Annotated in this window: 52 protein-coding genes (2 of these 52 cut by a window edge); 22 read left to right on the plus strand and 30 right to left on the minus strand. The window is 64.2% G+C overall.

Translation table 11 applies throughout. The features are described 5' to 3' along the window. Positions 1–1,364: the 5' portion of a DNA repair protein RecN gene (gene recN, locus ACFZAI_RS08630; RefSeq protein ID WP_391566535.1), read on the minus strand. Its footprint begins 301 nt before the window's first position; the window shows 1,364 of its 1,665 coding nt (coding positions 1–1,364); the start codon lies at positions 1,362–1,364; its stop codon lies beyond the left edge, outside the window. 13 nt (positions 1,365–1,377) lie between these two features. Next, on the minus strand, positions 1,378–2,277 hold the full coding sequence (locus ACFZAI_RS08635; protein WP_050727974.1) for an NAD kinase: 900 nt from the start codon (positions 2,275–2,277) through the stop codon (positions 1,378–1,380). A gap of 141 nt (positions 2,278–2,418) precedes the next feature. Here ACFZAI_RS08635 and hrcA point away from each other — a divergent pair, with 141 nt between their 5' ends. The 7 genes from hrcA (at position 2,419) to dnaJ (ending at position 9,174) form a co-directional block, all read left to right on the plus strand. Beyond that, positions 2,419–3,423: a heat-inducible transcriptional repressor HrcA gene (gene hrcA / locus ACFZAI_RS08640; protein ID WP_006223542.1), complete on the plus strand. Its 1,005-nt coding sequence runs from the start codon at positions 2,419–2,421 to the stop codon at positions 3,421–3,423. Positions 3,424–3,468: 45 nt separating this feature from the next. Next, positions 3,469–4,593: a ferrochelatase gene (gene hemH / locus ACFZAI_RS08645; RefSeq protein WP_391566536.1), complete on the plus strand. Its 1,125-nt coding sequence runs from the start codon at positions 3,469–3,471 to the stop codon at positions 4,591–4,593. After that, the gene (locus ACFZAI_RS08650) at positions 4,583–4,819 is read left to right on the plus strand and encodes a hypothetical protein (protein ID WP_391566537.1); all 237 of its coding nucleotides are present in this window, start codon (positions 4,583–4,585) and stop codon (positions 4,817–4,819) included. The genes hemH and ACFZAI_RS08650 overlap by 11 nt, the downstream gene beginning before the upstream one ends. Positions 4,820–4,944: 125 nt before the next feature. Beyond that, positions 4,945–5,502, plus strand: a complete 558-nt coding sequence (gene grpE / locus ACFZAI_RS08655) for a nucleotide exchange factor GrpE (RefSeq protein WP_391566538.1) — start codon at positions 4,945–4,947, stop codon at positions 5,500–5,502. 17 nt (positions 5,503–5,519) lie between these two features. Beyond that, positions 5,520–5,924, plus strand: coding sequence for a thioredoxin family protein (locus tag ACFZAI_RS08660; protein ID WP_391566539.1), 405 nt, complete (start codon positions 5,520–5,522; stop codon positions 5,922–5,924). Between the two features lie 81 nt (positions 5,925–6,005). Next, positions 6,006–7,931, plus strand: coding sequence for a molecular chaperone DnaK (gene dnaK / locus ACFZAI_RS08665; RefSeq protein WP_391566540.1), 1,926 nt, complete (start codon positions 6,006–6,008; stop codon positions 7,929–7,931). Between the two features lie 109 nt (positions 7,932–8,040). After that, positions 8,041–9,174, plus strand: coding sequence for a molecular chaperone DnaJ (dnaJ, locus tag ACFZAI_RS08670; RefSeq protein ID WP_391566541.1), 1,134 nt, complete (start codon positions 8,041–8,043; stop codon positions 9,172–9,174). Positions 9,175–9,509: 335 nt separating this feature from the next. On the opposite strand, the gene ACFZAI_RS08675 is transcribed toward dnaJ, so the two are convergent. After that, positions 9,510–9,899, minus strand: a complete 390-nt coding sequence (locus ACFZAI_RS08675) for a DUF4148 domain-containing protein (protein WP_391566542.1) — start codon at positions 9,897–9,899, stop codon at positions 9,510–9,512. A 295-nt stretch (positions 9,900–10,194) separates the two neighbouring features. Further along, on the minus strand, positions 10,195–12,951 hold the full coding sequence (locus tag ACFZAI_RS08680) for a M16 family metallopeptidase (protein ID WP_391566543.1): 2,757 nt from the start codon (positions 12,949–12,951) through the stop codon (positions 10,195–10,197). Between the two features lie 99 nt (positions 12,952–13,050). Between ACFZAI_RS08680 and ACFZAI_RS08685 the strand changes: the two genes are divergently transcribed. The 3 genes from ACFZAI_RS08685 (at position 13,051) to ACFZAI_RS08695 (ending at position 14,937) form a co-directional block, all read left to right on the plus strand. Beyond that, positions 13,051–13,650 carry a GNAT family N-acetyltransferase gene (locus ACFZAI_RS08685; protein ID WP_391566544.1) on the plus strand — a complete coding sequence of 200 codons (600 nt, stop codon included), beginning with the start codon at positions 13,051–13,053 and terminating at the stop codon, positions 13,648–13,650. Positions 13,651–13,899: 249 nt separating this feature from the next. Next, the gene (locus ACFZAI_RS08690) at positions 13,900–14,277 is read left to right on the plus strand and encodes a hypothetical protein (RefSeq protein ID WP_054424416.1); all 378 of its coding nucleotides are present in this window, start codon (positions 13,900–13,902) and stop codon (positions 14,275–14,277) included. Between the two features lie 102 nt (positions 14,278–14,379). Then, positions 14,380–14,937 carry a GNAT family N-acetyltransferase gene (locus ACFZAI_RS08695; RefSeq protein ID WP_391566545.1) on the plus strand — a complete coding sequence of 186 codons (558 nt, stop codon included), beginning with the start codon at positions 14,380–14,382 and terminating at the stop codon, positions 14,935–14,937. A gap of 18 nt (positions 14,938–14,955) precedes the next feature. Here ACFZAI_RS08695 and ACFZAI_RS08700 read toward each other — a convergent pair whose 3' ends face one another. Further along, complete coding sequence (locus tag ACFZAI_RS08700) at positions 14,956–16,128, minus strand: VWA domain-containing protein (RefSeq protein WP_391566546.1); 1,173 nt, start codon at positions 16,126–16,128, stop codon at positions 14,956–14,958. A gap of 25 nt (positions 16,129–16,153) precedes the next feature. Continuing rightward, positions 16,154–17,035: a MoxR family ATPase gene (locus ACFZAI_RS08705; protein WP_054424413.1), complete on the minus strand. Its 882-nt coding sequence runs from the start codon at positions 17,033–17,035 to the stop codon at positions 16,154–16,156. 187 nt (positions 17,036–17,222) lie between these two features. Between ACFZAI_RS08705 and ACFZAI_RS08710 the strand changes: the two genes are divergently transcribed. Together ACFZAI_RS08710 and ACFZAI_RS08715 are read left to right on the plus strand one after the other, a co-directional pair. Then, the gene (locus ACFZAI_RS08710) at positions 17,223–17,576 is read left to right on the plus strand and encodes a cytochrome c (RefSeq protein ID WP_006217806.1); all 354 of its coding nucleotides are present in this window, start codon (positions 17,223–17,225) and stop codon (positions 17,574–17,576) included. A 10-nt stretch (positions 17,577–17,586) separates the two neighbouring features. After that, positions 17,587–17,949 carry a c-type cytochrome gene (locus tag ACFZAI_RS08715; RefSeq protein WP_391566547.1) on the plus strand — a complete coding sequence of 121 codons (363 nt, stop codon included), beginning with the start codon at positions 17,587–17,589 and terminating at the stop codon, positions 17,947–17,949. 13 nt (positions 17,950–17,962) lie between these two features. Here ACFZAI_RS08715 and ACFZAI_RS08720 read toward each other — a convergent pair whose 3' ends face one another. Then, complete coding sequence (locus tag ACFZAI_RS08720; RefSeq protein ID WP_054424409.1) at positions 17,963–18,388, minus strand: DUF1841 family protein; 426 nt, start codon at positions 18,386–18,388, stop codon at positions 17,963–17,965. 205 nt (positions 18,389–18,593) lie between these two features. Here ACFZAI_RS08720 and icd point away from each other — a divergent pair, with 205 nt between their 5' ends. From icd to ACFZAI_RS08735, 3 genes are all read left to right on the plus strand, one after another. Next, positions 18,594–19,850, plus strand: coding sequence for an NADP-dependent isocitrate dehydrogenase (gene icd / locus ACFZAI_RS08725; protein ID WP_175170855.1), 1,257 nt, complete (start codon positions 18,594–18,596; stop codon positions 19,848–19,850). A 133-nt stretch (positions 19,851–19,983) separates the two neighbouring features. Further along, positions 19,984–21,249 carry an O-antigen ligase family protein gene (locus tag ACFZAI_RS08730; protein WP_391566548.1) on the plus strand — a complete coding sequence of 422 codons (1,266 nt, stop codon included), beginning with the start codon at positions 19,984–19,986 and terminating at the stop codon, positions 21,247–21,249. Between the two features lie 219 nt (positions 21,250–21,468). Beyond that, positions 21,469–23,010, plus strand: a complete 1,542-nt coding sequence (locus tag ACFZAI_RS08735; RefSeq protein WP_391566549.1) for a methyl-accepting chemotaxis protein — start codon at positions 21,469–21,471, stop codon at positions 23,008–23,010. Here the strand turns inward: ACFZAI_RS08735 and dapA are convergent. The 9 genes from dapA to kdpF all read right to left on the minus strand — a co-directional run bounded on the left by dapA (position 22,988) and on the right by kdpF (position 33,556). After that, positions 22,988–23,887, minus strand: a complete 900-nt coding sequence (dapA, locus tag ACFZAI_RS08740; RefSeq protein WP_391566550.1) for a 4-hydroxy-tetrahydrodipicolinate synthase — start codon at positions 23,885–23,887, stop codon at positions 22,988–22,990. The genes ACFZAI_RS08735 and dapA overlap by 23 nt on opposite strands. Positions 23,888–23,890: 3 nt before the next feature. After that, positions 23,891–24,211, minus strand: a complete 321-nt coding sequence (locus ACFZAI_RS08745) for a hypothetical protein (RefSeq protein ID WP_391566551.1) — start codon at positions 24,209–24,211, stop codon at positions 23,891–23,893. 143 nt (positions 24,212–24,354) lie between these two features. Continuing rightward, positions 24,355–25,122, minus strand: coding sequence for a TorF family putative porin (locus tag ACFZAI_RS08750; protein ID WP_391566552.1), 768 nt, complete (start codon positions 25,120–25,122; stop codon positions 24,355–24,357). Positions 25,123–25,284: 162 nt separating this feature from the next. Then, positions 25,285–25,977 (minus strand): two-component system response regulator KdpE, encoded by a 693-nt coding sequence (gene kdpE, locus ACFZAI_RS08755; protein ID WP_391566553.1) that lies wholly within the window; start codon positions 25,975–25,977, stop codon positions 25,285–25,287. A gap of 11 nt (positions 25,978–25,988) precedes the next feature. After that, on the minus strand, positions 25,989–28,775 hold the full coding sequence (locus tag ACFZAI_RS08760) for a DUF4118 domain-containing protein (protein ID WP_391566554.1): 2,787 nt from the start codon (positions 28,773–28,775) through the stop codon (positions 25,989–25,991). A 51-nt stretch (positions 28,776–28,826) separates the two neighbouring features. Then, on the minus strand, positions 28,827–29,447 hold the full coding sequence (gene kdpC, locus ACFZAI_RS08765) for a potassium-transporting ATPase subunit KdpC (RefSeq protein ID WP_391566555.1): 621 nt from the start codon (positions 29,445–29,447) through the stop codon (positions 28,827–28,829). Positions 29,448–29,488: 41 nt separating this feature from the next. After that, positions 29,489–31,648: a potassium-transporting ATPase subunit KdpB gene (gene kdpB, locus ACFZAI_RS08770; protein ID WP_391566556.1), complete on the minus strand. Its 2,160-nt coding sequence runs from the start codon at positions 31,646–31,648 to the stop codon at positions 29,489–29,491. 22 nt (positions 31,649–31,670) lie between these two features. After that, positions 31,671–33,467, minus strand: coding sequence for a potassium-transporting ATPase subunit KdpA (kdpA, locus tag ACFZAI_RS08775; RefSeq protein ID WP_391566557.1), 1,797 nt, complete (start codon positions 33,465–33,467; stop codon positions 31,671–31,673). Beyond that, positions 33,467–33,556 carry a K(+)-transporting ATPase subunit F gene (kdpF, locus tag ACFZAI_RS08780; protein ID WP_391566558.1) on the minus strand — a complete coding sequence of 30 codons (90 nt, stop codon included), beginning with the start codon at positions 33,554–33,556 and terminating at the stop codon, positions 33,467–33,469. Before kdpF ends, kdpA begins: the two co-directional genes overlap by 1 nt. Before the next feature lie 760 nt (positions 33,557–34,316). On the opposite strand from kdpF, the gene ACFZAI_RS08785 reads away from it, so the two are divergent. Both ACFZAI_RS08785 and ACFZAI_RS08790 read left to right on the plus strand, forming a co-directional pair. Then, the gene (locus ACFZAI_RS08785) at positions 34,317–34,655 is read left to right on the plus strand and encodes a DUF4212 domain-containing protein (RefSeq protein ID WP_391566559.1); all 339 of its coding nucleotides are present in this window, start codon (positions 34,317–34,319) and stop codon (positions 34,653–34,655) included. Then, entirely contained in the window at positions 34,655–36,745 is a 2,091-nt protein-coding gene (locus ACFZAI_RS08790) for a sodium:solute symporter family protein (protein WP_391566560.1), read from the plus strand. Before ACFZAI_RS08785 ends, ACFZAI_RS08790 begins: the two co-directional genes overlap by 1 nt. On the opposite strand, the gene ACFZAI_RS08795 is transcribed toward ACFZAI_RS08790, so the two are convergent. The 5 genes from ACFZAI_RS08795 to trxB all read right to left on the minus strand — a co-directional run bounded on the left by ACFZAI_RS08795 (position 36,742) and on the right by trxB (position 40,482). Next, a complete protein-coding gene (locus tag ACFZAI_RS08795; RefSeq protein WP_391566561.1) occupies positions 36,742–37,872 on the minus strand; it encodes a hypothetical protein in 1,131 nt (376 codons plus the stop codon). The two genes, ACFZAI_RS08790 and ACFZAI_RS08795, sit on opposite strands and share 4 nt — an antisense overlap. Then, entirely contained in the window at positions 37,859–38,404 is a 546-nt protein-coding gene (locus ACFZAI_RS08800) for a hypothetical protein (protein ID WP_391566562.1), read from the minus strand. The genes ACFZAI_RS08795 and ACFZAI_RS08800 overlap by 14 nt, the downstream gene beginning before the upstream one ends. Before the next feature lie 137 nt (positions 38,405–38,541). Then, the gene (locus ACFZAI_RS08805) at positions 38,542–38,871 is read right to left on the minus strand and encodes a DMT family transporter (protein WP_391566563.1); all 330 of its coding nucleotides are present in this window, start codon (positions 38,869–38,871) and stop codon (positions 38,542–38,544) included. Beyond that, positions 38,868–39,536 carry a Smr/MutS family protein gene (locus tag ACFZAI_RS08810; RefSeq protein ID WP_391566564.1) on the minus strand — a complete coding sequence of 223 codons (669 nt, stop codon included), beginning with the start codon at positions 39,534–39,536 and terminating at the stop codon, positions 38,868–38,870. The genes ACFZAI_RS08805 and ACFZAI_RS08810 overlap by 4 nt, the downstream gene beginning before the upstream one ends. Then, positions 39,523–40,482 (minus strand): thioredoxin-disulfide reductase, encoded by a 960-nt coding sequence (gene trxB, locus ACFZAI_RS08815; RefSeq protein WP_391566565.1) that lies wholly within the window; start codon positions 40,480–40,482, stop codon positions 39,523–39,525. The genes ACFZAI_RS08810 and trxB overlap by 14 nt, the downstream gene beginning before the upstream one ends. Positions 40,483–40,524: 42 nt before the next feature. Between trxB and ACFZAI_RS08820 the strand changes: the two genes are divergently transcribed. Beyond that, positions 40,525–42,909, plus strand: a complete 2,385-nt coding sequence (locus tag ACFZAI_RS08820; RefSeq protein WP_391566566.1) for a DNA translocase FtsK — start codon at positions 40,525–40,527, stop codon at positions 42,907–42,909. Further along, positions 42,909–43,532 carry an outer membrane lipoprotein chaperone LolA gene (gene lolA / locus ACFZAI_RS08825; protein WP_391567095.1) on the plus strand — a complete coding sequence of 208 codons (624 nt, stop codon included), beginning with the start codon at positions 42,909–42,911 and terminating at the stop codon, positions 43,530–43,532. The genes ACFZAI_RS08820 and lolA overlap by 1 nt, the downstream gene beginning before the upstream one ends. A gap of 47 nt (positions 43,533–43,579) precedes the next feature. On the opposite strand, the gene ACFZAI_RS08830 is transcribed toward lolA, so the two are convergent. From ACFZAI_RS08830 to ACFZAI_RS08870, 9 genes are all read right to left on the minus strand, one after another. Then, positions 43,580–43,993 carry a RidA family protein gene (locus ACFZAI_RS08830; RefSeq protein ID WP_342066089.1) on the minus strand — a complete coding sequence of 138 codons (414 nt, stop codon included), beginning with the start codon at positions 43,991–43,993 and terminating at the stop codon, positions 43,580–43,582. A gap of 11 nt (positions 43,994–44,004) precedes the next feature. Then, positions 44,005–45,495 carry an amidohydrolase family protein gene (locus tag ACFZAI_RS08835; RefSeq protein ID WP_391566567.1) on the minus strand — a complete coding sequence of 497 codons (1,491 nt, stop codon included), beginning with the start codon at positions 45,493–45,495 and terminating at the stop codon, positions 44,005–44,007. Positions 45,496–45,509: 14 nt separating this feature from the next. Next, positions 45,510–46,382: a MurR/RpiR family transcriptional regulator gene (locus ACFZAI_RS08840; protein ID WP_054424373.1), complete on the minus strand. Its 873-nt coding sequence runs from the start codon at positions 46,380–46,382 to the stop codon at positions 45,510–45,512. Positions 46,383–46,421: 39 nt separating this feature from the next. Then, entirely contained in the window at positions 46,422–47,423 is a 1,002-nt protein-coding gene (locus ACFZAI_RS08845; RefSeq protein ID WP_391566568.1) for an ABC transporter ATP-binding protein, read from the minus strand. Then, entirely contained in the window at positions 47,420–48,427 is a 1,008-nt protein-coding gene (locus ACFZAI_RS08850; protein ID WP_391566569.1) for an ABC transporter ATP-binding protein, read from the minus strand. The genes ACFZAI_RS08845 and ACFZAI_RS08850 overlap by 4 nt, the downstream gene beginning before the upstream one ends. A 2-nt stretch (positions 48,428–48,429) precedes the next feature. Beyond that, positions 48,430–49,305, minus strand: a complete 876-nt coding sequence (locus tag ACFZAI_RS08855) for an ABC transporter permease (RefSeq protein WP_391566570.1) — start codon at positions 49,303–49,305, stop codon at positions 48,430–48,432. A 1-nt stretch (position 49,306) separates the two neighbouring features. After that, a complete protein-coding gene (locus ACFZAI_RS08860) occupies positions 49,307–50,248 on the minus strand; it encodes an ABC transporter permease (RefSeq protein WP_391566571.1) in 942 nt (313 codons plus the stop codon). 132 nt (positions 50,249–50,380) lie between these two features. Further along, positions 50,381–51,940, minus strand: a complete 1,560-nt coding sequence (locus tag ACFZAI_RS08865; RefSeq protein ID WP_391566572.1) for an ABC transporter substrate-binding protein — start codon at positions 51,938–51,940, stop codon at positions 50,381–50,383. A gap of 113 nt (positions 51,941–52,053) precedes the next feature. Continuing rightward, entirely contained in the window at positions 52,054–53,382 is a 1,329-nt protein-coding gene (locus ACFZAI_RS08870; RefSeq protein ID WP_391566573.1) for an amino acid deaminase, read from the minus strand. A gap of 245 nt (positions 53,383–53,627) precedes the next feature. On the opposite strand from ACFZAI_RS08870, the gene ACFZAI_RS08875 reads away from it, so the two are divergent. The 3 genes from ACFZAI_RS08875 to serS all read left to right on the plus strand — a co-directional run. Beyond that, positions 53,628–54,419 (plus strand): deaminated glutathione amidase, encoded by a 792-nt coding sequence (locus ACFZAI_RS08875; RefSeq protein WP_391566574.1) that lies wholly within the window; start codon positions 53,628–53,630, stop codon positions 54,417–54,419. Between the two features lie 90 nt (positions 54,420–54,509). Next, complete coding sequence (locus tag ACFZAI_RS08880; RefSeq protein WP_391566575.1) at positions 54,510–55,850, plus strand: replication-associated recombination protein A; 1,341 nt, start codon at positions 54,510–54,512, stop codon at positions 55,848–55,850. A gap of 45 nt (positions 55,851–55,895) precedes the next feature. Continuing rightward, on the plus strand, positions 55,896–56,514 hold the 5' portion of the coding sequence (gene serS, locus ACFZAI_RS08885) for a serine--tRNA ligase (protein ID WP_391566576.1). Its footprint extends 728 nt past the window's final position; 619 of the gene's 1,347 nt are visible here — the first part of the coding sequence; its start codon is at positions 55,896–55,898; its stop codon lies off the right edge, out of view.

Consider the following 56,514-nt stretch of genomic DNA (forward strand, 5'->3'; position numbering starts at 1 on the left):
ACTTCGTCGAAGATCAGCGTCGGCACGCGTGCCGCGCGGCTGGCGATGACGGACAGCGCCAGCGAAATACGCGACAGTTCGCCGCCCGAGGCCACTTTGGCCAGGGGGCGGGGCGTGGTGCCAGCATGGCCCGCCACCAGGAATTCCACTTGCTCATTGCCGTGCGCGGACGGCGCGCCTGCCGCCAGCGTGGGCTCAAACTTGCCGCCTTGCATGGCCAGCGTTTGCATGGCCAGCGTGACTTGTTTGCCAAGGTCTTTTGCGACCTTGCGGCGCGCCGTGGTGAGTTTCGCTGCGGCCGCGTCGTACTGGGCTTGGGCGGTGACGGCTTGGGCGCGCAGCGCGTCGATGTCGCCGGCGGCCTGCAACGCGGCCAGCTCGGCGTGCAGCGCATCACGCAATTCGCACAAGGCATCGGGTTCGGTGCGGAATTTGCGGGCGGTTTCAAACACCAAGCCCAGCCGCGCTTCCACGTCGGCCAGCCGTTTCGGGTCGAGATCGACGCGGCTGACGTAGTTGTTCAGGTCAGACACCGCTTCGCTGATGGCGATGCGGGCCGATTCCAACTCGTCATACACGCCTTTCAGGCCGGGGTCGTGCCGCAGCATCTGCTGGATGCGGCTGTTGGCGGATGTGACGCGGTGATGCGCGGAATCGCCTTCGCCGTCCAGCGCTTCAAGAATTTGCGAGGCGCCGTCCAGTAGCGATTGCGAATGCGACAGCCGCGTGTGTTCGGATTGCAGCGATTCCCATTCGTCCGGGCCTAACGCCAGTTGGTCGAGCTCGTCGACCTGCCATTGCAGGCGGTCGCGTTCAGTGGCCAGGCTGGCCGCATCTTTTTCGGCCGCTTCTAATTGCCGCGCCAGCGCGCGCCACTGCTTCCAGGCCTGGCCGACGGCTTGGCGCAGATCGCCATGGCCGCCATGGGCGTCGAGCAAGTCGCGTTGGGCATCGGGGCGCATCAGGCTTTGGTGGGCGTGCTGGCCATGGATGTCGACCAGGCTGTCGCCCAGTTCGCGCAGTTGCGCGACGGTGGCCGGCGTGCCATTGATGTAGGCGCGGCTGCGGCCTTGTGCATCGATCACGCGGCGCAGCGACAATTCGTCATCGGCGTCGATCTCGCGTTCGGCCAGCCAGGCGTGCAGGGATTTAGGCGTGTCGAAAACGGCGGTGATGTCGGCACGCGGCGCGCCTTCGCGCAGCATGCTGGCGTCGCCGCGTTCGCCCAGCGTCAGCGCCAGCGCGTCCACCAGAATGGATTTGCCCGCGCCGGTTTCGCCAGAGAAGACGGTAAAGCCGGGGCCGAAATGGATTTCCGTTTGTTCGACGATGACGAAGTCGCGGATATGCAGGGTGCGCAGCATGTCGGGGCGCTTACTACTCTACGTTGTCGGTGGCCTGGGGCATCAGGTTCCAGTGCAGCTTGCGGCGCAGGGTGGAAAAGAAGCTGTAGCCCTCAGGGTGCACGAAGCGGATGGTGTACGGCGCGCGCTGCACGACGATGCGGTCACCCGGTTGCAGGTCAGACCAGGTCTGCATGTCGAAATGCACGCTGGCGCCGACTTCCACGCGGCCCATTGCCGTCAGTGTCATGTTCAGCACGCCGGTGTCGGGAATCACGATAGGGCGGTTCGACAGCGTCTGCGGGGCCACGGGGACCAGCACCATGGCGTTCATGCCGGGATGCAGGATGGGGCCGTTGGCAGACAGCGCATACGCGGTGGAGCCAGTGGGCGTGGCGATGATCAGGCCGTCGGCGCGCTGCGTGTACATGAAGGCGCCGTCCAGCTCGACGCGCACTTCGATCATGCCGCCGCGGCCGGCGCGGTTCAGCACGACGTCGTTGAGCGCCGACGCGGAATACATTTTTTGATCGCCGCGCCACACGCTGCCTTCCAGCAGCATGCGTTCTTCGATCTGGAAGCTGCCTTCCAGCACACGCGCCAGCGCGCCGTGCGCATCTTGCAGCGGAATGTCGGTGATGAAGCCCAATCGGCCGTGGTTGATGCCGACCAGCGGCACGCCGTAAGGGGCCAGATGCCGGCCAGCTCCCAGCACGGTGCCGTCGCCGCCCATTACGACGGCCAGCGAGGCATTCTGGCCAATCTCTTCAAGGGTAGCGATGGGGTATTCGGTCAGGCCGGTGTTGCGCGCGGTGTCCGCATCGATGAGCACGTGCCTGCCCGCTTGCGTCAGCGCGTGCGCAAGTGCTCTCAGCGGTGTGTCCAGGCCGGTGTCCTGGTATCTGCCGATCAGGGCGACGGTAGGAAAGTGCATGGCTGCGTGCGTATCAAAAAGGCGAAATCCGAAAGCCGAAACGCGCCCGGAATGGGCCGTTTAGCCGATTATATGGGGCCGCATATCTGCTTGCGGGACAAAAATCGCCTTAATTGGAAAAGATTCCCTAAAATACCTGCTATGGATGACCGCGCACGCGCACTACTGAAAGCGTTGATAGAACGCTACATCGCCGATGGGCAGCCCGTCGGCTCGCGGACGCTATCGAAAGTCTTCGATTTGTCCCCAGCCACCATCCGCAACGTGATGGCGGATCTTGAAGAGCTGGGGCTGATCCACAGTCCGCACACCTCCGCCGGCCGGGTTCCCACGCCGCGGGGCTATCGCATGTTCGTCGATTCCCTGCTTGCCGTGCAGTCGTATCAGCTGCAACCCCACAACATGGGCGAAATGCTGTCGGCCGCCGAACCCACGCGCGCCGTCAACGCGGCCGCCGCCTTGCTGTCGAACCTGACGCAATTCGCGGGCGTGGTGCTGACGCCCAAGCGCGCCCAGGTGTTCCGCCAGATTGAATTCATCCGCCTGTCCGACAAGCGGGTGCTGCTGATCATCGTCACGCCCGACGGCGACGTCCAGAACCGCATTCTCTTTGTGCAGCGCGATTACGTCGAAGCCGAATTGCTGGAAGCCGGCAATTTCTTCAACATGCATTTCGCCGGCAAGTCCTTCAATGCGGTGCGGCAGACGTTATCGACCGAACTCGCCCAGTTGCGCGAAGACATTTCGCGCCTGATGCAGGCGGCGGTGGAAGCCAGCGCGGAAGCGGCGGAAGATGGCGACGCCATGATCATTTCCGGCGAACGCAAGCTGCTGGACGTGACGGACATTGCGTCCGACATGGACCGCCTGCGCAAAATGTTTTCGCTGTTCGAAAAGAAGACCGACCTGCTGCAACTGCTGGACGTGTCCAGCCGCGCGCAGGGCGTGCAGATCTACATCGGCGGCGACTCGCAACTGGTGCCGATGGAAGAAGTGTCGGTCATCACCGCGCCTTACGGCGTGGACGGCAAGGTGGTGGGCACGCTGGGCGTGATCGGCCCCACCCGCATGGCTTACGAGCGCGTCATTCCCATCGTGGACATCACGGCGCGCTTGTTGTCCAACGCCCTCAGCCACAACCAGTAGTTCCATTCAAAGCTACATCCTCCTTGCGGAGGAAGGGGAGTTTTTGTGTTTCTTCGCCTGTTCAAGTATTTGTGGCCTGAACGCTATCTGCCGGAAACCGAGCAGGACGACCCCTTCAACGAAGATCCGCCGCCACGCGGCCTGGACACGATCGGCGTGCTGCTGGTGAACCTGGGCACGCCGGACACGCCCAGCAAGCAGGACATCAGGAAGTACCTGGGCGAATTCCTGTCCGACCCGCGCGTGATCGAAATTCCCCGTTATTTGTGGAAGCCCATCCTGCATGGTCTGGTGCTGACGCTGCGCCCGAAAAAGCTCGCGCCGCGTTACGCTGGCGTGTGGCTCAAAGAGGGTTCGCCGCTGATGGTTTACAGCCAGCGCCAGGCGGACGGCGTGCGCGCGGCCTTGCAGCAGTCTGGCATCAATGCCGTGGTGGAATTGGGGATGCGCTATGGCAATCCGTCCATTCCTGACGCCATCACGCGTCTGCGCGCCGCCGGTTGCGAACGCATCCTGACCGTGCCGCTGTATCCGCAGTACGCCGCAAGCACCACCGCCACCGTGGTGGATGCCGTGACGCGCCATGCGGGGCGGCTGCGCAATCAGCCCGAACTGCGCTTCACCAAGCGTTTCCATGAAGACCCGGTCTGGCTGGACCCTCTGGCGGCCAGCATCGAGTCCTTTTGGCGCGAACGTGGCAAACCGCAGAAGTTGGTCATGAGCTTTCACGGCCTGCCGCGTTATTCGATCGAATTGGGCGACCCGTATTACCGCGATTGCATGGAGTCGGCGCGCTTGTTGTCGCAGCGCCTGTCGCTGCCGCGCGACCAGATCGAAGTCACCTTCCAAAGCCGCTTCGGCACCGCGCGCTGGTTGGAGCCCTACACCGAACCCACCCTCAAGGCGCTGGCTGCCTCGGGCGTTACCGAGGTGGATGTGGTGTGCCCGGGATTTGTGGCAGACTGTCTGGAAACGCTGGAAGAGATCAGCCTTGAATGCCGCGACGCCTTTATTGAGGCAGGCGGCAAGCAGTTCCGCTACATCCCTGCTCTGAATGACGATCCCGACTGGATCGCCGGTTTGGCCAGGTTGGTGGAACGGAACTTGCAGGGGTGGCCTCTGACTGTCCAGCCCATCACGGACTTGAAGGAGAAGGCGCATGCACCATGATCCCAAGAGCGGCAAAGCGGTAAAAAAGGGGACGGTTGCCACCCCGGTAGATGAGGATCAGGTCGAGCACGATCTGGATGAAGCGCTGGCTGAAACCTTTCCCGCCAGCGACCCCATCGCAATCCGGCCCGAGCCGGAAGATGACGAAACGCGCGTGGACCGTGCTCTGAAAGAGAGCTTCCCGGCCAGCGACCCGGTCGCGCCCGCGGCGCCCCACAAAAAGTAAACGCCTTCGGCCACGCCGCCGCCCGGGCGGATGCCGTCGGGGAATATTTCGCTTTCCCGGGCTTGAAATAGGGGTATTGGCCCCCATTCATGTCTGCGAAAGCCATTCTTTTTGGAGGATTCCCCATGACGGCACCCCACGAGCCTGTAGATCAGACGCCCGAAGTCGGCCAGAACGCCGACGCGGCCCCCGCCGCCCAGGACGCCGCGCAGGCCGAGCTGAACGAGTTGCGCGCCCAACTGGACGCCGCCCAGGCTACCGTCAATGAGCAGCACGACCAGCTTCTGCGTGTGCACGCCGAAGCTGAGAACGTGCGCCGCCGCGCCCAGGAAGAAGTGTCCAAGGCGCGCAAGTTCGGCATCGAGTCGTTCGCCGAAAGCCTGGTTCCGGTCAAAGACAGCCTGGAAGCCGCACTGGCCCAGCCTGACCAAACCGTTGCCACGCTGCGCGAAGGCGTCGAAGTGACCTTGAAGCAGCTGAGCGCCGCCTTTGAGCGCAATCTGCTGAAAGACATCGCCCCGGCGCAAGGTGACAAGTTCGACCCGCACCTGCATCAAGCGATTTCGTCCATTCCCCACGAGCAGCCCGCCAATACCGTGGTGCAGTTGCTGCAAAAAGGCTACGTCATCGCCGACCGGACGCTGCGTCCGGCGCTGGTGGTGGTGTCTGCCGGTCAGGGCTGAACCGCCTCGCGCGCACCATGACCGATCCCCGTTTCGATCCGGCTCAGGTTTTCCAGGTGTTCGGCATGCGTCATGTCGACACCGCGGGATTCGATGCCGCCGTGGTCCAGGCGCCGGGGTCGGACCTGCGTTGCGTGTTTTTGTGGGGACAGGATTGCTATAACTGCAATCTTTTCAAGCAGGCGGCGCTGCTGCATCAAGCCACCTTGCTTGAGCTGGGCCTGACCTGGTTCGAGGCTGACGTCTACGCCGACGAACCCCTGGGCCGCCGCTTTTCCCTGCATGGTGTCCCCACTTTTGTGCTGTACCGGGCTGGCAAACGGCTCGGGCGTATCACCGGTTGGCCCGGATTGCCCCAGTTCACGGCGGCAATTCAGCGGTTGCAAGACCCAAATGCGGAAAATTCCAGCAAGGCGTCTTGAAAAACCCTGCGAGTAGCCCCAGTTACGTGGGGACAAGAAGTTTCTCTCTATTTTCATAGATTCAATTCAAGGTAACCCACCATGAGCAAGATTATTGGCATTGACCTGGGCACGACCAACAGCTGCGTGGCTGTCATGGACGGCGGGCAGGTCAAAATCATTGAAAACGCGGAAGGCGCTCGCACCACCCCCTCGATCGTCGCCTACATGGACGACGGCGAGACCCTGGTTGGCGCACCCGCCAAGCGCCAGGCTGTGACCAACCCGCGCAACACCCTGTACGCGGTGAAGCGCCTGATCGGCCGCAAGTTCGAAGAAAAAGCGGTGCAAAAGGACATCAACCTGATGCCCTATTCCATCGTTCGCGCCGACAACGGCGACGCCTGGGTGGAAGTGCGCGGCAAGAAGATGGCGCCTCCCCAAGTGTCGGCTGACGTGCTGCGCAAGATGAAGAAGACGGCCGAGGACTACCTGGGCGAAGAAGTGACCGAGGCCGTCATCACCGTGCCCGCCTACTTCAACGACAGCCAGCGCCAGGCCACCAAGGACGCCGGCCGCATCGCCGGTCTGGAAGTCAAGCGCATCATCAACGAACCCACCGCAGCCGCGCTGGCGTTCGGCCTGGACAAGACCGAAAAGGGCGACCGCAAGATCGCCGTCTATGACTTGGGTGGCGGCACGTTCGACGTGTCCATCATCGAAATCGCTGACGTTGACGGTGAAAAGCAGTTCGAAGTGCTGTCGACCAACGGCGACACCTTCCTGGGCGGCGAAGACTTCGACCAACGCATCATTGACTACATCATTGCCGAGTTCAAGAAGGAACAAGGCGTTGATCTGTCGAAAGACGTGCTGGCGCTGCAACGCCTGAAGGAAGCGGCTGAAAAGGCGAAGATCGAACTGTCGTCGGCTCAGCAGACCGAAATCAACCTGCCGTACATCACGGCGGATGCCTCCGGTCCCAAGCACTTGAACCTGAAGATCACGCGCGCCAAGCTGGAAGCGCTGGTTGAAGAACTGATCGAACGCACGATCGAACCCTGCCGCGTCGCCATCAAGGACGCCGGCGTGAAGGTTTCCGACATCGACGACGTGATCCTGGTCGGCGGCATGACCCGCATGCCCAAGGTTCAGGAAAAGGTGAAGGAATTCTTCGGCCAGGAACCGCGTAAGGACGTGAACCCGGATGAAGCCGTCGCCGCTGGCGCCGCCATTCAAGGTTCCGTGCTGTCGGGCGACCGCAAGGACGTGCTGCTGCTGGACGTGACGCCTCTGTCGCTGGGTATCGAAACCCTGGGCGGCGTGATGACGAAGATGATCCAGAAGAACACGACGATCCCGACCCGGTTCTCGCAGACCTTCTCGACCGCTGACGACAATCAGCCGGCCGTGACGATCAAGGTGTTCCAGGGCGAGCGCGAAATTGCCGCGGGCAACAAGGCCCTGGGCGAGTTCAACCTTGAAGGGATTCCGCCGTCGCCGCGCGGCATGCCGCAAATCGAAGTCACGTTCGACATCGACGCCAACGGCATCCTGCACGTGTCCGCGAAAGACAAGGGCACCGGCAAGGAAAACAAGATCACCATCAAGGCCAACTCGGGTCTGTCGGAAGACGAGATCCAGCGCATGGTCAAGGATGCCGAGGCCAACGCCGAGGAAGATCACCGTGTTGCCGAGCTGGCTCAGTCGCGCAACCAGGCCGACGCGCTGGTGCACGCCACCCGCAAGTCGTTGACCGAGTACGGCGACAAGCTCGAGGCTTCCGAAAAGGAAAGCATCGAAGCCGCCATCAAGGACTTGGAAGACACGCTGAAGGAAGGCGACAAGGCCGCGATCGACGCCAAGGTGGAAGCCCTGTCGACCGCATCGCAGAAGCTGGGCGAAAAGATGTACGCCGACATGCAGGCTCAACAAGCCGCCGGCCAGCAACAAGCGGCCGATAACGCGAAGCCGGTAGACGACAACGTCGTCGACGCCGACTTCAAGGAAGTCAAGCGCGACCAATAATGGCCGGGCGCTGACCAGCCTCTGCCGCCCGGTAGCCGGAGAAATCCGCCTACCGGGCGTACTCATTCTGTAGCACTGAAAAGATGGCTCGTTTTTGAGCCCACGGATCATGGCAAAACGCGACTATTACGAAGTCTTGGGCGTAGCGAAAAACGCCTCGGACGACGAACTCAAGAAGGCCTATCGAAAGCTGGCCATGAAGTACCACCCGGATCGCAATCCGGACAGCAAAGAAGCCGAAGAGAAGTTCAAGGAAGCCAAGGAAGCCTACGAGGTCCTGGGTGATGATCAGAAGCGCGCCGCGTATGACCGCTATGGCCATGCGGGCGTGGACCCCAACTCCGCCGGCATGGGCGGAGCGGGAATGGGCGGCGGTTTTGCCGACGCCTTTGGCGACATTTTCGGCGAGATCTTTGGCGGCGGTGGCGGCGGTGGCCGTCGCGGCGGCGGCCCGCAGGTGTACCGCGGCGCCGACCTGAAGTACGCGCTGGAAATCACCTTGGAACAGGCCGCGGCCGGTTTCGATACCGAAATCCGCGTGCCCAGCTGGGAGAACTGCGATACCTGCCACGGCTCCGGCGCCAAGGTCGGCACCTCGCCCAAGACCTGCCGCACCTGCGGCGGCTCGGGCGCCGTGCGGATGCAGCAAGGCTTCTTCAGCGTGCAGCAAACCTGCCCGACCTGCCACGGCAATGGCAAGGAAATCACTGACCCGTGCCCGTCATGCGACGGCGTGGGCCGTATCCGCCGCAACAAGACCCTGCAGGTCAAGATTCCGGCCGGTATCGATGACGGCATGCGCATCCGCTCCAGCGGCAATGGCGAGCCGGGTATCAACGGCGGCCCGCCGGGCGACTTGTATGTGGAAATCCACATCAAGCAGCACAAGATCTTCCAGCGCGACGGCGACGATCTGCACTGCGAGCTGACCATTCCGTTCACCACGGCGGCATTGGGCGGCGAGCTCCAGGTGCCCACGCTGGGCGGCAAGGCCGAGATCTCGATTCCCGAAGGCACCCAGTCGGGCAAGACCTTCCGCCTGCGCGGCAAGGGTATACGCGGCGTACGCGGCAGCTATCCGGGCGACCTGTATTGCCACGTCGTCGTGGAAACGCCGGTGCGCTTGAGCGAAGACCAGAAGAGCATCCTGCGCCAGTTCGAGGCCTCGCTGAACGACGGTGGCGATCGCCACTCGCCGCAAAGCAAGTCCTGGACAGACCGCGTGAAGGAATTCTTCAGCTGATCGGCCGGTAGGGCCAGTGGAAAAGCCGCGACGAGAATCGCGGCTTTTTCTTTTGGGGATTCGTTGGGGCGCTTTGCCCATCCGGCGTAATAAAAAGGCCGCGGCTTTGCGCCGCGGCCTTGGTACTGCTGATGCTTCGTACTGCTGGTGCTACGTACTGCTGGTGCTACGTACTGCTAGTGCTTCGTACTACTACTGCTTCGTACCGCTACTGCTTCGTACTACTACCTCGTACTGCTACTACTGGGTACTGCTACTGCGGTTGCCGCTGTACCGGAAGAAACCGGCCCCAAGCCATGATGCCGCCTGAGGCCGGCCGGGCTACAGCAAGCAGCTCACCGGGTGATCGGCGGGTATTCGAGTTCGCCGAACGTGTATTGGCCGCTGGCCTTGGCTTGAGCCAGTTCCTGCTGGACTTCGGCGCGGGTCTTCACGCTGGCCGGAGCCGCAACAACGGGCGGGTATTGCAGTTCACCGAACGTGTATTCGCCGCTGATCTTGGCTTGTTGCAGCTGCGCTTGCACTTCTTGCGAGGTCAGGCTGGCCGCTTGGGGCTGGGCGGGCGGATAGTCCAGTTCGCCGAAGGTGTATTGACCGCTGGCCTTGGCTTGCTGCAATTCGGTTGCGACTTGTGCGCTTGTCTTGGCTTGTTCAAGGCCGGCGGCTTGAGCGCCAACGCCGACCAGGGCTAGGGACAGGAGCAGGGTGGTGGTTAGGGTTTTCATGGTGAGACCTCCAATTCGTTTTTAGTGGGGACCGAATCCGGCGGCCCTCCGTCGTGGTTCGTTGTTTGTTCCCGATGACTGAATTGTGCGCGTCATCCCACCTGGGATAAACCCGTATTCCTTGAAAACATCTTTCCAAATAACCGAGTAATAAGTTGTTTGTGAAAAAAATTCCCCACCTATGGCATGGTTATGCCGTTTCCCAGGCCGAACTGTTCGAAGGCCTGGATTTCATCATGCAAAAAAAAGCCCCTGCATAAGGCAGGGGCCGGGGTTGCGAGACGTGCTTAGCGGATCAAGGCGTGGCCTTCTTTTTGAAGTCGCCCGCCACGGCGGTGCTGAAGCCGTCAGGCCGCAGGTATTTGCGCAGGGCGGCGTTGACGTCATCGGGTTTCAGCGCCGAGATCTTTTTGTCCATCTCCGCCGACCATTCGAACGTGCGGCCACGTTGCAGGTAGTCCAGCCACGTGCTGGCCAGGATGTCGTCCTGCGCGCGGGCCAGGTTGCGGTAGTTCAGCAGCGCATTGATGCCGTCGGCAATTTCCTTGTCCGAGAAGCCTTCCTTCAGGACGCGGGCCAGCTCTTCATTGATGGCCTTTTCCAGGCGCTCGCGGTTTTGCGGCGCGTAGATGGCGTACATCGTCCAGCTGGCGCTGGGTTCGAACGACGAGACTGACAGCGAGCTGCGCACGTTGTACGACAGGCCTTCGGTTTCACGCACGCGGTTCCACAAGCGTGACGTTTCCGACGCGCCGAACAGGTAGTTAGCCAGGTACAGGGCCGCGTAGTCGGCGTCCGTGTCTTGCAGCTTCAGCGGCATGCGCGAGATATAGAAGGCGTTGGCCTTGTCGGGCGTGTCGATGTCGAACTGCTTGGCGGGAATGTCGCGGTACGGATTGGGCACGCGGGTGTAGGCGGGCGCCTTCTTCCAGCCGGCCAAGCCGGCCTTGATTGCCTTTTCCACGGCTTCCGGCTCGAAATCGCCCACGGCCGAATACTCGATCTTGCCCGCGCCATAGAACTTGGTGTGGAACTTGACCAAGGCGTCGCGATTCAGGCCGCGCACGCTGGCCAGTGCTTCTTCAAACGTGGGTACATAGCGCAGGTCATCGGCAGGCCACGGGTTGTCCTGGCGAGCCAGGGCGCGGCCAGCCAGCGCCGAGGGCTCGGTCATGGCGTTCTGGATCGAGGTCTCGATCTGGCGCTGGTATTCCTCGAGCTGTTCCTTCGGGAAGTTGGCGGTGCGCACGATTTCAAGCGCCAGGGCAGTCAGTTCGGGCAAGTTTTCGCTCTTGGTCGACATCGCGACCTTGAGCGTGGTGCCGCCGCCGCTAAAGCCCAGCTCGGCTTGCAGCTTGTCAAGACGGTCCTGGATGTCCTGGCGCGACAGCTTGGCCGTGCCGCGGGTCAGCAGGTCGGCGACGGCGCTTGCGTTCACGCGTTGGCCGCGCAGGTCTTTTTCATTGCCGAACTGGATCAGCATCTGCGCCTGCACGCGGTTACCGCGCGTGGCTTTGGGCAAGAGCGCCAGTTGGACCAGGCCGTTGGGCAGATCCAGCTTCTTGCGCTGCGTGAGCTTGTCGATATTTTCCGGCGTGGGATCAAAGGCGGATGCGGCTTTGAAGTCGGGGTCGCCCTTGTAGTCCTTGAAGACGGCCGTCAGGTCTTCACGCTGCAATTGCGGGGCGCGCACCGGCTTTTCGGTGGGGATGTAGCGGCCTTCGATGCGGTTGCTTTGCACCAGATACGTGACAGCGGCCTTTTGCACGTCGGCCAGCGAGGCCTTGCGTGCGCGGTCGCGTTGCAGGAAGAACAAGCGCCAGTCGCCCGCGGCGATCGCTTCGGACAGCGCCACGCCCACCTGCTCGGGATCGCTATAGGTTTGTTCCCACGCGGTCAGCCATTTGCTGCGCGCGCGGTCCAGTTCCTGTTGCGTGAAGGGCTTCTTCGCCAGCGTTTCCAGCGTGCTGGTTAGCGCCGTCATGGCGGTGTCCAGGTTCTTGCCGGGGGGCAGTTGGGCGCCGAACATCGCCAGACCCGGGTCACGGTTTTCCATGGTGAAACCGAACACGCCCGACGCCAGCTTGGTGGCGACCAGCGCGTGATACAGGCGGCCCGACGGCGTGTCGGACAGAATGACGGTGGCCAAGTCCAGCGGCACGAAGTCTGCGCTGCCGGCGGCAGGGATGTGGTACATCGCGGCCACCAGCGGGGTGCCGCCCGTGCGCCGCAAGGTCACCGAGCGTTCGCCGTCTTGGGTGGGTTCAACGGTGTATTCGGGCGGCAGCTTGCGTTCGGGCTTGGGCAGCTTGCCCAGCGTTTCCTGAATATCCGCCAGCGTGGCTTGCGGGTCGAACTTGCCGGCCACGATCAGCACGGCGTTATCGGGCTGGTAGTACTCGTGATAGAAGGCGCGCAGCTGGGCGATGTCGACGTTTTCAACGTCGGAGCGCGCACCGATGGTGTTCTTGCCGTAGCTGTGCCATTGGAAGGCGGCCGCTTGCATCTTCTGCATCAGGATGCGGGAAGGGCTGTTTTCGCCACTTTCCATTTCGTTGCGCACCACGGTCATTTCCGAATCCAGGTCTTCCTTGGCGATCAGGGAATTGACCATGGCGTCGGCCTGCCAGCCCAGATACCACTTCAAGGTCTCGGGGTTGGCGGCGAAGCTGGCGAAGTAATTGGTGCGGTCGCTGGAAGTCGAGCCGTTGGCTTGCAAGCCGCGGCGCGAGAATTCGCCCATGGCGTTGCGGGTGGTGGACGTGCCTTTGAACAGCATGTGTTCAAGCAGGTGCGCCATGCCGGTCTGACCGTAGTTCTCGTTGCGTGAGCCCACCAGGTACGTCATGTTGACGGTGGTGGATGGCTTGGATTCATCAGGAACCAGCAGCACTCTCAAGCCGTTGGCCAGGCGGTATTCAGTAATGCCTTCAATCGAGGCGGCCTCCGAGACGCCTGCCGGAAGGGGGGCGGCGCCGGCCTGAAAGGCCAGGAAGGAGGAGAACAGCAGCACACCCAATGGGCGCGGCAGCTTCGACAGGGACAGGCGCATGGCAGACAATTCCTTTGGCATGGCAGAATCCGTTGGAGTGTATACGTTGGCAATGGTTCAGGGGCTGCCGCTCCGTAGCGCAAGGCAAGGAAGTGCAACATGTCTCTATCTCTGGAAGTTGAAACGCCGCGGCTCGTACTGCGCCAATGGCGTGCTGATGATCGCAAGCCGTTCGCGGCAATGAACGCGGACCCGCGCGTCACCGAGTTCCTGCTGCCGCTGTCCGAGTCCGAAAGTGATGCGTTGGCCGGCCGGCTGGCGGCGGGCATTGATGAACATGGCTGGGGCTTTTGGGCCGTTGAGGCGCCCGGCGTGGCGCCGTTTGTCGGGTTCGTGGGCATCAAACCGATGCCGCCGGCCTTGCCGTTTGCGCCAGGGGTGGAAATCGGCTGGCGCCTGGCGCAGCCGTACTGGGGCCGGGGCTATGCCATCGAAGCCGCCGAGGCCGCGCTGCGTGTGGGTTTCGAGCAGGTGGGCTTGAACGAAATCGTGGCGTTCACCGCCGTGGGCAATCAGCGTTCGCGGGCGGTGATGGCCAAGCTGGGCATGCTGGCGGATGCGGACATGTTTGATCACCCCTCCGTGCCGATTGGGCACCCGTTGCAACAGCATGTGCTGTATCGCCTGCGGCGCGAGCAGTGGATGCGAACAAAAAATGGTGACGCCGACCCAGGCGCCATGCCGGTTGCGGCTGCATAACGGCCCGAAAGCCGCGTCGTCATAGGGTGTTGCATCGCAATATCGTTAGTGCACAAGGCAAATTTGAGGTCGGCCGGTTCGCGGGTGTAAGCTTTTCAAGACGTAGTAGCTGTTGCCGACGGGATGCGCGACAGCCGTCTACCGGCTTCCCGTCCAACGCCAGACGCCGCCTTGAGCGCGGCGCCGGTGCTTGTCGTTCGCGCCTTCGCTGCCGGCATCCTGCCGGCGCATTTTTCGGAGGAACGACCCATGCTGACCGAGATCGTCACGCGTGCATTGTCCCAACTGACCGGTAACGCCCTGAACGGCGACGGGATCAAAGGGCAATTTCAGTACGCCTACGCCAGTGATGACGGCCAATTCGTGGCCATACTGACCCATGACATGACCACCTATGTGGTGGACTTGAGCACCCAGCGGTATTTCGAGGAGTGCGGCGGTTCGCCTCGCGGGTTTGCCGGACATGTGCTGGAGATGGAGGGCGCCGCCGCGCGCAGCCATCCTTGGCCGGCCGCAAACGACCTATTCGACCTGGACATGGATGCAGACGAACTGTCCTGGCGCCAATGCCCCGGCTTGCGCAGTGCGTCTGCCGCCAACCGATCAGTGGAGAGCCGCGCCGCCTGAGAGTGGCCAGAAGCGGCAACACCTTACTGAACCGGCAGATTGCCGGTTTTTTTTATGCGTGGCGCGTGACGGGTTCAAGAGCCGCCCGGTACACTTTTGCCCATGAAAACGCCCGCTGAATTCGCCGCGCCCGATGGCGCAACCCTTGTCGACTGCACGCATGAACGCCATGCAGACCAGATTCTGGCCATCTTCAATGACGCGATCGTCAACTCGACCGCGCTGTATGACTACAAGCCGCGTCCGCGCGAGGCGATGCAGGGCTGGTTCCAGACCAAGCAGCAGGGCGGTTTTCCGGTGGTCGGTTTCGAGAACGCGGACGGTGAGCTGATGGCGTTCGCCAGCTACGGCACCTTCCGCGCGTGGCCCGCTTTCAAGTATTCCGTCGAACATTCCGTGTATGTGGATGGGCGTTTTCGCGGCAAGGGCCTGGGCGAAGCGATGATGCGCGTGCTGATTGAGCGGGCGCGCCAGAATCAGGTGCATGTGCTGGTGGGCGGCATCGATGCGTCCAATGACGGCAGCATCCGCCTGCACGAGAAACTGGGCTTCACGCACGCCGGCACGATCAAGCAAGCGGGATTCAAGTTCGGCCGGTGGCTGGATCTGGCGTTCTATCAGCGGATTCTGGATACGCCTGAACAACCGGTGGACGGCTGATCCCTCACCGGCCGCGCGTTATTTCGACAGCACCCGCATGGCTTGTTCCAGGCCGGCGACCGTGACCGGGTACATGCGGTCTTGCATGATGTCGCGCATCAGCGCGATGGATTGACGGTACTGCCATGACGCCGTGGGCTCGGGATTGAGCCAGACGGATTTCGGCCAGGCATCCAGCAGCCGCCGCATCCATTGCGCGCCGGGCTCTTTGTTGTAGTGCTCAACCGAGCCGCCCGGTTGCAGGATTTCGTACGGGCTCATGGTGGCGTCGCCGACGATGATCAGCCGCCAGTCCGGGTTGTACTTGCGCAGTACATCCCAGGTGTCGAAGCGCTCGTTCTGACGCCGCCGGTTGCTTTGCCACAGGCTTTCGTAGGGGCAATTGTGGAAGTAATAGACTTCCAGGTTGCGGAATTCGCTGCGTGCGGCCGAGAACAATTCTTCGACGCGGCCAATGTGGTCGTCCATGCTGCCGCCCACGTCCAGCAGCATCAGCACCTTTACCGTGTTGTGCCGTTCGGGGACCATGCGCAAGTCCAGGTGGCCGGCATTGCGGGCCGTGCTGGCGATGGTGTCGTCCAGGTCCAGCTCCATCTCGGCGCCTTCGCGCGCGAAGCGGCGCAGCCGGCGCAACGCCACCTTGAAGTTGCGTGTGCCGAGTTCGACCTGATCGTCGTAGTCCTTGAACTGGCGCATGTCCCAGACCTTCACCGCCGTGCGGTTGCCGGCCGATGCGCCGCCCACGCGGATGCCTTCGGGATGATAGCCGCCGTTGCCGAATGGCGAGGTGCCGCCGGTGCCGATCCATTTGCTGCCGCCCGCGTGGCGTTCCTTCTGCTCTTCCATGCGTTCCTTGAAGAGCTCCATCAGCTTGTCCCAGCCGTGTTTTTCGATGGCGGCTTTGTCTTCGGGCGACAGGTTCTTTTCGAACTGCTTGATCAGCCAGTCCAGCGGAATATCCTTGCCGGCGGGCAGGGCGGCTTCGATGCCTTTGTAGTAGGCGCCGAAGGCCTTGTCGTAGCGGTCGTAAAGCGATTCGTCTTTAACCAGCGTGGCGCGCGCCAGGAAGTAGAACTCGTCCAGCGTGGGCGCCATCAGGTCGTGGCGCAGCGCGTCAACGAGCGTCAGGTATTCCTTGACCGAGACGGGCAGCTTGTGCGCCCGGAGGTGGTAGAAAAAGTCGATCAGCATGAGCGGGCTGCGCTTGGCGGCAAGATCAGCGGCGCTGGCCGCCGCGCGTCATGGCCGCGAGGCGTTCCAGCAGATGCACATCTTGCTCGTTCTTCAACAAGGCGCCGGCCATCAGCGGCACGGCGGTGGCGGTGTGCGCGTCGATCTCGGCGGCCGTGGCGTTTTCAGCCAGCAACAGGCGCAGCCAGTCCAGCAGCTCTGACGTTGACGGCTTTTTCTTCAGGCCCGGCGCATCGCGCAGCGCAAAGAACGTGTCCAGCGCCGCGCGCAGCACGTCCTGCTTCAGATGCGGATAGTGCACGGCCACGATGTCGCGCATGGTGTCGCGGTCGGGGAAGCGGATGTAATGGAAGAAGCAGCGGCGCAGGAAGGCGTCGGGCAGGTCTTTCTCGTTGTTGGACGTGATGATGACCAGCGGGCGATGGCGCGCGGAAATCGTCTCGCGCGTTTCGTACACATGGAATTCCATGCGGTCCAGTTCGCGCAGCAGGTCGTTGGGGAATTCGATGTCGGCCTTGTCGATCTCGTCGATCAGCAACACCACCGGCTCATCGGCCTGGAACGCTTGCCACAAGGTGCCTTGCACGATGTAGTTGCGGATATCGCGGACTTTTTCATCACCCAGCTGCGAGTCGCGCAGGCGCGATACCGCATCGTATTCGTACAAGCCCTGATGCGCCTTCGTGGTGGACTTGATATGCCATTGCAGCAGCGGCCGGCCCAGCGCGCGCGCCACTTCTTCAGCCAGCATGGTCTTGCCGGTGCCGGGTTCGCCCTTGATCAGCAGCGGGCGCTGCAAGGTCAGGGCGGCGTTGACGGCGAGTTTCAGGTCATCGGTGGCGACATAACTGTCGGTGCCGTTGAAGCGGGCAGGCGACGCGGAGGTGGCGGACTGGGCTGCTGACATTGTCTGATGGCTTCCGAGAATTGACGGGGATCAAACCCATCGTAAGGTATTAATCCTGGGCAATTATCGTACAATCAGGCGGTTTTGCAGTTGGATTTGCAGCTGGGTTCGACCCGCAACGTGTTTGCAGGGGGCCAACGTGTGAGCAGGCCCTAGTCCTTAAGCCATACCAAGAAGAGCCATTCCAATGAAGTTGCGAACCTCTCTGAAGTGCACGGTTTCCGTGTTGGCCGCGATGGCATCCTGTGCGATCGCCGGCCAGGCTGTTGCTGCTGACGCAGCGCCTGTCGGTAATATCCAAAACGCCCGCGACAAGGTTTCCATGTGCATCGGATGCCATGGCATCGAAGGCTACAAGGCGACGTTTCCCGAGCTCTATCACGTGCCGATGATTGCTGGCCAGAACGCCAAGTACATCGAAACCGCCCTTAACGAGTACAAGAAAGGCGCGCGCAGCCATCCCACGATGGACGCCATTGCCGGCAGCCTGTCTGATCAAGACATCGCCGATCTGGCCGCGTACTACTCGAATCTCAAATAAGGGGCAAAACATGAATCGCACGATGCTTGCCCTTCTGGGCGCGACCCTCGCCTTCGCGGGCTCTGCCGCCCACGCGCAGGATCTGGCGGCCGGCAAGGCCGTCTTCGACAAATTCAATTGCGCGTCGTGCCATGGCGCCGACGCCAAGACGGCGGTGGACCCGGCCTACCCGACGCTGGCCGGCCAGCACGCTGATTACCTGTCCCACGCCCTGAAAGCCTACAAACGCGGCGCCTCCGGCAGCGCGGCCACGGCCAATGTGCGCAAGAACCCCATCATGGGCGCTTTCGCCACGCAACTGTCCGACCAGGACATCTCCAACGTGTCGGCGTGGCTGGCGTCCCTGCCCAGCGACCTGGGCGTACGCAAATAACCCGCTAGCGGGTTCAGAGGCTGGCGCGGCGGCGGATCAGATCGATATAGCTGTCGCTGTCCAGCGGCGTGCCCAGCCGCTGCGCTTCCCACACGACCTGTCCCAGGCATTCCATGATTTCGTGCGCCGCATGATGGGCGTCCGAGCGCGCCGTCAGTTGCTGATAGGCGAGACGGATGCCGGGCGGATGGTCGATGGACAGCTGCTCTGCAATGGCCAGATGCATGGACAAATGCAGAAAAGGATTCGTGCGGCCCTTTTCCACGGCGTATTCGGCGGTCATGGCGTCGGGGCTTTCAAGGTCGCCGTGATATTCCGGATGCTCGATGATCCAGTCCAGCGCGATGGCCTCAAGCGGGGTCAGCACCTCGTTGGCGCGGTGCTTGCGCCAGGTGTCGATAAAGAATTCGCGGACTTGGTCGCGTGAGGGATTGAACATCGGGTCGGGGCAGAAATGCGGGATGGAGATGCATTATTTTACCGCCCCTGGGCGGCGGTCAGGTTCCTGTAGTGTCTTTGCGATATAGAATTGGTTGCTATCCGCCATCCGGTCTGCGGTTCGCCAGGGTGATTCGCCCCTGCGGAATCGGACGCTTTCCGATGCGGCGCATGCAGAAAAACCACCCGGAGCAAATGGAGCATTCATGACCTACCAACATATCAAGGTTCCCGCTGGCGGCCAGAAGATCACGGTCAACGCTGATTTCTCGCTGAATGTGCCTGAACAGCCCATCGTTCCCTTCATCGAAGGCGACGGCACGGGCGCCGATATCACCCCGGTGATGATCAAGGTTGTCGATGCCGCGGTGCAGAAAGCCTACGGCGGCAAGCGCAAGATCCACTGGATGGAAGTCTACGCGGGCGAGAAGGCCACCAAGGTCTACGGCCCCGACGTGTGGCTGCCCGATGAAACCCTGGAAGTCGTCAAAGACTACGTGGTGTCCATCAAAGGCCCGCTGACCACCCCGGTGGGCGGCGGCATCCGTTCCCTGAACGTGGCGCTGCGCCAGCAATTGGACCTGTACGTCTGCTTGCGTCCGGTGGCGTACTTCAAGGGCGTGCCGTCCCCGGTGCGTGAACCCGAAAAGACCAATATGGTGATTTTCCGCGAGAACTCGGAAGACATCTACGCGGGTATCGAATACATGGCCGAAAGCGAGCAGGCCAAGGAGCTGATCCAGTTCCTGCAAACCAAGCTCGGCGTGAAGAAGATCCGCTTCCCGAACACCTCGTCCATCGGCATCAAGCCCGTGTCGCGCGAAGGCACCGAGCGCCTGGTGCGCAAGGCCGCGCAGTATGTCATCGACAATGACCGCACGTCGCTGACCCTGGTGCACAAGGGCAACATCATGAAGTTCACGGAAGGCGGCTTCCGCGACTGGGGCTACGAGCTGCTGCAAAAGGAATTTGGCGCGCAGCTGATCGACGGCGGCCCGTGGTGCAAGTTCAAGAATCCGAAGACGGGGCGCGAGATCATCGTCAAGGACGTGATCGCCGACGCCTTCCTGCAGCAGATCCTGCTGCGCCCGGCCGAATACGATGTCATCGCCACGCTGAACCTGAACGGCGACTACATCTCTGACGCGCTGGCCGCGCAAGTGGGCGGCATCGGCATTGCGCCGGGGGCCAACCTGTCGGACTCGGTCGCGATGTTTGAAGCCACCCACGGCACGGCGCCCAAGTATGCAGGCAAGGACTACGTGAACCCCGGTTCCGAAATCCTGTCGGCCGAAATGATGCTGCGCCACATGGGCTGGACCGAAGCCGCCGACCTGATCATCTCCAGCATGGAAAAATCCATCCTGTCCAAGAAGGTCACGTACGACTTCGCCCGCCTGCTCGAAGGCGCGACGCAAGTGTCGTGCTCGGGCTTTGGCCAGGTCATGATCGAAAACATGTAATTCGCGGTTCGCTCCGCATTGCTCCGTAGAACCCGCCCGCCGTCATGGCGGGCGGGTTTTGTCTACCGGGTTCATCTACCCTTACTCGCATGAAGCGCGCCGCGCTTGCATCGTTCTTCTCAGGTTGATCGCTGTGCCCCGAATGTATGTTTCCCTGGCCACCTGGCTGGTATTGCTGGTTCCTGCCTTGGCGCTGACCAGCCCGGTGGGGGGTCCCGCTGTGCTTTACCTGACTGGCCTGGTCGCGCTGACGGCGCTGGCCGTAAACGCCATCAAGCGTTACGAGCCCATGGCGTTTGGCGAGTTGTGGCCCATGTCGCTGGTGTTGCTGCTGCCGCTGGCCTGTATGTTCATCACGTCCGCGGTGCGAGGCGTGTGGAGCAATTCCGAGCTGGAGAAGCTGCTGCGCTTTGCGCTGGCGCTGCCGGTGCTCTGGCTGCTGCTGCGCGCGCCGCAGCGATGGCTGAAGCTGGTGCAGTGGAGCATTTTGGCGGGCGCCGTGGCGGGATCGGTGCTGTTGATCGTTACGCTTCATACCTTAGATCGCAATGCCATGGTTGATGTCGGCGGACGCTATAACGCCGTGGCGTTTGCGAACATGACGTTGCTGTTTGGCGCGATGACGCTGTTGTCCTTGGGCTTTGGCCCCTGTACGCGCTGGCCGCGGGCCGAGACAACGCTGAAGCTGCTGGCCGTCGTGCTGTCCGTCTACGCCACATGGGAGTCCGAGACGCGCAGCAGCTGGATGTTGCTGCCCATTCTGGGGGTGGTGTTCTTGCTGGGCATGCGCAACTGGAAGCGCCGCCACAAGGTGTATTGCGCATTGGCAGTCTGTGTGGCGCTGGTGGTCAGCGCCGCCGCCATCTGGACCTTCAGTACCCGTATGCACGAGATTTCGAAAGACCTGCAGGGCTATTCAACCTCGACCAATCGCGATACCTCCTTTGGTATCCGCTTGCAGTTGTGGCACGCGTCCATCCTCATGTTCCAGAAAAGTCCGCTCGTGGGAATCGGGCCCAGCAAGTTCCGCGAGGAACTGCGCCAGCTGGAAACCCAGGGCATCGTGACAGCCGAAGTCGTCGAAGGCTTTGGCGAACCGCACAATGACATGCTGGCCGCGTTGTCGGGCTACGGCCTGCTGGGCCTGTTGAGCATCCTCACGCTGTACCTGCTGCCCGCCGCCGTGTTCTTCCGGCGTCTGTCCAGCGACGACCGGGTGATACGCGTGGGCGCGCAGCTGGGCCTGCTGTTCTGCCTGGGCTACTGCGCATTCAGCCTGACGGAAATGATGTTCCGCAATATGCGCAGCGTGCCCAATTATTCGCTCATCGTCGTGACGCTGATTGCGTTGACGACGCCCCGCGTTGCCGAGGCCGCCAACCGCGCGCTGCGGCGCTGATGTCCGGCGGGGAAAACCCCGCGCAATGCAAGCAAACTCGAACGCAAGGCGCACCCGCCTTGCGTTTTTTTTATGCGTCTTGCGCTACATCAAGCGCCTTGCGACGACTTGGTGAAAACCCTGCTGTGCCCCCGTATCCTGATGCAACGCAATACATAAACCGTCACATTCTGCCTAGAAAAGTTTCAGGCATAAGAATGGGCATCATGAGGAGGGGCTGTGAAAAATTCCAGTCTGCGCAGGGAGTTGTTGTGGTTCGTATTCGCTATCGGCGCAGCCGTGTTGGTCTTGGGGGCGTGGGACGCCTGGCAGCGCCGCTCGGAAATGGTGGCCGAACGCAAGACCGAGCTGCGCCATGTGCTGGATTTGTCCGCCGGCATTCTGCGCAACGGCAAGCAAAGCGTTAGTGAAGGCATGCCGCTGGCGGAGGCCAAGCGCAACGTGGCGCGGCGGCTGGCGCAGTTGCGCTACGGCTCTGATGGCTATGTGGGCGCGTTTGGCGACGACTACGCGTTGCTGGTGCATCCCGACCCCAAGCTTGTCGGCACAAACGTGCGCGGCATCAAGGACGTGGACGGCCTGCCGATTTTCGAGAACCTGTACGCGGAGGGCAAAGCGGGGGGCGGCTACGTGCAGTACCGGTTCCCGCGGCCGGGCGCCGACGAGGCGCTGCCCAAGATCAGCTACGCCGCCTATGACGCCGAGTGGGGCTGGCTGATCTTCACCGGGCTGTACGTGGACGATGTCGACGCCGCGTTCTACGGCACGTTATGGCGCCAGGGCGGTGTGACGCTGGGCTTGCTGGCGCTGGTGCTCATCGCCGCCCTGCGCTTTTTCCGCACCCATGTGATCAACCCGCTGGATGAAGCCGTGGTCTTGTGCGAGCGCGTGGCCAATGGCGATCTGTCTTCCGTGGTGTCGCGCCACCATCGGGGCGAGATCGGCCGTTTGTTCGAGGGCATGGGAAGGATGCAGCAACGCCTGGACGTCGCCGTGCGCACCATCGTGCAGTCCACCAGCTCCATCGCCGCGGCCTCGCGCCAGATTGCGGCGGGCAGCATGGACTTGTCGGATCGCACCGAGAAGCAGGCGGCCGCCCTGGAACAGACGGCGGCCAGCGTGGAAGAGATCACCGCCACGGCCAAGCAAAGCGCCGAGCATGTGCGCGAAGTCAGTTCGCTGGCGGGGCAGTCGGCGCAGTTGGCGCGCCAGGGCAGTGAAGAGACCCAGCATGCGATCGACGCCATGCACGAGATCTCGCACAGTTCGCAGCGCATTGGCGAAATCATCAGCGTGATCGACGGCATTGCGTTTCAGACCAATATCCTGGCGCTGAATGCGGCCGTGGAAGCCGCCAGGGCCGGCGAGCAGGGCCGTGGCTTTGCGGTGGTGGCGGGCGAGGTTCGCGCCTTGGCGCAGCGTTCCGCCACCGCGGCCAAAGAGATCAAGGGGCTGATCGAAACCTCGTCCGAATCGGTGGCGCGTGGAAGCCAGCGCGTGGAGCAGGCCAGCGCCACGATGGGCAGCGTGCTGGAATCCGCCGCGACCAGCGCGCCGCTGATGGGCGAAATCGCCACCGCGTCGGCCGAGCAAAGCGTGGGGATCGAACAGATCAATCAGGCCGTGACGCACCTGGACAGCGTGACGCAGCAGAACGCCGCGCTGGTCGAGGAGTTTGCGGCGTCGGCCGCCACCTTGCATGAGCAGGCCGACGACCTGGCGCGCGCCGTGTCGGTGTTCAAGCTGTCTGCAGCCGGCTAGGCAGACTGTGCAGCCCGCCCATGGCACGTTGCAGCCGGATGCTCAGTTCACGGCTGGCCGGCGTCATGGGCATGCGCAGCTCGTCGGTGATCAGCCCTTGCATCGCCAGCGCGCGCTTGATGGGCGCGGGATTGGGTTCGGCGAACAGCAGGCGGATCAGGCCGCGCAAGGGCTCGAAGAGTTCGCGCGCGGCCTCGACGTGGCCCGCCTGCGCCAGGCGTATGACTTCAACATAGCGCTCCGGGTACACGTGCGCCGCGGCCGGGATGGCGCCGCGTCCGCCCGCCAGCCAATGATCCAGCAGCGACAGATCTTCGCCGCATAGCGCGGCCAGGCGGCCGCGCGCGTTCAAGGCGGACAGCACCGAGGGATTGCATTCCTTGACGGCGCTGAAGTTGGGCAACAGCGCCAGCTTCTCCATGGTCTCGACCGTCATCGTCACGCCCGTCCGCTTGGGGATGTTGTACAGAATGATCGGGCGTTCGGTCGCCCACGCGATCTGCCGGTAATGCCACAGGATGCCGGCTTGCGATGGCCCCAGGTAGTAAGGGGGCGGCACCAGATAGCCGGCAGGGGCAAGTTTGTCCAGGCGGCGGATGGCGGTGGCGACCCCGCGTGTGTCGACGCCGCCTGCGCCAAACACCAGCGGCAGCGCGTGCGGATCGCTGGCGATGGCTTCGGCCATGTCGATTTTTTCGGACAGGCTGAGCAGGTTGCCTTCGCCGGTAGAGCCGAACAGCACCAGCCCGGCGATGCCGGCGTTGCGATAGTAGCGGGCCAGCGCCTGGGCGGCGTCCAAATCTACATAGCCGCCGCGCATCGGCGTGATCATCGGCAGCCAGATGCCTTCGAATGCGGTCGTGACGGGCATGTCCATGGCTTATTGCACCGTGATGGCCGAAGCCGGGCGCACCGCGCCGAATTCCGCTTGGGGCAGCCCGCACATGACGGCGTGCATCAGGTCGCCGAGTTCGTGGCGGGCGCACTGTAGTTGCAACGTGCTTTGCGCATGGGCGTGGTCCACCGACAGCACATAGACGCCGATACGGTCGCCCAGCTCGCGGTGCAGCGCCAGCCGCACCTTCAGGGCATCCAGCGTATCGATCCTGACCGTCAGCGCCACCCGCTCGGATTGCGGCAGGGGTAGCGCGGGAGAGGAAGGGGGCGAAAGCAGGGGGCGGCGGTCCAGTCGGGGAGTCATGGCGGGGGGCGGGACGGATACGCCACTTGCGGCGATCCGGGGTTCCGGTTGGTTGATGACGATTCCACTATAGAAATCGCACCGTAAAACCTGCCGATAAAAGCGGGCGCGGCGCATAAAAAACGCGTCAACGCCGCGCCGGATCAAAACGTTTTTGTCACGGACAGCAGGCCGGTTGCACGGCCCATGTCGCGCCCGCGCGTATTGGTGTAGACGGCCCGGTCGGCATTGGTGTCCAGGTACGCAAGCGACACCGACAGGCCCGCGCCAAAGTCTTTCGTCAGCCCCAGCTTCCAATCGGTGTACGATCCGTTGTCGACGTTGCGCACGATCTGTCGGCCGACATGGGCATTCAGCGTCAAGCCCCACACGCCGGTGTCGACGTTGCCCGTCAAGTCAAAGTATTGGCTGTACTTGCTGTCGGCAAAGCCGAACAGGTTGGTCATGGCGATGGAATACTTGAACATCACCGGGCCGTAACCGATGCCGGCATAGAGCTCGGTGGTGTCCGGGCTGGTGAACCCGGACGGATAGTCGCCGGGGTAGTAATACTGCAAGACGCCCAGGTCAACGGGCACGCCTTCTGTCAGATTGCCTTTGTAGCCGCCGTAGAAATCCATTTCGACGGGGGCCGACACGGCGCTGTTGCTGTCGCCCAGCCAGCTGATGCTGGAATTCCAGTTGCCCAGATAAAAGCCGCTTGTGTGGGCTAGGTCGAAGCCGCCTTGGATAGCGGGCTGGTTGTTCGACTGCATGATGCCGCGATAGCGGTATTGGCTGGCCAGCGTGAGGTTGGCCGATAACGAGAAGTCGCTGGCGGCGGGCGTAGTCGTGGCGACGGGGGCGTCGCTGGCTTGCGCGGTGGCGGCAAGCGTGAGCAGCGCGAGCGCGGCCAGGGTGTTGCGGGACATGGAAAGCTCCTGATGTTGGATGGGATCGCAACAATAGGAGGATCGGCATAAAGCGCGAGACAAGACTCGCGCGGTCGGCATAAAGGCGGCATCAACAACGCGGCATTAACAACGCGGCATCAACAACGCGGCATCAACAGCGCGGCATTAACAACGCCGCATTTACCCCGCGAAGCGGTAGCCCACGCCGATTTCCGTCATCAGGAATACCGGCTGCGCGGGGTCGGCTTCCAGCTTCTGGCGCAGATGGCCCATATAGATACGCAGGTAGTGATTGCTTTCCACATGCGAAGGGCCCCAGACCTCGCGCAGCAATTCGCGGTGCGTCATGACCTTGCCCCGATGCGCCAGCAGCGCGGCCAGCAGCCGGTATTCCATGGCGGTCAGGTGCACGTGCTGGCCATTGCGCTCGACGACGCGTTTAGCGAAGTCCACACGCACATCGCCAAACGTGATTTCGGCGGCGTTGCCCGCGCCGCCCCGCGCATGCCGGCGCAGCAGCACGCGCAACCGCGCCAGCAGTTCGCTGACGCCGAAAGGCTTGGTCAGATAGTCGTCGGCGCCCGCATCCAATGCCGCGACCTTGTCGGCCTCGGCGCTGCGGGCGGATAGCACCAGCACCGGCACTTCCGTCCACGCGCGCAATTCGCGGATGAGCGTCATGCCGTCGTCGTCAGGCAAGCCCAGGTCCAGCACGATGGCGTCGGGCTGGCGGGTGCCGGCTTCGATCAGGCCGCGCTTGACGGTGTCGGCTTCGTGCACGACGCAGCCTTCGCTTTCCAGGGCCTGGCGGACGAAGCGCCGGATGTTGGCGTCGTCTTCAATGATCAGGACGGTGGGCTGATAGTCGAACATGCTTGGGGGATTCAATGGGTTTCGGGAGGAATCGCGGGCGGCGTTCCCAGCGGCAGGCTGAAGACGAATTGCGCGCCAGAAGCCTGCCCCGGCGTGTGTTCGACCCAGATGCGGCCGTGGTGGGCCGAGATGATGGCTTCGCACACCGCCAGGCCCAGGCCTACGCCCGGCGTCGCGGATTCGCGTTCGCCGCGCGTGAATTTTTCGAAGATGCGGCGTTCGGCGCCAGGGGCGACGCCGGGGCCATTGTCGCTGACGGCCACGCGCAGCTCGTCATCGACGACGGCAGCGTGCAGATGCAGCGTGCTGCCTGCGGGCGTGTACTTGGCCGCGTTCTCCAGCAGGTTGCACAGCACGCGTTCGATCAGCACGCCATCGCATTCCACCAGCGGCAGATGCGACAGGCTGGCGACTGTGACGTGATGCGCCGCCAGCGGTTCGCGCATGGCGGCAAGCGATGCGCCCACCAGCTCTTCAATCGATTGCCATTCGCGGCGCAGCGGCGTGTCGCGGCTTTGCAGGCGCGCCATGTCCAGCAAATTGACGACCAGCGCATGCATGCGCTGCGCCTGATCGCGCATGGCGCGCACGGTGTCCTGCACGTCGGGCGCAAGCGTTGCCTGTTGGCGCGTCAAGGTGTCCGTCATGCCGATCAGGCTGGTCAGCGGGGTGCGCAAATCGTGCGACACGGCGGCTAGCAGCGAATTGCGCAGCCGCTCCGATTCCATGCTGACGAGAGCCTGCTGCGCCACTTCCACATAGTGCAGCCGTTCCAGGGCAATGGCGATCAGGGTGGCGTAGGCCTCGATCTGGCGGCGCGAATCCGGGTGCGAGAACAGGCTGCGGCGGGGGGCCGCCAGCGCCAGCACGCCACGCGTGCGCATGGGCGCTTTCAACGGCAGGTACAGCAGCTCGCTGTTGGACAAGGTGGCGGTGCCAACGCCCGCGGGCTGGCCGTGGTCGTAGACCCATTGGGCCAGCGCCGACTCCAATGGCGGCATGTCGTCGGAGGCCGGCGAGGCGAGTTTCAAGCGGTCGTCCAGCCCCAGGATATACAGCGCGCAGCGCGAGCCGAAGGTGGCGTGCACGAACGCGCCGGCGGACGCCACGATCTGCTCGGGCAACAGCGCCGATGACAATTCGCGCGCAAATTCATACAGGCTGCGCGCGTCGGCTTCGCGCTTGACGGAGGCCTGGGCTTGCAGGCGCAGGCCGGCTGTGAGTTGCCCGATCAGCAACCCCACCGACAGCAGCACGCCGAAGGTCAGCAGGTACTGCACGTCGGACACGGCGAAGGAAGCCAGCGGCTGCACGAAGAAGAAATCGAACAGCGCCACACTGACAACGGATGCCAGCGCCGCCGGCCCGCGTCCATGGCGTAACGCCACGCCCACCACCGCCAGCAGGAACAGCATGACGATGTTGGTCTGGTGCAGCACGGGAAAGGCCAGCATCGACAGGCCGGTGGCGGCCGCGCAATAGCACAGCGCCCAGGCATAGCCGGCCCAGGAACGCGCGCTGCGCTCATCGGCGCCCGGGCTGGCGCGCCGGCCCAGCGTGAGCGGGTCGCGCCCGGGCGCGGCGCTGGCGGGCAGCGGCGGCGCGCCCAGACGGATGATGTCGATCTCGGGGCAGCCCGCGGCCAGCATGTCGGCAAAGCTATGCCGCCGCCATAACCAGCCGGGCGTGATGGCGGCGGTCAGCAACGCGGACACCGATAGGCGCAGCCGCTGCAAACCGGTGGCGCGCGTGCGGCCGACGATGGCCTTGGTGATGTTGTGCCGGCGCACGTAACGCACCACGGCGTCGACCATGTCGCCACCCGCCAGCGTTTCCGTGCGTGCGCCCAGCGAATCCGCGAACGCGAGCGTGCGCTGCATGCGGTCCTGTTCGGCTTGCGGCGTGGGGGCGGCGCGCGGGGTGTCGATGGTGACGACGTGCAGGTCGCATTCCAGTTGCTGGCTCAGGCGGTGCGCACTGCGGATGACGTATTCGGCATCGATGTCCGGTCCAATGCAGGCGACGACCGCTTCGCGCGTGCGCCACACGGGTTCGATGGCGCGGTCGCGCCGATAGGCCTGCACGTCATCATCGACGTGGTCAGCGGTGCGGCGCAGCGCCAGCTCGCGCAGCGCAATCAGGTTGCCTTTGCGAAAGAAATTGCGCGTGGCGTGGCGGGCCTGTTCGGGCAGATAGACCTTGCCTTCCTTCAAGCGCCGCAGCAGCTCGTCGGCCGACAAATCCACGAGGATGACTTCGTCGGCCGCGTCGAAGACCTCGTCTGGCACGGTCTCCCAGACGCGCACGCCGGTGATGCTGCCCACGGCTTCGTTCAGGCTGTCAAGATGCTGCACGTTCAGCGTGGTCCAGACGTCGATGCCGGCGGCGAGCAATTCCTGGATGTCCTGCCAGCGCTTGGCGTGGCGTGAACCCGGCGCGTTGGAGTGCGCCAGTTCGTCCACCAGCACCAGCCCGGGGCGGGCGGCCAGCGCGCCGTCCAGATCGAATTCCTTCAGGACGTGGCCGCGATACGCAACGTCTTTAAGCGGCAACACCGCCAAGCCTTCCAGCAACGACGCGGTTTCGCGGCGGCCATGGGTTTCGACGATGCCGGCCAGCACGTTGACCCCTTGCGCGGCCTGCGCCCGGGCCGCGACCAGCATGGCGTAAGTCTTGCCCACGCCGGCCGACGACCCGAAGTACACGCGCAGCTTGCCGCGCACGGCTTGGCGCGCGGCCTCGTCCAGGGTTTTCAAGAGCGCGTCGGGATCGGGACGCTCGCCAGCAATATCAGCCATGAACGCGCAAGAGTGGGGTGGGGAAAGCTGGCAATACTATACGCTCGGCGTTCACGGGGCCGGGCGCAAGTTGTCCAGCGCCAGATTCAGCATCAGCACATTGACGACCGGGTCACCCAGCACGCCCAGCCAGGGCTGCTCGGTGTTGGCCTGGATCAGCGCATCGACCTGGGCGCGCGGCAAGTTGCGGGCGCGGGCCACGCGCGCGGCCTGGTAGGCGGCCGCTGCCGGGCTGATGTGCGGGTCCAGCCCGCTGCCGGACGCCGTGATCAGATCCACCGGCACGGGCGTGGGGTTGTCGGGGTCCGCCGCTTTCAGCGCGGCGATGCGGGCCTGGATGGCTTCGGCCAGCGCGGGGTTGCGCGGACCCAGGTTCGACCCGCCCGAGGCCGCGCCGTTATACGGCATGGGCGCGGTGGCCGACGGCCGGCTCCAGAAATACTGGGGCGACGTGAACGACTGGCCGATCAGCGCGGAGCCCACGACCTTGTCGTCCTGTTTGATGAGCGAGCCCGCCGCCTCGTGCGGGAAGACCACGGCCGCGACGCCGCGCGTCAGGAAGGGGTAGGCCAGGCCCGTCACCAGCGACAGGGCGGCGAAGATGACCAGCGCGGGGCGCAGGATGCCGCCCGGGCGAGGCAGGGCGGCGGAGGATGACGTTGTGTGTTTCATGATGAATTCCTTTCGGGTTTCGATGCTGAAGACGGGGCGGCTTACACCCAGCCCAGCGCAGCCAGCACCATGTCAACCAGCTTGATGCCCGCAAACGGCACCAGCAGACCGCCCAGGCCGTAAATAAGCAGGTTGCGGCGCAGCAGCACAGATGCGCCCAGCGGCCGGTAGCGCACGCCCTTGAGCGCCAGCGGGATCAACACGACGATGATCAGCGCGTTGAAGATCACGGCCGACAAAATGGCGGACGCCGGCGTCGTCAGCGCCATGATGTTCAGCACGTTCAACTGCGGAAACACGGTGGCGAAGGCGGCCGGAATGATGGCGAAGTACTTGGCCACGTCGTTGGCCACGCTGAACGTGGTCAGCGCGCCGCGCGTCATCAGCATCTGCTTGCCGATCTCGACAATCTCGATGAGCTTGGTGGGGTTGGAATCCAGGTCCACCATGTTGCCGGCTTCTTTGGCGGCCTGTGTGCCCGAGTTCATCGCCACCGCCACGTCGGCCTGCGCCAGCGCCGGGGCGTCGTTTGTGCCGTCGCCCGTCATCGCCACCAGCCGGCCTTCCGACTGGTAGGCGCGGATCAGTTTCAGCTTGGCTTCGGGCGTGGCTTCGGCCAGGAAATCATCCACGCCCGCTTCAGCGGCAATGGAGGCGGCGGTGAGCTTGTTGTCGCCCGTGATCATCACCGTCTTGATGCCCATGCGGCGCAACTCGGCAAAGCGCGATTGAATGCCGGGCTTGACGATGTCTTTCAGTTCCACGACGCCCAGCGCGCGGTTGCCGTCGCTGACCATCAGCGGCGTGCTGCCGCGCCGCGCCACGTCTTCGGCCAGGCGCAACACCGGCTCAGGCACCATGGCGTCTTGCGCGGTGATCCACGACTGGATGGCGTCTACCGCGCCTTTGCGGATCATGCGGTCGCCCAGATTCACGCCGCTCATGCGCGACTGCGCCGTGAAGGGCACGAATTCGACGTCGCTCATGCGGGCGGCGGGGGCGTGCAGGGACTTGTCGGCCAGCGCCACAATGCTGCGCCCTTCCGGCGTTTCATCGGCCAGCGACGCCAGGCGGGCGGCATCGGCCAGCTCGCGCGGGGACACGCCCGGCGCGGGCAGGAACGTCGACGCCTGGCGGTTGCCGAAGGTGATGGTGCCGGTCTTGTCCAGCAACAGCACATCCACATCGCCCGCCGCTTCCACCGCGCGGCCGGACGTGGCGATGACGTTGGCGCTCATCATGCGGCTCATGCCTGCCACGCCGATGGCCGACAGCAGGCCGCCGATGGTGGTGGGGATCAGGCAGACCAGCAGCGCCACCAGCACCGTCACGGTGACGGCCGCGCCGCCACCGGCCGCACTGACCGCGTAGATCGAGAACGGCATCAGCGTCACGACGACCAGCAGGAACACCACGGTCAGGCCCACCAGCAGGATCGTCAGCGCCAGTTCGTTCGGCGTCTTCTGGCGCTTGGCGCCTTCGACCATGGCGATCATGCGGTCCAGAAAGCTCTCGCCGGGATCGGCCGCGATGCGCACGAAGATCCAGTCGGACAGCACGCGCGTGCCGCCCGTGACGGAAGAAAAGTCGCCGCCGGACTCGCGGATGACGGGGGCCGATTCACCGGTGATGGCGCTTTCGTCCACCGACGCCACGCCCGCAATGACCTGGCCGTCGCCGGGGATGGTGTCGCCGGCTTCCACCAGCACCACGTCGTCACGGCGCAGCATGCCCGAGGGCTGGCTGATGGCCTGATCGCGCCATTGCGCGGGCTGGGCGTCGCGGGCGTCTGCCTCGCGAAAGCCCTTGAGCAAGCGGGCGTTGATGGTGGTGCGCAGGCCGCGCAAGGTCGCCGCCTGTTGTTTGCCGCGCCCTTCGGCCAGCGCTTCGGCGAAGTTGGCGAACAGCACGGTGAACCACAGCCACACGGTGATTGCCAGGATGAAGCCCGCGGGGGCTTCGGCCTGGCCGCGCAGGGCCATGACCCAGAGCAGCGTGGTGAGGATGCTGCCCACGTACACCACGAACATCACGGGGTTCTTCAGCTGCGCGGCGGGCGACAGCTTGCGCAGGCTGTCCACCAGGGCGGGCCCGACAAGCGAGCGCGACCACATGCCGAACGGACGGTCTTGCGGGGCAGTTGCGGGGGCGCGGGCAGCGCCGCCGCCTGCGCTGGAGGTTGGCATTTCAATTTTGGCCATGTTGATTCCTAGCCTGTTGCATTCAGGGTTGCAGGTGTTCCGCGACCGGGCCCAAGGCCAGCGCGGGCACATATGTCAGGGCGCCCACCAGCAGCACGGCGCCAATCAGCAGCACCACAAAGAGGGGGCCGGTGGTGGGCATGCTGCCGGGGCCGGCGGGCAGACGGCGCTTGGCCGCCAGCGACCCGGCCATCGCCAGCACGGCGATGATCACGGCGAAACGGCCAAACCACATCGCGATGCCCAGCAACACGTTGTAGAAGGGCGTGTTGGCGGATAGGCCGGCGAACGCGCTGCCGTTGTTATTGGCCGCGGACGACAACGCATAGAGGATTTCGGAAAACCCATGGATGCCCGGATTCAGCACGCCCGCCTGGCCGGCCGATACCGACACCGCCAGCGCCGTACCGCCCAGCACCAGCAGCGGCGTGGCCAGAATGACGATGGACACCATCTTCATGTCGTAGGCTTCGATCTTCTTGCCCAGGTATTCCGGGGTGCGGCCGATCATCAGCCCGGCGATGAAGACGCCCAGAATGGCGAAGGCCAGCATGCCGTACAGGCCCGAACCCACGCCGCCGTAAACGACTTCACCCAACTGCATCAGCAGCATCGGCGGCAGCCCGCCCATGGCGGTCAGCGAGTCGTGCATGCCGTTGACCGCGCCGCAGGACGCCGCCGTGGTGATGGTGGCGAACAGCGACGTGGCCGCAATGCCAAAGCGCGTTTCCTTGCCTTCCATGTTGCCGCCGGGCGAAAGCGCAGTCATCGCGCTGTCGGCGCCGGCCTGCGCGGCCATGGGGTTGGCCTGCTGCTCGAAGTACGCCGTACCCAGCGCGAAGACGGCAAACAGCACGGTCATGGCGGCCAATATCGCGATGCCCTGACGCCGGCTGCCCACCATTTCGCCAAACGTGAAGCACAGCGCGGCGGGAATCGCCAAGATGGCCAGCATCTCCAGGAAGTTCGCCAGCGGGGTCGCGTTCTCGAACGGATGCGCCGAGTTGGCATTGAAGAAGCCGCCGCCGTTGGTGCCGAGCAGTTTGATGGCTTCTTGCGAGGCCACCGGCCCCATCGCCAGCGTTTGCGTCGACGTGACGGCCGGGTCGGTCACAGGCTGGCCCTTTGCGTCCAGCACGGGCTGGCCTTGCGCGTCCACGCGCGGCTGGTCATAGTGCAGGGCTTCAACCGTCTGCACGTCCTGGTAGGGGCTGAAATTCTGGATCACGCCTTGGCTGACCAGCGCCAGCGCCAGCACGAACGACAGGGGCAGCAGCACGTAAAGCGTGCAGCGGACCATATCGGACCAGAAGTTGCCGATGGTGGCGGAGCTATGGCGCGCCAGGCCACGGATCAGCGCGAACAGCACGGCGATGCCGGTGGCGGCCGAGACGAAGTTCTGCACCGTCAGCGCCAGCATCTGCGTCAGGTAGCTCATCGTGGCTTCGCCGCCATAGCCTTGCCAGTTGGTGTTGGCGACGAAGCTGATGGCGGTGTTGAGAGCGGAGTCCGGCGTGACGGCGCCCATGCCTGCGGGGTTCAGCGGCAGCATGCCCTGAACCCGTTGCAGCGCGTAGACCACTACGACGCCAAGAATGTTGAAGGCGAGCACGGCCAGCGCATAACGCTTCCAGCCCATCTCGGCTTGCGGGTCAACGCCCGCCAGCCGGTAAATGCCACGTTCAAGCGGACGGCCCCAGGCGGTGAGCCGGGATTGCCCGTTTTCCATGGCGATACGGATATAGCGCCCAAGCAGCGGCGCAATCGCAAGCAGGACCGCCAGGTACAAGACCAGCAGTCCGACGAATTCGGCGGTCATCAGAATTTCTCCGGTTTGAACAGGGCCACCAGCAGGTAGACGAACAGCAGGGCGGCGGTCAGGCCGCTGACCCAATAGAGCCAGCTCATGACGGCTCTCCCGAAGACAGGGCTTCGCAGAAGCGCAGCAGGGCTACAGTCAGCCCGGCCATGACGGCGAAGATGGCGATATAGATGGCATCCACGTTTTTCCTCCCGGGAGCCACGCTCCCTTCGAACGACGGGCCTGCGCGGCAAAAGCGGATGCGCGCCGGGCAGGCCAGGTGACCAATCAGGACACCGGCAGGTTACGGAGCAGGGGGTAAAAACGGGATATAGGTTGGGGAGGGGGGTGTAAACAAGAAATAAATGCCCAGAAATAAATGCCGGCTACGCCGCACTCGCTGCGCCCGCTAGCTGCCCCCCGAGGGGGCGGGCCGCCCGATTCCGGGCATGGCGCGGTGGCGGCTGTCATATTCCGGGATCGGGGCGATTTCTGAATTCGGCTCAATTCGGGCTTTTTGGCCAAAAAATCCCAATATTTAGAACTTTGTGGTCAATTTGCACTCATGTGGTGCAAGGAATATGTAAATGAATGCTCCGTCTTAGGGCATTCCCCTAGTGTGGCATTCCCGCACTTGGTGCAGAATCTCTTCCCATGCAGGTGAGGAGACAAAGCCCTGCATGGGCAAATACCGGCGGCACCGGTACATAAAAAAAGTAAAGCAGTACTCAAAAAAAGCAAAACGCACAACGGCTGGCACCAGGCAGTGCCAGCCGTTGTCGCATAAAAAGCCTGTATTTCTTCAGCAAGGGCTTTTCAGACGCAGCGTTTCGCGCTATCCAGGCAGGGTCTGAAAACATCCTAGCTATGCCGAAATCCCGCGCATCTCCCTCTGAGTCCGCACCCACCCCTTATTGGCGCCGCAACTTGCGGCTGATTGCGTTGCTGCTTGTCGTCTGGGCGGCGCTGACGTTCGTGCCCGCCTTCTTCGCGCGCAGCCTGACGTTTAATTTCATCGGCTGGCCCTTTGCGTTCTGGATGGCCGCCTACGGGGCGCCGCTGGCCTACCTGATCATCATCGCCATTTACGCCCGCACGATGAACCGCGCCGACGAGCGCGCCGTAGCGGGAGCCGAAGCGGGAGCCGACCCGGGCTTCGATACCCGCCGCGACGAGCACCGCGCCGACAACGGAGGAGGCCGCTGATGCCGTTTTTCAGCGGAGACACTCCCCAGGAATTCAAGATCCGGCTGCGCCGCATCTATGTGCTGTACACGGCGGGTTTTGCGCTGATGATCCTGCTGATGGCGCTGGCCGAAATCCTGGGCATGCCGCGCAACTGGATCGGCTATGTGTTCCTGCTGGTCACCGTCAGCCTGTATGCGGGCATCGGCATTGTGTGCCGCACGTCGGATCAAGTGGAGTACTACGTGGCGGGCCGGCGCGTGCCTGCCATTTATAACGGCATGGCGACGGCCGCCGATTGGATGTCGGTGGCGTCGTTTATTGGCGTTGCAGGCACGCTGTACCTGACGGGCTACGGCGGGCTGGCCTACATCATGGGCTGGACGGGCGGCTACGTGCTGGTCGCGATGCTGCTGGCGCCGTACTTGCGGCGCTTCGGGCAATACACCATCCCCGACTTCATGGGTGCGCGCTATGGCGGCAATATGCCGCGCCTGGCGGGCGTGGCGTGCGCCATTCTGTGTTCGTTCACGTATCTGGTCGCACAGATCTACGGCGTGGGCATCATCACCACGCGCATGACAGGCATCTCGTTCGAGCTGGGCATTTTTGTGGCGCTGGGCGGCATGCTGGTTTGCTCGTTCCTGGGCGGGATGCGCGCGGTGACGTGGACGCAGGTCGGGCAATACATCATTCTGGTCATCGCGTATCTGGTGCCGGTGGTGTGGCTGTCGGTGAAGCACACGAATATGCCGGTGCCGCAGCTGTCGGCCGGCGTGGTGTTGCAGCAGGTCACTGAAAAAGAAATCTATCTGCAAAACGATCCGTCGGAAATCGAGGTGCGCCGGCTGTGGCAGCAGCATGCCGATGAAATGGCCAAGCGCGTCGACACCCTGCCGGAATCGTGGACGCTGGAAAAGGACAAGCTGCGCAGCCGCCTTGCGCAATTGAACGCGTCGGATGCGCCCATGGTCGAGATTCGTTCGGCCGAACGCGAGCTGGCCGCGTACCCCGCCAGCGTGGAAGATGCGCGCGTGGTGTGGTCGCAAGCGCGCGCCACGTTTGAAGCGCGGGCCGCGCCGCCCACGCCGCACGCGGAACCCTTTCCCGCCAAAGACGCGGAAGAGCGGCGCAACATGCGCATCAACTTCCTGGCGCTGGTGCTGTGCCTGATGCTGGGCACGGCAGGCATGCCGCACATTCTGATGCGGTCTTACACCACGCCTTCGGTCATCGAGGCGCGTAAATCGGTGTGCTGGTCGCTGCTGTTCATTCTGCTGCTGTACTTCATGGCGCCTGCGCTGGCGCTGCTGGTGAAGTACGAGGTCTACACACAAGTGGTGGGCTCAAATTTTCTGAGCCTGCCCAACTGGGTCCACGCATGGAGCGCGGTCGACAGCAATTTGCTGGACGTGACCGACATCAACCGCGACGGCGTGGTGCAGTTAAGCGAGATCAGCATGGGCGCCGACGTGGTGGTGCTGGCCATGCCCGAAATTGGCGGGCTGCCCTATGTGATTTCAGGGCTGGTGGCGGCGGGCGGTTTGGCGGCGGCGCTGTCCACCGCAGACGGCCTGCTGCTGACCTTGTCGAATTCCTTGTCGCATGACATGTGGTACCGGATGGTGTCGCCGCGCATGTCGGCCGCGCGCCGGGTGATGGTGTCGAAAATACTGCTGCTGGTCGTGGCGTTTGGCGCGGCCTGGGTGGCGGCGCGTAAACCGGCGGACATCCTCTTTATGGTGTCGGCCGCGTTCTCGTTTGCGGCGTCGTCATTTTTCCCGGCGCTGGTCATGGGCGTGTTCTGGCGGCGCGCCAACAAGTGGGGCGCCACCTTGGGCATGGCGGCGGGCCTGTTGGTGACGTTCGCCTATATGACGCACACGCATCCGTGGCTGCGCGAATGGGTGCTGGGCATTTCGCGCACGCAGCCGGTGGATTTGTGGTGGGGCATTCAGCCGATTGCGGCGGGCGTGTTCGGCGCGCCGGTGGCGTTTCTGACGATCATTGTGGTGTCTTTGCTGACGCCGCCGCCCGACCGCGCCACGCTGGCCTTGGTGGACTATCTGCGTCATCCGGGGGCGCCCCGGCCGCCGGCCGAAAACGCCTAGCGGGATTCGCAGGCGTTGGGCTGGCGGTTTTCCGGGTCGGTGCAAGCCGCCCACGTGGCCTTGGGCACGGTTTGCACCAGCGTATAAATCTGCCCCGGCGCCCACAGCCATTGCACGCTGCCGGGTGTTTGGCCGGCGGCGTCCCAGACGCGTCGCCGTTGGGCCGGGCTTAGTGTGAACCGGCCGTCGTTACCGCTGTTGCCGCTGGCAAGCACGGCGGCGGGGTTCCGCTTGGCGGCATAGACATCACCATCCTGGGGTTGAACGATGGCCCAGTCGTAGTGATACGACTCCATCGCAGGCGCCGCCCAGTTCGGCCCGGGCAGCACCAGCACGGCATATTCAGACGGGCGCACGGCATAGGGCAGCCCGAGCTTGAGCTGTTCGTTTTCCCAATCCAGCCGTTGCCGTTCATAACGTTGGGCGGGCTGGCCCTGCGCATCAAAGGTGGTCACTTCCCGCGCATCGCCTTGCCTTTCCACATAGGCAATCGTGCGCAGCAGGCGGCCGGCCGCGTCGTGCACGTAGCGGGCCAGAGGCTGGGCACCGTCGTCGCTACAGGCGTTGGCGCTGCGTTCGGCCAGCCAGCCGTTGCGGTCATAACGCAGGCAGGTATAAAGCGATGGGTTGGGCTTGCCGCTTGCCGCATACGAGCGCAGTTCAACCCCGATCAGCCGCGCGCGGTCGTCGTACTGAAAGCGGGTTTCGTTGTCGGGTTTGGGCAGCGCCTGTTGGCGCGAGGCCTGAGCATCGGCCAGCGTGCGGGCGTCGTATTCGGCGATGCCGCACAGGTGCCTGACGCCATCCGCGCCGCGCTCGAAACGCAGCACGGTGGGGCCGATGCGGGCATCGGCCGGGGCGGCATACACCGACCAATCCACGCGTTCGGCCCAGATGACTGGCGTGGCGCGCGGCCCGGTTTCCACGTGCACCGGGGCTTCCCAACTGCGGATGCGCGACCCGTCCAACCCCAGCAGTGTGTTGGTGTCGTTCAACGTCACATTGGCGATGACGGTTTCCCGTTGGCCGGTCGCGGCCATGGGCTGGCACAGCGCATGCGTCCAGGCGGGGGCCATCGACAGGGCGGCGAGCACCAGCAGGCGCAAGTTGGAATCAGCGAGCGGCATTGTGCAAATAGGCGACCAGGCCCCAGAGTTCGCTGCTGACCCCGCCCAGGCGCAAGCCGCCGTCGCGCGTGTCCATCAGCAGGAAGGGGTAGGCGTTGCGTTCCAGTTTGCCGGGGGGCGGCAGCCGGTAAGGCGTGAAGTGCTTGGAGGACAGCAGATAGGAGTTGGCCATGTCGCCCACATCCACATGCAGATACCAGACGGTGAGCGGGGTGGCGTCTAACGCGGGGTCTGTTTCGGGATACAAGCCGCCTTGGCCTGCCGGAATGCCGCTGTCCAGCACGCCCTGGAAAATGGCGCGCGGGCCAGGCTGGGGAAAATAGGCGCCATCGCTGCCGCGGCTGGCGAATGTCTGGCGGATGAAGCTTGCGCCGCGAGACCCTGGCACCACCGTGCGCGCGAACATCGCGTCCAACTGCGCGTCGGTGAGCGGACGGCGCGAGGCGGCCAGCGTGTCCAGGTCCTGCGTGAAATCATGCAGCCACGCGCGGTAGCGTTTGAGTTCGGCGGCGCGGTTGAAGTCTTGCGCCATGGCGTTGCCGGCCAGTGCAAAGAGCAGACAAAAGAGCAAACAAAAGGGCAAACGAAAGAGCAAACCAAAGGGCAGGAAGAAACCCGCCGCCCGGCTGCGCCACGACAGCACCCGCCCAAGCCCCACGGCCCGCGCGGTCAATGCGAGACCGATTTCGAGAACACGTTCATCACCACCACGCCGGCGATGATGAGGCCGATGCCGATCAGCGCTGGCGTGTCCAGGTGCTGCTTGAACAGCACGGCGCCCACGATGGAGATCAGCACAATGCCCACGCCGGACCAGATGGCGTAGGCAATGCCCACAGGAATTTCGCGCAGCGTCAGCGACAGGAAGTAGAACGAGATCAGGTAGCCGAACACCGTGATGATGGACGGCGCAAGGCGGGTGAACCCTTCGGAACCCTTCAGCGCGCTGGTGGCGAAGATCTCGGCGATGATCGCCACGCCCAGGTAGAGCCATTTCATTTGCGCATTCCTTCGGATTGCCGCAACAGCACCAGCAGCGCGCCCGCGCCGCCTTCGCGTTCAGGCGCTTCGGAAAACGCCAGCACTTCCGTCTTCTGTACCAGCCAGGTGCGCGCCTTGTCTTTCAGCACCGGCTCCAGCCCTTCCGAGCCATAGCCCTTGCCGTGCACGATGCGCACGCAGCGGATGCCGTGTTCCTGGCATTCATCCAGAAACGACAGCAACGCGTGGCGCGCCTGCTCGACGCGCAGGCCGTGCAAGTCCAGCTCCGCGCCCGCGCGCCATTGGCCGCGCCGCAAGTTGCGGGCGGTGTCGGGCGCGGCGTCGTTGCGTACAAACGCGGTGCCGCCTTCGGACAACAGGTGCGTGATTTCGCCGCCATCCGACACGCCGGCATCCGCGCGCGACGGGGTTTCCCCCAGCGCGTTGGCGCGGCGCAGCGCCGGCGCGGGTTCCTCCACGGGCTTGTGTTCCACCCGGGCGGTCTGCTTGATCGGCGTGACGGACTTCATCGTGCGCTGGAAAGCCGCCATGTCATCCATGGGCGCGCTTTCCGGCTTCTTCAGCACGGCGACCCGCTTGGCGAGCGCTTCGCGTTCGCGTTCGGCTTGCAGGTCTTTCTTCAGGCGTTTCAGGTCGGCCAGGCCGACCTTACTGCCCCGCATTCTCCAACCACCGTTGAGCGTCCAGGGCGGCCATGCAGCCCGTGCCGGCGCTGGTGATGGCTTGACGGTAGACGTGGTCCTGCACGTCGCCGGCGGCGAACACGCCAGGCACGGACGTCATCGTGGCCATGCCGGACAAACCGCTCTTGGTGACGATGTAGCCATCCTTCATTTCCAGCTGGCCCTGGAAGATTTCCGTGTTGGGCTGGTGGCCGATCGCGATGAAGGCGCCGGTCACGGCCATGTCTTCGGTGACGCCAGTGTCCACGTGGCGTACGCGCACGCCAGTTACACCGCTGTCGTCGCCCAGCACTTCTTCCAGCGTATGGAACGTCTTCAGTTCCATGTTGCCGTTCTCGACTTTGCTCATCAGCTTGTCGACCAAAATGGGCTCGGCGCGGAATTTGTCGCGGCGATGAATCAGGGTGACCTTGCGGCAGATGTTGGACAGGTACAGGGCTTCTTCGACGGCCGTATTGCCGCCGCCGACGACGACGACGTCCTGGTTGCGGTAGAAGAATCCATCGCAAGTGGCGCAGCCGGACACGCCGCGGCCCATGAAGGCCTGTTCGGACGGCAGGCCCAGGTATTTGGCCGATGCGCCCGTGGCGATGATGAGGGCGTCGCAGGTGTAGATCTTGCCGGTGTCGCCGGTCAGCGTGAACGGACGCTTGGACAGGTCGACCTTGGCGATGTGGTCAAACAGCATCTCGGTGTTGAAGCGTTCGGCGTGCTTCTGGAAGCGCTGCATCAGGTCCGGACCCTGGACGCCATCTGCGTCGGCCGGCCAGTTGTCGACGTCCGTGGTGGTCATGAGCTGGCCGCCTTGGGCCAGACCTGTAACAAGAACAGGGCTCAGATTGGCGCGTGCCGCATAGACGGCCGCCGTGTAACCGGCAGGGCCGGAACCGAGTATCAAAACTTTAGCGTGCGTGGGCGTGGACATGGGCGGGTATCTTTAGGTTAACGCCCAATTATAATGAGCCGCATGCCGCGTATCTCGACTGCTTCTCCGCGCGCCTCGCGCAACACCCGCAACGGACCTTCGCCGCTACAGACGCGTATTTCTGCGTTGCTGCGCGAAGCCCGCTGGATTCTATTTGCCGCCCTGGCGGCCTGGCTCACCCTGGTGCTGGCCACCTGGAGCGCGTCCGACCCTGGCTGGTCGCACTCCGTGCCGGGCGACGTCGTGCGCAACCATGGGGGGCGGCTAGGCGCCTATCTGGCAGACATCCTGCTCTATCTCTTTGGCTTCTCGGCCTGGTGGTGGGTCGTCCTGCTGCTGCACCGCGTGCGCGCCGGCTACCGGCGCCTGGCCAGCCAGCTCAAGGTAACTAATAGTAAACAACCGGAAGTGTTGCCGCGTGTCCACTGGGAAGAGGGCATTGGCTTCTTTCTGTTGCTGTTGGGATCGCTGGGGATGGAAGCCTTGCGGCTGGCCAGCCGTGGCACGCATCTGCCGGGCGCGTCTGAAACCGCCAGCGGCGCAGGCGGCGTCATCGGCCACACGCTGGCCGACCTGATCAGCCGCAGCATCGGTTTCACGGGCAGCACGTTGGCCTTCCTGGTCATGCTGGCCATCGGCCTGAGCCTGTTTTTCTCGTTCTCGTGGCTGGCCGTGGCCGAGCGCGTGGGGTCGTGGATGGAAGGCCTGGTGCGCCGCGTCCGCAACTCCTACGCCGCCCGCGAAGACCGCAAGGTCGGCGAAGTGGCCAAGGCCGTGCGTACGGAACAAGTCGTGGCCAAGCAGGAAAAGCTGGTGCACGAGCAGCCGGTGCGCATCGAACCCGCCATTACGGTGGTGCAGAAATCCGAGCGGGTCGAAAAGGAAAAGCAGCAGTCGCTGTTCTTCGCACCCGCGGGCGGCGCCGAAGGTGACCTGCCCGCCATCAGCCTGCTGGACCCGCCGCTGACCAACCAGGAAACGGTGTCGGCGGAAACCATCGAATTCACCTCGCGCCTGATCGAAAAGAAGCTGGCCGACTTCGGCGTGTCCGTCACCGTAGTGGCGGCGCAGGCCGGCCCGGTCATTACGCGCTATGAAATTGAACCCGCCACGGGCGTGAAGGGCAGCCAGATCGTCAACTTGGCGAAAGACTTGGCCCGCGCGCTGAGCCTGGTCAGCATCCGGGTGGTGGAAACCATTCCGGGCAAGAACCTGATGGGCCTGGAACTTCCGAACCCGCGCCGCCAGATGGTGCGTTTGTCCGAAATTCTGGGTTCGCAGACCTATCACGCCAGCCATTCCGTGGTGACGATGGCGCTGGGCAAGGACATCGCCGGCAACCCGGTGGTGGCTGACCTGGCCAAGATGCCCCACTTGCTGGTGGCCGGCACCACCGGTTCCGGCAAGTCGGTGGGGATCAACGCCATGATCCTGTCCTTGCTGTACAAGGCCGACGCGTCCCATACCCGCTTGATCTTGATCGACCCGAAGATGCTGGAAATGAGCGTCTACGAGGGCATCCCGCACTTGCTGGCGCCGGTGGTGACCGACATGCGCCAGGCGTCCAACGCGCTGAACTGGTGCGTGGGCGAAATGGAAAAGCGCTATCGCCTGATGAGCAAGATGGGCGTGCGCAATCTGGCGGGCTACAACACCAAGATCCGCGACGCCATCAAGCGCGAGGAACCGATTCCGAATCCGTTCTCGCTGACGCCCGATCAGCCCGAGCCGCTGTCGCCCTTGCCCACCATTGTGGTGGTCATCGACGAATTGGCCGACCTGATGATGGTGGTGGGCAAGAAGATCGAAGAGCTTATTGCTCGTCTCGCGCAGAAGGCGCGCGCCGCCGGTATCCACCTGATTCTGGCCACGCAGCGCCCCAGCGTGGACGTCATCACGGGCCTGATCAAGGCCAATATCCCGACGCGTATCGCGTTCCAGGTGTCGTCCAAGATCGACTCGCGCACCATTCTTGACCAGATGGGCGCCGAGACTTTGCTGGGTCAGGGCGACATGCTTTATATGCCGCCTGGCACGGGCTTGCCGGTGCGCGTGCACGGCGCGTTCTGCAGCGACGATGAAGTGCACCGCGTGGTGGAAAACCTGAAGGCGCAGGGCGAACCGAACTACATCGAAGGCCTGCTGGAAGGCGGCGTCGAAGGCGACAACGGCGAAGGCGCCAGCAGCGTCACCGGCATCGGTGGCGACGCCGAGTCCGACCCGATGTACGACCAGGCTTGCGAAGTGGTGCTCAAGCACCGCCGCGCGTCGATTTCGCTGGTGCAGCGTCACCTGCGCATCGGTTACAACCGTGCGGCCCGGTTACTCGAGCAGATGGAGCAATCGGGTATGGTGTCGGCGATGCAGTCCAATGGCAACCGCGAAATTCTGGTCCCCGCGGCAGCCGCCGCCCGAGAGGAAGCATGATGAAGACGTTTCGCCGCCTGGCCGCAATTGCAGCCCTGAGCCTGGCGCCCGCGCTGTCGTTCGCCGCCAGCGCGCAAGAACAGTTGAAGGCCTTTGTCGCCACGGTGTCCGCGGCGACGGGTTCGTTCTCGCAATACACGGTCAACACGCAAGGCCGCACGCAACCCGCCCAGACGGGCGTGTTCTCGTTCCAGCGCCCTGGCAAGTTCAAGTGGGCGGTGCAGAAGCCTTACGAACAGCAGGTTATCTCTGACGGCCGCACGGTGTATCAGTTCGACCCTGATCTGGCTCAGGTCACCGAGCGCAAGGTGGACGCCGCCATCGGCACGTCGCCCGCGGCCATTCTGTTTGGTTCCGGTTCGCTTGAGCAGTCGTTCGACGTCACCGCCTTGCCGTCCAAGGACGGCGTGGAATGGCTGCGCGCCAAGCCGCGCACAGCGGACGCCGGCTTTTCGCGCGTGGATATCGGCATGAAAGACAACCTGCCGGTTCGCGTGGAACTGCTGGATTCTTTTGGGCAGACGACACGCGTGGACTTGTCATCCATCGCGGCCAACCCGTCGCTGCCAGCGAAGGAATTCCAGTTCGTCGCACCCAAGGGTGTGGATGTGGTGAAGATGTAAAAAAATGGCCCGGTTCAGAACCGGGCCTTTTTTTTTTCAGCGTGCCGTTACGGGCGCTTATACGCCACGCAATCGATCTCGACTTTAGCGTCCACCATCAAACTGGACTGCACGCAGGCGCGCGCGGGCGGGTTTTCGCCGAAGTATTCCTTGAAGACCTTGTTGAACGACGGGAAGTCGCGGGCGTCGTCCAGCCAGACGCCGCAACGCACCACGTGTTCCGGGCCGTAGCCGGCTTCCTTCAAGATCGCCAGCAGCTGCTGAATGGCTTTATGGCACTGGGCAACCGTGCCGCCTTCAATCACTTCACCGTTTTCCATCGGCACCTGGCCAGACACGTGCAGCCAGCCGTCGGCCGCAACCGCGCGCGCAAACGGCATGTGCGATCCGCCCTGGCCGGTGCCGCCGGCCACGCCGTAGCGGGTGATGCCATTGTTGTCGGGGGTGGGGGCATTGCTCATGGATAGGCTCCTTAGGGTGTTTGGGGGGCGGGCGGCAGCGGGTTTGCTGCGGCAAAGCCCGCGCGCAGATCGCCGCTGCGCGGCAGCCAGCGGCCGGCGCGGTCGCCGGTGGGTTGCCCGTGGTGATAAGAGAGTGCGCCATTGACCCATACGGCTTCGATGCCCGCGGCCGTTTGCACGGGGGCCGGGAAGGTGGCGCGGTCGATGACGGTGTCGGGGTTGAACAGCACCAGGTCGGCGTGATAGCCCTCGCGCACCAGGCCGCGTTCCGCCAAGCCGAAGCGGGCGGCGGACAGGCCGGTCATCTTGTGCACCGCTTGAATCAGCGGGAACAAGCCCACATCACGGCTGTAATGGCCCAGCACGCGCGGGAATGCGCCCCACAGGCGCGGGTGCGGCATCGGATCGTTGGGCAGGCCATCGGAACCCACCATCGTCAGCGGGTGCGACAGCACGCGGCGCACATCGTCTTCGTGCATGTTGTGATACACGGCGCCGGCGGGCTGCAACCGCTTGGCCGCGTCCAGCAGGCTCACGCCCCATTCGGCGGCAATGTCGGCCAGCTTGCGGCGGGCCTGCTCCGGATGCGGCACGGACCAGGTGATGTCGATATCGAATTCGTCGGTAACCTGCTTCAAATCCAGCGTGGACGAGCTGGCGGAATAGGGATAGCAGTCGCAGCCCACATGTTGCAGGCGGCCGGCGCTTTCAAGCGTGAACAGCACTTCCTTCGTGCGGCCCCAGTTGCCCGCGCCCGCACATTTCAGGTGCGACACCACCACCGGCACGCGCGCATGCTGGGCAATGTCGAACGCTTCCTGCATGGCTTCCAGGATGGCGGCAAATTCCGAACGCAAGTGCGTGGTGTACAGCGCGCCGAATTCGTCCAGCGCTTCGGCCAGCAGCTTGACCTCGGCGGTGTCGGCCTCGAACGCGGACGCATAGGCCAGGCCGGTGCTGAGCCCGATTGCGCCATGCGCCAGGGCGTCTCGCAGCTGCTCGCGCATCGCCAGCACTTCGTCTTGCGTGGCGGCGCGGTCCAGGCGGTCCATGTGGTTGCTGCGCAGCGCGGTGTGGCCGACCAGCGCGGCCACGTTCACGGCGGGCTGCGCGGCTTCGATGGCGCGGGTGTAGTCGGCGAAGGTAGGGTAGTTGAAATCCTTGCGGCCGCCCAGCAGGTTCATCGGGTCGGGCGGGTCGGCGCGCAGCGTCACGGGGGACGCGCTGATACCGCAATTGCCCACCACCACCGTCGTCACGCCTTGCGACAGCTTGGGCAGCATGCCCGGCGTGCGGATCACGTTGGTGTCGTCATGCGTGTGCACGTCGATGAAGCCGGGGGCGAGCGCCAGGTCGGTGCCGTCGACTAGGTGGCGGGCCTTGGCCCCGGGCAGCTGGCCAATGGCGGCGATACGGCCATCGGCCAGCGCCACGCTGGCGCGGTACTCGGGGCCGCCCGTGCCGTCCAGGACTCGGACGTTGCCTATGAGGGTGTCATACATCTTGGGTTCCAGGTTCAATCGCCCAGCGGCAAACGGTTGGGGCCACCGCGGTGTTCGTCCAGCGCCAGCTTGATGCGGCGCAGGCGTTCGCGGTTTTCCTCTTGGTTCAGCATGGCCAGTTCGGTAGACAACAAGTCAATGGCCAGCATCATCGCGTAGCGCGATGCCGAGGGTTTGTAGATGAAGTCGGTTTCGTCGGTACGTATCGGCAACACCACGTCGGCCAGCTTGGCCAGTTCCGACGAGGCGTCGGTAATGGCGACAAGGCGCGCGCGATACTGTTTGACGATGCGCGCTGCGCCTACGATTTCCGGCGTAAGCCCCGAGGCCGACAACACCAGCACCGCGTCGCGTTCGTCCAGGGTGGCGGCCACCATGCGCAGCAGCACGGCGTCGCTGTAGACGGCGATGGGGTAGCCCAGCCGCACCAGGCGCGACTGCACTTCCTGCGCCAGCACGGCGGACGCGCCGCCCATGCCGAACACGTAAATCATGCGCGCGCCGTCGATCATGGCGCAGGCTTGCTCGAACAACGACTCCGTAAATGTGGGCAGATGCGCGCGCAGCGTGCTTTCGATGTCGGCGTAGATGCGGGCGTAGAAGGTGCTTTCCTCGGCGGGCGCGCTCGGGTCCAGAAAGCGGCTGCCCACGGTGCTGGCCTGCGCCAGCTTCATCTTCAGGTCGCGCGTGTCGTCGCAGCCCACCGTGCGCGCAAAGCGCGAGATCGTGGCGATGCTGACGCCCGCCTTGGTGGCCAACTGGTCAACGGTGGCGCTGGCGCCCCACATGATGTCGTCCAGAATGGCGTCGGCGACCTTGCGTTCGGTCACGCTCAATGCGTCCCGCCGACTGCGTATCTGGAAAACGATGTCGCGGATGATGTTCATGTGAAATTCCTGGGTCGAGTCGGGCAGGGCGGGCTGGCGTCAGGCCGCCAGCTCGGGGTCGCCGATGCGCGAACAGGCCACGTAGTGGCCCGGGCCGACGCTGACTGCTTGCGCTTCGATCGTGGCGCAGGCGTCAATGGCGTGCGGGCAGCGCGTGCGGAACACGCAACCGGACGGCGGATTGACCGGGCTGGGGATGTCGCCTTTCAGCAGAATACGCGAGCGCGGCGCGCGCGGGTCCGGCACCGGCGCGGCAGACAGCAGCGCGCGAGTATAGGGATGGCGGGGGCGCGCGTACACCTCGCTGGTGGGGCCGCGTTCCATCACGCGGCCCAGATACATCACGACGACGTCGTCGCACAGGTAGTCCACCACCGCCAGATCGTGCGCGACAAACAGCATCGTCAGCCCCAGATCCCGCTGCAAATCCTGCAACAGGTTCAGCACCTGCGCCTGCACGGACACGTCTAGCGCCGACACCGGTTCATCAGCCACGATGAAGTCGGGTTCCACCGCCAGCGCGCGGGCGATGCCGATGCGCTGGCGCTGGCCGCCCGAGAATTCGTGCGGGTAGCGGCGGCTATGGTCAGCATTCAGGCCCACGCGTTCCAGCAGTTCGCCGATGCGGGCCGAACGCCGGTGCTGCGCCAGCTTGTGCGTGTCCAGCGCTTCGCCCAGAATCTCGGCCACCGTCATGCGGGGGTTCAGGCTGGCATACGGGTCCTGGAACACGATCTGCATGCGGCGGCGCCACGGCAGCATTTGCTTTTCGTTCAGCTTGGTGATGTCTTGGCCATCGAACACGATGCGGCCGGCGGTGGGCGCGAACAGGCGCAACAGCGCGCGGCCCGTCGTCGTCTTGCCCGAACCGGATTCACCCACCAGGCCGACGATGGTGTTTCTGGGCACGTCGAAGCTGACGCCATCCACCGCCCGCACCACTGGCGCATGGCGCGCCTGCGAGGTCGGGAAATGCACTTTCAGGTCTTCGATGCGGACCAGCGGCGCTTCGGCGCGCACGGTCTCTTGGGGGCTCGTCATATCGGGTTCACCTTGATGCAGCGGGCGCGATGTTCGGGTTGCACCGTGACCAGTTCCGGCACGGCGGCGCGGCAGTCGTCGGCCGCCAGCTCGCAGCGCGGCGCGAAGGTACAGCCGGCCGGCAGCGACAGCACGCTGGGCACGTTGCCGGGAATGGCGCGCAGGCGTTCGCCCGAGGCCAGCAGCGCAGCGGTCGGCAGGCACGACAACAGGCCGCGGGTGTACGGGTGCGTGGGCTTTTCGAACAGGTCGTACACGCCCGCGTCTTCCACCACGCGGCCGGCGTACATGACGGCCACGCGATGCGCGATTTCGGCTACCACGCCCAGGTTGTGGGTGATGAACAGGATGCTCATGTTCATCTCTTTCTGCAGCCGGCGCAGCAGGTCCAGAATCTGCGCCTGCACGGTCACGTCCAGCGCGGTGGTCGGTTCGTCGGCGATCAGCACCGCCGGGTTGCAGGCCAGCGCCAGCGCGATCATCACGCGTTGGCGCATGCCGCCCGACATCTGGTGCGGGTATTCGTTGACGCGCCGGTCGGCGGCGGGAATCTCCACGCGCTCCAGCATTTCGCGGGCGCGCTTGAGCGCCGCCGCATACGACCCGCCTTCGTGCTGCAACACGGCTTCGGCGATCTGGTCGCCCACCGTGTACAGCGGGTTCAGGCTCGTCATGGGCTCCTGGAAAATCATGGCGATTTCCGCGCCACGAATTTTCTGCAAGGTGGCGGCGCTGGCGTGGGCCAGGTCATGCTGCACGCCCTGGCGGTCGCGAAACAGGATCTTGCCGGCTTCGATGCGGCCCGCCGGTTTGGGCAACAGGCCCATGATGGACAGGCTGGTTACGGATTTTCCGGAACCGGATTCACCGACGATAGCCAGCGTTTCGCCGCGAGCCAGGTCAAAGGTGACGCCGTCCACGGATTTGGCGATGCCGTCGCGGCTGTGGAACCAGGTCTTCAACCCTTCCACGGACAGCACGACGTCTCGGGTGCTTGCCGTCATGATTACAGCTCCTTGCGCAGGCGCGGGTCGAGCACGTCACGCAGCCCGTCGCCCACCAATTGCAGGGACAGCACGGACAGCACAATGGCGATGCCGGGGAAGATCATGATCCAGTCGGCCGAGCCCATGTACTGCTGGCCGGCGTTGATCATGGTGCCCCAGGTGGGAATGTCGGGCGAAACGCCCACGCCCAGGAACGACAGGCCGGCTTCGGCCAGAATCGCGTAGGCGAAGATGAACGTGCCTTGCACCAGGATGGGCGACACCAGGTTGCGCAGCACGTGCACGGTCACGATGCGCCACGTGGGCACGCCGAGCGCGCGGGCGGCTTCCACGAAAGGCAGCTCGCGGATCACCAGCGTTGAGGCGCGCACGATGCGGGCCAGGCGCGGCGTGTAGACGATGCCCAGCGCAATCACCACGTTGATCAGCGACGGGCCCAGCGCGGCCACCAGCGAGATCGCCAGCAGAATGTCGGGAAACGCCATCATGGCGTCGATCAGGCGCGACACGAACTTGTCGGCCGACCGGAAGAACCCGGCGATAAGACCCAGCGCAATGCCCAGGACGCTGGACACCACCACGACGGAAAAGCCCACCATCAGCGACAGGCGGCCGCCGTAGATGACGCGGCTGAACACGTCGCGGCCGAAGTCGTCGGTGCCGAACCAGTGCGCGGCGCCCGGCGCCTTCAGCCGGTTCATGATGGACAGCTTGAACGGGTCGTAGGGGCTGACCCACGGCGCCAGCAGCGCGGCGGCCACCAGCACGATGATGACGATCAGGCTCAGCAGCACGGTCTTGCGCGACACCAGCAGGCGCAGCACCTGCCAGCGGTCGGCGCCGCCTGAGGATTGGGGAGAAGTTGCGATAGCCATATCAGTAGCGCACCCGGGGATCGACCAGCAGATACAGCAGATCGATGATCAGATTGATCAGGACATAGATGGCCGCGATGATCAGCAGCGCGCCCTGGATGACGGGGTAGTCGCGGCGCAGCACCGCCGACACCACCAGACTGCCCACGCCGGGCAGGCCAAATACGGTTTCGGTCACGACGGCGCCGCTGATCAAGAGCGCGGTGGTCAAACCCAGCACGGTCAGGATCGGGATCAGCGCATTGCGCACGGCGTGCTTCAGGATGACCTTGCTTTCGGGCAGGCCCTTGGCGCGCGCGGTGCGCACGTAATCGTCACGAAGCACGTCCAGCATGCTGGCGCGGATGAAGCGGGTGATTAGCGCGGAGTTCACCAGCCCCAGCACCACGGCGGGCAGGATCAGGTGCGACAGGCGCGTGGCCAGCGACGCGTCGGGGCCGCCATAGCCCGACACCGGCAGCCAGCCCAGCTTCACCGAAAAAATCTGCATCAGCAGCAGGCCGAGCCAGAAGCTGGGCACGCTGGAAGTGAACATCGAGAACGACAGCACCGACTGGTCAAGCGTGGTGCCGCGTTTGACGGCGGACAGAATGCCCACCGGCAGCGCAATGGCGCTGGCGATAAGCAGCGACATCAGCGTCAGGAAAATCGTGGGTTCGGCGCGATCAGCCAGCGCCGAGAGCACGGGCTTGCTCATGAAAATGGACTGGCCCAGATCGCCTTGAACGAGCTTGCCCAGCCACGATACGTATTGCAGCGCCATGGGCTGGTCCAGCCCCAGCTGCGTGCGCAGCGCGGCGATGTCCTGCTGGCTGGCTTGCGGACCCAGCATCACGGCAGCCGGATCGCCGGGCGTGACGCGGATGATGACGAACACGATGGTCGCGACGATAAACATCACGGCCACCAGCCCGACCAGCCGGTTTAAGAGATAACGCAACACGATGATGTCCTAATAGAAGCGTCAATCAGTGCATGAGGGAGGGGGGCCTGACTGCACGCCCCTTCCCAGCGATGAGTGGCGCGCGGCAGGCGGTCTTGACATTGCGACCGCGCCGCCGCGCTTTACCCATCCTTACTTAGGGCTTTTCCAGGCGTTCCAGAAGAACGGCCACGGGGCAGGCTTGGTGCCTTGCAGCGAGGGCGAGCGCGCGGCCTGAGCGTTGAAATCGCCAACCTTCACGAACGGGATCTCGTCATACACGGCCTGCTGCACATCGGCCCAGCGCTTGATGCGTTCTTCCTGCGTGCGCGCCTGGTTGAAGGCGTCCATCACCTGCGCGCGGCGCGGCGTGTCCCACCAGCCCGGCGCGTCCTTGGACGGGAAGTCGATCAGCGCGGGTTCCGGCAGGAACACACTGTGCGTGATGAAGATGTCCCACACGGCGGGGTCTTGGCGGCGTTGCGTCAGCGTGGCCCAATCCACCACCTGCATGTCCACCGTGAAGCCGGCGGCCTTCAGGTATTCCGCGGCCACGAGCGCCATCTTGTAATGGAACTCGTACTGCTGGCTGGTCAGGATGCGGATCTTCTTGTCGGCGACGTTGGCGCTGTCCAACAGCTTCTTGGCGGCGGCCGAGTCAGCCTTGTTGTAGACCTTGCCGCCCAGCGACGTGGCCCACGGGTAGCCTTCCGGGTAGAGGTCGCCGTTCAGCTTGTAGAAGTCTTTGTTGCCGAAGGCGGCGAACAGCATGTCTTCTTCATTCAGCGCCAGCTGCACGGCCTGGCGTACGGCCAGGTTGGACATGATGCCTTGCTTGGTGTTGAGCACCAGGCGCGGCCAGCCGAAGGGTTTGAGCATCACCGGGTCGGAACGGCCGCCCTTGAGCTTCTCCAGCGCTTCCACGGGCAGCGAGTCGACGTAGTCGAACTGGCCGGCGGCGGCGGCTTCCGAGCGGGTGTTGGCGTTGCTGACCGGCACGAAACGGATTTCGTCCAGGTATTGCTTGCGCGCGCCGCCGTAGCCGTCGGGCTCGCCTTCGCGCTGCTTGTAGCCGTCGAAACGCACCAGCTGGATGTACTGGTCCGGCACGCGCGCCTTCAATTGGTAAGGCCCCGTGCCGACGATTTCGGTCAGCACCGGCGCGATCTTGCCCTTGGGCATGATGACGGCGGCGGCGTTGTTCATGGCCAGCAGCGCGGTCAGCGGCGCATAGGGTTGCTTCAGCGTGATGCGGATGGTGTTGGCGTCAGGCGCTTCGATGCTCTGGATGACCTTGGCGGCGCCCTTGCCGCGCGTGGCGGTTTCCGTCCAGCGCTTCAACGAGGCCAGCACGTCCGACGAATCCATCTTCGAACCGTCATGGAACGTGATGCCCTGGCGCAGCGGAATCGTGTAGATCAGGCCGTCGGGGGTAACGTCCGGCATCTTGTCGGCCAACAGCGGCGTCAGGTTCCACTTGGCGTCGAAGGTGTACAGCGTTTCGAAGAAGTGCTGCGTCAGGATGCCCACCAGATCAGCGGTGCTGGTCATGGGGTCAAGCGTCGGCGGCTCACCGATGGTGGCGACGGAAATCGTGCCCCCCTTGACCGGCGTGGCACTCAGGGCGGGGGACGACATTGCGGTCAAGCCAATTGCGCCGGCCGCGAGCAGGCTGGTCAGCCCGCCGCCTCGCCGGGAGGGTCGGAAGTTCATGATTCTCTCTCCAGAGGGGTCAAAAACAGGTTGTCGCGTGAATTCAGGTAAGCGCCGGTTCCCAAGTCATTCAGCCCCCTTGGGCCTGGCGCGATGCGTCAGGCAGGGGGCGTTCAGAAGAAGGTTTCGGCCACGTCCGTGACGCGGTACTGCTCGTCCACCAGCAAGACCTGGCGCCACTTGTCGAAGGTCAGGCAGGGGTGGGAGATATCGAAGGCGATCATGTCGCCCACTTGAATGTCGTCGCCGTCGGCGATCTGCATGAAGGCGTGCTGGTCCATCATGGCGGTCAGCTTCCAGGCGCGGTTCGCTTCCACCGGGGCGCTTTGGCTGGACCCGGCGAGGCCTGACCCGGCGCTGCCCGGCCTGACGTGGCCCGGCCTGCCGCGGCCCGGACGAAAGTGCAGGGCGGGCGTGGGCAGGCCGGCGTCAAACGCGGCGTCGCGCTTGCCCATCGCGATGATGGCGCGGCCGGGTTCGGGCAGCGACTGCACGTAGGCCCAGACCTGCAAGGCCGGCAGCAGGCCCGGCTCCATTTTTTGCGCCACGGGGTTGTGCGCGTTGATGCGTTCGGCGGCCGAGCGGTACACGCCCACATCGTGCGACAGATAGCAGCCCGGACGCAGCACCACTTCCAGCGGCGCGCCGATATCCAGCTGCGAGAATTCTTCGGCCACGACGTCGAACCAGGCCGACCCGGCGCCCGAGATCACGGCGGGGCCGTTCTTGCGCAGGCGGCCGGCGGTGGCCAGGCCGCGCAGCGCGTCGGTGGCGCGGCGCAGGAATGCGCGGATGGCGCCTTCTTCCTGCAACACGCCTTCGTAGACTTCAATGCCGGCCAGCGCCAGACCGGGCCAGCGGCCGATTTCTTCCACCACGGCTTGCAGTTGGGCGTCGTCGCGCACGCCGGTGCGTCCGCCGGTGGGGCCCAGTTCGATCAGCACCGGCAGGGTCAGGCCTTGCTCACCGAAGAACTCGCCCAGCTGGGCGGCGTTGGCGGGGGAGTCGACGATGCAGAAGTATGTGAAGGCGGGGTCTTGCAGCAGGCGGGCGATGATGGCCATGTTGGCGCGGCCCACCAGCTGGTTGGCCATCAGCACGCGGCGGATGCCGTGTTGATAGGCCGCCAGCACTTGGGGCGCCGTCGCCAGCGTGATGCCCCAGGCGCCGTTGTCGATCTGGCGCTTGAACAGCGCCGGACTCATCGTGGTCTTGCCGTGGGGCGCCAGTTTGACGTGGTACGCCTCCATGAACTGCTGCATCCATTGCAGGTTGTGGCGCACGCGGGCTTCATAAAGCACGGCGACGGGCAGGCTGACGTCTTCGTCCAGCAGGTTCCAGTTCAGGGCCGCCACGTCGGCGGTCGTACAGGACTCGGGGAACGCGCCCAGGCCTTTGCCATTCACGTCCAACAAGGCTGCGGGGGAAGAGGAATTCGTCATGGTGGGCGCCTGCTTTGGAAAATATTTACGTCAAAGTTTGTTTTTTTAATTATCGTGAAAGAAATTTACAAGCGGGAGCTAGGAGTTACCCCTAGTGCAGAGGGCAGCCCGTTTGATTCCGCATCGCTTCGCATCGCTTGGCATACGGCGGCCTACTGGGCCTCCCATCGCTTTCCCCATGGCAGTCCGGTTGGCGCGACAATAGCGGCACGTTCGAAATTCATCGCGCCAAACAAGGAAATGCCATGCTGAAAGTCGCTTTGGGCCAGTTCGCCGTGAGCCGCGTCTGGGAAGAAAACGCGCAAGTCTGCGTCGACCTGATGACGCGCGCCCGCGAGGGCGGGGCGGATCTGCTTGTACTGCCCGAAGGCATCCTGGCCCGCGATATCACCGACCCGCAAATCGTGCTGAAGGCCGCACAGCCGCTGGATGGCCCGTTCATGACCCGCCTGCTGCAAGCCAGCCGCGGGTCGTCGATGTCGACGATGATGTGCGTCCATATCCCCACCGGGGACGGCCGCGTCTGGAACACGCTGGTCACGCTGCGCGACGGCGAAATCGTGTCGCAGTACCGCAAGCTGCATCTGTACGACGCCTTCAACATGAAGGAATCCACCAACGTTACGCCCGGCGCTGAAATTCCGCCCCTGCTGGAAATCGCCGGCCTGCGCGTGGGGCTGATGACCTGCTACGACGTGCGCTTCCCGGAACTGGCGCGCCGCCTGGCGCTGGACGGCGCCGACCTGCTGGTGCTGCCGGCCGCGTGGGTGCGCGGGCCGTTGAAGGAAATGCACTGGGAGGTATTGGTCACGGCGCGCGCGCTGGAAAACACCTGCTATGTGGCCGCCACGGGCGAATGCGGCGAACGCAATATCGGTTGCAGCATGGTGGTCGACCCCTTGGGCGTCGTGACGGCCCGCGCGGGCGAGGCGCCAGCGCTGGTGTTCGCCGATATCGACCCCGAGCGTCTGGCGCACGCCCGCAAGGTGCTGCCGGTGCTGGCCAACCGCCGTTTCGCGCCGCCGGAATTGGCCTAGGCCATGGGCGGGCGGCTCAAGCCTGCCAGCATGGCCGTCATGGTGTAATGCTGACTTGAACTTCACGCTGTCCTCCCTCATCTGCTGCCAATGAGCAACGATCTCTTCGCGGCCGATCCTGCGCATCGGCCCTATGTGCCTCTGGCCGAACGCCTGCGTCCGCGCACCTTGTCTGACGTCGTCGGGCAGTCGCACCTGCTGGGGCCGGATAAGCCCCTGCGCGTCGCCTTCGAATCCGGCCGTCCGCATTCCATGATTTTCTGGGGGCCGCCCGGCGTGGGCAAAACCACGCTGGCGCGCCTGATGGCTGACGGCTTCGACGCCCAGTTCATCGCCATCTCGGCCGTGCTGGGCGGGGTGAAAGACATCCGCGAAGCGGTCACGGTGGCGCAGGTGGCGCAAGGCCAGGGCCGCCGCACCATTCTGTTCGTGGACGAGGTGCACCGCTTCAATAAGGCCCAGCAGGACGCTTTCCTGCCCTATGTGGAAAGCGGGCTGTTCACGTTCATTGGCGCCACCACCGAAAACCCGTCGTTCGAGGTCAACTCGGCCTTGCTGTCGCGGGCGCGGGTGTACGTGCTGCAATCGCTGTCCCCTGAAGAATTGCAACAGCTCGTCGATCGCGCGGTGACGGCGCTAAACGACGGGGTGGAAGACGGCGAAGCCATCCGCATCGAGGACGATGCGCGCGAACAGCTGGCCGCCTGGGCCGACGGCGACGCGCGCCGCCTGATCAGCGCGGTGGAAGTCGTGGCGGAATCGGCGCAGTCGGCCGGGCGCGACACGGTCGACGCCGCCTGGCTGGAAATTTCGCTGTCGCAGAACCTGCGCCGCTTCGACAAGGGCGGCGACGCCTTCTACGACCAGATCAGTGCGCTGCACAAATCGGTACGCGGCTCCAACCCGGACGCGGCGCTTTACTGGTTCTGCCGCATGATCGACGGCGGCGCCGACCCCAAGTACCTGTCGCGCCGGCTGGTGCGCATGGCGGTGGAAGACATCGGCCTGGCCGACCCGCGCGCCACCGATCTGGCCGTCAATGGCGCCGACATCTATGAACGGCTGGGCTCGCCCGAGGGCGAGCTGGCGCTGGCGCAAGCCGTGGTCTATATGGCCTGCGCGGCCAAGTCGAACGCGGTCTACAACGCCTATAACCAGGCGCGCCAGTTCGCGGCCGAACACGGCAGCGCGCCGGTGCCCATTCACCTGCGCAACGCGCCCACCAAATTGATGAAGCAATTGGGCCACGGCAAGGCCTATCGCTACGCGCACGACGAGCCGCACGGCTACGCCGCCGGCGAGCAATATTTCCCTGATGGACTCAAGCCTTCCTTCTATCGGCCGACCGATCGCGGCCTGGAGGCTAAAATCCAGCAAAAGTTGGCATTCCTGCGCGAGCTGGACGCACAGGAACGCGCCAAGAACCGGTAACGGGCTACGCCCGTTGCTTCACGCAACTCTCAACCGACCTCACCGATGCTAGACCCGATACTGCTGCGCAAAGACCTGCAAACCGTCGTAGACCGCCTCAAGAGCCGTGGCGTGTCCTTCGACACGGAACGGTTCAACGACCTGGAATCTCGCCGCAAGGCCGTCCAGACCGAGACCGAGTCCCTGCAAGCCCGCCGCAACGCGCTGGCCAAGCAGATCGGTCAGTTGAAGGCCAAGGGCGAAGACGCCAGCGCCGTCATGGCGGAATCCCAAGCCGTGCCGGTGCGCCTGAAGCAGCTGGAGGAAGAGCTGGCCGCCTTGCAGGCGCCGCTTAACGACCTGCTGATGTCGGTGCCGAACCTGCCGCACGCCAGCGTGCCACTGGGCGAATCCGCCGACGACAACGTCGAAGTGCGCCGCTGGCTGCCGGGTGAAGCGGGCGCAGACGGCAACCCGCCGCCGCTCGCGTTCGACGCCCGTGACCACGTCGCCATCGGCGAACCGCTGGGTCTGGACTTCGACATGGCGGCCAAGTTGTCGGGCGCGCGCTTCTCGTTCATGCGCGGCCCCATCGCCCGCCTGCACCGCGCGCTGTCCCAGTTCATGCTGGACTTGCAAACCGGCACGCACGGCTACACCGAGTGCTACACGCCTTACATCGTCA

The sequence above is a fragment of the Achromobacter sp. NPDC008082 genome (assembly GCF_042957345.1).
In the GTDB taxonomy this organism is placed as follows: Bacteria; Pseudomonadota; Gammaproteobacteria; order Burkholderiales; family Burkholderiaceae_B; genus Achromobacter; species Achromobacter kerstersii_A.

Bases quoted from the DNA above. Each gene is read 5' to 3' on its own strand.
- ACFZAI_RS08870 (WP_391566573.1), bottom strand. From the start codon at position 53,382: ATGACGAATTCCTCTTCCCCCGCAGCCTTGTTGGACGTGAATGGCAAA.
- kdpA (WP_391566557.1), bottom strand. From the start codon at position 33,467: ATGACCGCCGAATTCGTCGGACTGCTGGTCTTGTACCTGGCGGTCCTG.
- ACFZAI_RS08700 (WP_391566546.1), bottom strand. From the start codon at position 16,128: ATGCTGATCGACTTTTTCTACCACCTCCGGGCGCACAAGCTGCCCGTC.
- dapA (WP_391566550.1), bottom strand. From the start codon at position 23,887: ATGGACATGCCCGTCACGACCGCATTCGAAGGCATCTGGCTGCCGATG.
- kdpC (WP_391566555.1), bottom strand. From the start codon at position 29,447: ATGAAACACACAACGTCATCCTCCGCCGCCCTGCCTCGCCCGGGCGGC.
- icd (WP_175170855.1), top strand. From the start codon at position 18,594: ATGACCTACCAACATATCAAGGTTCCCGCTGGCGGCCAGAAGATCACG.
- ACFZAI_RS08680 (WP_391566543.1), bottom strand. From the start codon at position 12,951: ATGCGCCTGTCCCTGTCGAAGCTGCCGCGCCCATTGGGTGTGCTGCTG.
- ACFZAI_RS08635 (WP_050727974.1), bottom strand. From the start codon at position 2,277: ATGCACTTTCCTACCGTCGCCCTGATCGGCAGATACCAGGACACCGGC.
- ACFZAI_RS08845 (WP_391566568.1), bottom strand. From the start codon at position 47,423: ATGACGAGCCCCCAAGAGACCGTGCGCGCCGAAGCGCCGCTGGTCCGC.
- lolA (WP_391567095.1), top strand. From the start codon at position 42,909: ATGAAGACGTTTCGCCGCCTGGCCGCAATTGCAGCCCTGAGCCTGGCG.
- ACFZAI_RS08790 (WP_391566560.1), top strand. From the start codon at position 34,655: ATGCCGTTTTTCAGCGGAGACACTCCCCAGGAATTCAAGATCCGGCTG.
- ACFZAI_RS08810 (WP_391566564.1), bottom strand. From the start codon at position 39,536: ATGCGGGGCAGTAAGGTCGGCCTGGCCGACCTGAAACGCCTGAAGAAA.
- ACFZAI_RS08800 (WP_391566562.1), bottom strand. From the start codon at position 38,404: ATGGCGCAAGACTTCAACCGCGCCGCCGAACTCAAACGCTACCGCGCG.
- ACFZAI_RS08820 (WP_391566566.1), top strand. From the start codon at position 40,525: ATGCCGCGTATCTCGACTGCTTCTCCGCGCGCCTCGCGCAACACCCGC.
- ACFZAI_RS08650 (WP_391566537.1), top strand. From the start codon at position 4,583: ATGCACCATGATCCCAAGAGCGGCAAAGCGGTAAAAAAGGGGACGGTT.
- ACFZAI_RS08675 (WP_391566542.1), bottom strand. From the start codon at position 9,899: ATGAAAACCCTAACCACCACCCTGCTCCTGTCCCTAGCCCTGGTCGGC.
- ACFZAI_RS08855 (WP_391566570.1), bottom strand. From the start codon at position 49,305: ATGGCTATCGCAACTTCTCCCCAATCCTCAGGCGGCGCCGACCGCTGG.
- ACFZAI_RS08715 (WP_391566547.1), top strand. From the start codon at position 17,587: ATGAATCGCACGATGCTTGCCCTTCTGGGCGCGACCCTCGCCTTCGCG.
- ACFZAI_RS08705 (WP_054424413.1), bottom strand. From the start codon at position 17,035: ATGTCAGCAGCCCAGTCCGCCACCTCCGCGTCGCCTGCCCGCTTCAAC.
- grpE (WP_391566538.1), top strand. From the start codon at position 4,945: ATGACGGCACCCCACGAGCCTGTAGATCAGACGCCCGAAGTCGGCCAG.
- ACFZAI_RS08865 (WP_391566572.1), bottom strand. From the start codon at position 51,940: ATGAACTTCCGACCCTCCCGGCGAGGCGGCGGGCTGACCAGCCTGCTC.
- ACFZAI_RS08720 (WP_054424409.1), bottom strand. From the start codon at position 18,388: ATGTTCAATCCCTCACGCGACCAAGTCCGCGAATTCTTTATCGACACC.
- kdpB (WP_391566556.1), bottom strand. From the start codon at position 31,648: ATGGCCAAAATTGAAATGCCAACCTCCAGCGCAGGCGGCGGCGCTGCC.
- ACFZAI_RS08880 (WP_391566575.1), top strand. From the start codon at position 54,510: ATGAGCAACGATCTCTTCGCGGCCGATCCTGCGCATCGGCCCTATGTG.
- dnaK (WP_391566540.1), top strand. From the start codon at position 6,006: ATGAGCAAGATTATTGGCATTGACCTGGGCACGACCAACAGCTGCGTG.
- ACFZAI_RS08795 (WP_391566561.1), bottom strand. From the start codon at position 37,872: ATGCCGCTCGCTGATTCCAACTTGCGCCTGCTGGTGCTCGCCGCCCTG.
- ACFZAI_RS08750 (WP_391566552.1), bottom strand. From the start codon at position 25,122: ATGTCCCGCAACACCCTGGCCGCGCTCGCGCTGCTCACGCTTGCCGCC.
- kdpE (WP_391566553.1), bottom strand. From the start codon at position 25,977: ATGTTCGACTATCAGCCCACCGTCCTGATCATTGAAGACGACGCCAAC.
- hrcA (WP_006223542.1), top strand. From the start codon at position 2,419: ATGGATGACCGCGCACGCGCACTACTGAAAGCGTTGATAGAACGCTAC.
- ACFZAI_RS08695 (WP_391566545.1), top strand. From the start codon at position 14,380: ATGAAAACGCCCGCTGAATTCGCCGCGCCCGATGGCGCAACCCTTGTC.
- ACFZAI_RS08850 (WP_391566569.1), bottom strand. From the start codon at position 48,427: ATGACGGCAAGCACCCGAGACGTCGTGCTGTCCGTGGAAGGGTTGAAG.
- dnaJ (WP_391566541.1), top strand. From the start codon at position 8,041: ATGGCAAAACGCGACTATTACGAAGTCTTGGGCGTAGCGAAAAACGCC.
- ACFZAI_RS08785 (WP_391566559.1), top strand. From the start codon at position 34,317: ATGCCGAAATCCCGCGCATCTCCCTCTGAGTCCGCACCCACCCCTTAT.
- ACFZAI_RS08830 (WP_342066089.1), bottom strand. From the start codon at position 43,993: ATGAGCAATGCCCCCACCCCCGACAACAATGGCATCACCCGCTACGGC.
- ACFZAI_RS08660 (WP_391566539.1), top strand. From the start codon at position 5,520: ATGACCGATCCCCGTTTCGATCCGGCTCAGGTTTTCCAGGTGTTCGGC.
- ACFZAI_RS08710 (WP_006217806.1), top strand. From the start codon at position 17,223: ATGAAGTTGCGAACCTCTCTGAAGTGCACGGTTTCCGTGTTGGCCGCG.
- ACFZAI_RS08685 (WP_391566544.1), top strand. From the start codon at position 13,051: ATGTCTCTATCTCTGGAAGTTGAAACGCCGCGGCTCGTACTGCGCCAA.
- kdpF (WP_391566558.1), bottom strand. From the start codon at position 33,556: ATGAGCTGGCTCTATTGGGTCAGCGGCCTGACCGCCGCCCTGCTGTTC.
- ACFZAI_RS08760 (WP_391566554.1), bottom strand. From the start codon at position 28,775: ATGGCTGATATTGCTGGCGAGCGTCCCGATCCCGACGCGCTCTTGAAA.
- ACFZAI_RS08840 (WP_054424373.1), bottom strand. From the start codon at position 46,382: ATGAACATCATCCGCGACATCGTTTTCCAGATACGCAGTCGGCGGGAC.
- trxB (WP_391566565.1), bottom strand. From the start codon at position 40,482: ATGTCCACGCCCACGCACGCTAAAGTTTTGATACTCGGTTCCGGCCCT.
- ACFZAI_RS08690 (WP_054424416.1), top strand. From the start codon at position 13,900: ATGCTGACCGAGATCGTCACGCGTGCATTGTCCCAACTGACCGGTAAC.
- ACFZAI_RS08835 (WP_391566567.1), bottom strand. From the start codon at position 45,495: ATGTATGACACCCTCATAGGCAACGTCCGAGTCCTGGACGGCACGGGC.
- ACFZAI_RS08805 (WP_391566563.1), bottom strand. From the start codon at position 38,871: ATGAAATGGCTCTACCTGGGCGTGGCGATCATCGCCGAGATCTTCGCC.
- ACFZAI_RS08745 (WP_391566551.1), bottom strand. From the start codon at position 24,211: ATGACTCCCCGACTGGACCGCCGCCCCCTGCTTTCGCCCCCTTCCTCT.
- ACFZAI_RS08875 (WP_391566574.1), top strand. From the start codon at position 53,628: ATGCTGAAAGTCGCTTTGGGCCAGTTCGCCGTGAGCCGCGTCTGGGAA.